At 68.3% G+C, this 45,638-nt stretch carries 46 protein-coding genes and 1 pseudogene; 26 read left to right on the top strand and 21 right to left on the bottom strand.

The features are described 5' to 3' along the window. The first annotated feature begins 207 nt into the window (after positions 1–207). On the top strand, positions 208–2,142 hold the full coding sequence (locus tag ABW137_RS27540) for an acetate--CoA ligase (RefSeq protein ID WP_526404684.1): 1,935 nt from the start codon (positions 208–210) through the stop codon (positions 2,140–2,142). A gap of 85 nt (positions 2,143–2,227) precedes the next feature. Here ABW137_RS27540 and ABW137_RS27535 read toward each other — a convergent pair whose 3' ends face one another. Continuing rightward, entirely contained in the window at positions 2,228–3,526 is a 1,299-nt protein-coding gene (locus ABW137_RS27535; protein ID WP_526404676.1) for an ABC transporter permease, read from the bottom strand. Positions 3,527–3,742: 216 nt separating this feature from the next. Between ABW137_RS27535 and ABW137_RS27530 the strand changes: the two genes are divergently transcribed. Next, on the top strand, positions 3,743–4,384 hold the full coding sequence (locus ABW137_RS27530; protein WP_526404682.1) for a cutinase family protein: 642 nt from the start codon (positions 3,743–3,745) through the stop codon (positions 4,382–4,384). A 10-nt stretch (positions 4,385–4,394) separates the two neighbouring features. On the opposite strand, the gene ABW137_RS27525 is transcribed toward ABW137_RS27530, so the two are convergent. The 4 genes from ABW137_RS27525 to ABW137_RS27510 are packed head-to-tail and all read right to left on the bottom strand — an operon-like array spanning position 4,395 to position 7,998. Continuing rightward, positions 4,395–5,342 (bottom strand): o-succinylbenzoate synthase, encoded by a 948-nt coding sequence (locus ABW137_RS27525; protein WP_526404674.1) that lies wholly within the window; start codon positions 5,340–5,342, stop codon positions 4,395–4,397. Then, positions 5,339–6,127, bottom strand: coding sequence for a GNAT family N-acetyltransferase (locus ABW137_RS27520; protein ID WP_526404673.1), 789 nt, complete (start codon positions 6,125–6,127; stop codon positions 5,339–5,341). Before ABW137_RS27520 ends, ABW137_RS27525 begins: the two co-directional genes overlap by 4 nt. A 6-nt stretch (positions 6,128–6,133) precedes the next feature. Then, the gene (locus tag ABW137_RS27515; protein WP_526404671.1) at positions 6,134–6,958 is read right to left on the bottom strand and encodes an alpha/beta fold hydrolase; all 825 of its coding nucleotides are present in this window, start codon (positions 6,956–6,958) and stop codon (positions 6,134–6,136) included. Between the two features lie 56 nt (positions 6,959–7,014). Further along, positions 7,015–7,998, bottom strand: coding sequence for a hypothetical protein (locus ABW137_RS27510; protein ID WP_526404669.1), 984 nt, complete (start codon positions 7,996–7,998; stop codon positions 7,015–7,017). 205 nt (positions 7,999–8,203) lie between these two features. Between ABW137_RS27510 and ABW137_RS27505 the strand changes: the two genes are divergently transcribed. Together ABW137_RS27505 and katG are read left to right on the top strand one after the other, a co-directional pair. Beyond that, positions 8,204–8,656 (top strand): Fur family transcriptional regulator, encoded by a 453-nt coding sequence (locus ABW137_RS27505; RefSeq protein ID WP_526404667.1) that lies wholly within the window; start codon positions 8,204–8,206, stop codon positions 8,654–8,656. Positions 8,657–8,705: 49 nt separating this feature from the next. Continuing rightward, the gene (katG, locus tag ABW137_RS27500) at positions 8,706–10,949 is read left to right on the top strand and encodes a catalase/peroxidase HPI (protein ID WP_526404665.1); all 2,244 of its coding nucleotides are present in this window, start codon (positions 8,706–8,708) and stop codon (positions 10,947–10,949) included. Positions 10,950–11,040: 91 nt separating this feature from the next. On the opposite strand, the gene ABW137_RS27495 is transcribed toward katG, so the two are convergent. Further along, entirely contained in the window at positions 11,041–11,607 is a 567-nt protein-coding gene (locus ABW137_RS27495; RefSeq protein ID WP_526404663.1) for a M15 family metallopeptidase, read from the bottom strand. Between the two features lie 10 nt (positions 11,608–11,617). Here ABW137_RS27495 and ABW137_RS27490 point away from each other — a divergent pair, with 10 nt between their 5' ends. The 6 genes from ABW137_RS27490 (at position 11,618) to upp (ending at position 16,236) form a co-directional block, all read left to right on the top strand. Further along, the gene (locus ABW137_RS27490) at positions 11,618–11,923 is read left to right on the top strand and encodes a hypothetical protein (RefSeq protein ID WP_526404661.1); all 306 of its coding nucleotides are present in this window, start codon (positions 11,618–11,620) and stop codon (positions 11,921–11,923) included. An 8-nt stretch (positions 11,924–11,931) separates the two neighbouring features. After that, positions 11,932–12,540 (top strand): methyltransferase domain-containing protein, encoded by a 609-nt coding sequence (locus tag ABW137_RS27485; RefSeq protein ID WP_526404659.1) that lies wholly within the window; start codon positions 11,932–11,934, stop codon positions 12,538–12,540. Further along, positions 12,537–12,941: a VOC family protein gene (locus tag ABW137_RS27480; protein WP_526404657.1), complete on the top strand. Its 405-nt coding sequence runs from the start codon at positions 12,537–12,539 to the stop codon at positions 12,939–12,941. The genes ABW137_RS27485 and ABW137_RS27480 overlap by 4 nt, the downstream gene beginning before the upstream one ends. A 90-nt stretch (positions 12,942–13,031) precedes the next feature. Then, a complete protein-coding gene (locus tag ABW137_RS27475; RefSeq protein WP_526404656.1) occupies positions 13,032–14,327 on the top strand; it encodes a GTP cyclohydrolase II in 1,296 nt (431 codons plus the stop codon). Beyond that, positions 14,324–15,583 (top strand): DUF1688 family protein, encoded by a 1,260-nt coding sequence (locus ABW137_RS27470; RefSeq protein WP_526404654.1) that lies wholly within the window; start codon positions 14,324–14,326, stop codon positions 15,581–15,583. Before ABW137_RS27475 ends, ABW137_RS27470 begins: the two co-directional genes overlap by 4 nt. A gap of 23 nt (positions 15,584–15,606) precedes the next feature. Next, positions 15,607–16,236 carry a uracil phosphoribosyltransferase gene (gene upp, locus ABW137_RS27465; RefSeq protein ID WP_526404652.1) on the top strand — a complete coding sequence of 210 codons (630 nt, stop codon included), beginning with the start codon at positions 15,607–15,609 and terminating at the stop codon, positions 16,234–16,236. 7 nt (positions 16,237–16,243) lie between these two features. On the opposite strand, the gene ABW137_RS27460 is transcribed toward upp, so the two are convergent. Together ABW137_RS27460 and ABW137_RS27455 are read right to left on the bottom strand one after the other, a co-directional pair. Next, the gene (locus ABW137_RS27460; RefSeq protein WP_526404650.1) at positions 16,244–16,939 is read right to left on the bottom strand and encodes an Rv0518 family GDSL lipase; all 696 of its coding nucleotides are present in this window, start codon (positions 16,937–16,939) and stop codon (positions 16,244–16,246) included. A 107-nt stretch (positions 16,940–17,046) separates the two neighbouring features. Next, on the bottom strand, positions 17,047–18,378 hold the full coding sequence (locus ABW137_RS27455; RefSeq protein ID WP_526404648.1) for an acyltransferase family protein: 1,332 nt from the start codon (positions 18,376–18,378) through the stop codon (positions 17,047–17,049). 256 nt (positions 18,379–18,634) lie between these two features. On the opposite strand from ABW137_RS27455, the gene ABW137_RS27450 reads away from it, so the two are divergent. The 3 genes from ABW137_RS27450 to ABW137_RS27440 all read left to right on the top strand — a co-directional run bounded on the left by ABW137_RS27450 (position 18,635) and on the right by ABW137_RS27440 (position 20,273). Then, on the top strand, positions 18,635–19,141 hold the full coding sequence (locus tag ABW137_RS27450; protein ID WP_526404646.1) for a hypothetical protein: 507 nt from the start codon (positions 18,635–18,637) through the stop codon (positions 19,139–19,141). Then, positions 19,128–19,688 (top strand): DUF6529 family protein, encoded by a 561-nt coding sequence (locus tag ABW137_RS27445; protein ID WP_526404644.1) that lies wholly within the window; start codon positions 19,128–19,130, stop codon positions 19,686–19,688. The genes ABW137_RS27450 and ABW137_RS27445 overlap by 14 nt, the downstream gene beginning before the upstream one ends. A gap of 129 nt (positions 19,689–19,817) precedes the next feature. Then, the gene (locus tag ABW137_RS27440) at positions 19,818–20,273 is read left to right on the top strand and encodes a QcrA and Rieske domain-containing protein (protein WP_526404642.1); all 456 of its coding nucleotides are present in this window, start codon (positions 19,818–19,820) and stop codon (positions 20,271–20,273) included. Positions 20,274–20,352: 79 nt separating this feature from the next. On the opposite strand, the gene ABW137_RS27435 is transcribed toward ABW137_RS27440, so the two are convergent. Next, a complete protein-coding gene (locus ABW137_RS27435; protein ID WP_526404640.1) occupies positions 20,353–21,018 on the bottom strand; it encodes a M15 family metallopeptidase in 666 nt (221 codons plus the stop codon). A 76-nt stretch (positions 21,019–21,094) separates the two neighbouring features. On the opposite strand from ABW137_RS27435, the gene ABW137_RS27430 reads away from it, so the two are divergent. Together ABW137_RS27430 and yaaA are read left to right on the top strand one after the other, a co-directional pair. Then, positions 21,095–22,243: an alkaline phosphatase family protein gene (locus ABW137_RS27430; protein ID WP_526404680.1), complete on the top strand. Its 1,149-nt coding sequence runs from the start codon at positions 21,095–21,097 to the stop codon at positions 22,241–22,243. A 10-nt stretch (positions 22,244–22,253) separates the two neighbouring features. Then, positions 22,254–23,000, top strand: coding sequence for a peroxide stress protein YaaA (gene yaaA, locus ABW137_RS27425; protein ID WP_526404638.1), 747 nt, complete (start codon positions 22,254–22,256; stop codon positions 22,998–23,000). Positions 23,001–23,007: 7 nt separating this feature from the next. Here yaaA and ABW137_RS27420 read toward each other — a convergent pair whose 3' ends face one another. Further along, positions 23,008–23,415 carry a VOC family protein gene (locus ABW137_RS27420; RefSeq protein ID WP_526404636.1) on the bottom strand — a complete coding sequence of 136 codons (408 nt, stop codon included), beginning with the start codon at positions 23,413–23,415 and terminating at the stop codon, positions 23,008–23,010. Positions 23,416–23,512: 97 nt separating this feature from the next. Here ABW137_RS27420 and ABW137_RS27415 point away from each other — a divergent pair, with 97 nt between their 5' ends. Both ABW137_RS27415 and ABW137_RS27410 read left to right on the top strand, forming a co-directional pair. Then, positions 23,513–23,734 carry a hypothetical protein gene (locus ABW137_RS27415; protein WP_526404634.1) on the top strand — a complete coding sequence of 74 codons (222 nt, stop codon included), beginning with the start codon at positions 23,513–23,515 and terminating at the stop codon, positions 23,732–23,734. 144 nt (positions 23,735–23,878) lie between these two features. Continuing rightward, positions 23,879–25,339, top strand: coding sequence for an amidase (locus ABW137_RS27410; protein ID WP_526404632.1), 1,461 nt, complete (start codon positions 23,879–23,881; stop codon positions 25,337–25,339). Here ABW137_RS27410 and ABW137_RS27405 read toward each other — a convergent pair whose 3' ends face one another. Continuing rightward, positions 25,340–26,833 carry a GAF domain-containing sensor histidine kinase gene (locus ABW137_RS27405; protein ID WP_526404678.1) on the bottom strand — a complete coding sequence of 498 codons (1,494 nt, stop codon included), beginning with the start codon at positions 26,831–26,833 and terminating at the stop codon, positions 25,340–25,342. Positions 26,834–27,013: 180 nt separating this feature from the next. Here ABW137_RS27405 and ABW137_RS27400 point away from each other — a divergent pair, with 180 nt between their 5' ends. After that, positions 27,014–27,373: a response regulator transcription factor gene (locus ABW137_RS27400; protein ID WP_526404630.1), complete on the top strand. Its 360-nt coding sequence runs from the start codon at positions 27,014–27,016 to the stop codon at positions 27,371–27,373. A 7-nt stretch (positions 27,374–27,380) separates the two neighbouring features. On the opposite strand, the gene ABW137_RS27395 is transcribed toward ABW137_RS27400, so the two are convergent. Further along, positions 27,381–28,034: a response regulator gene (locus ABW137_RS27395; RefSeq protein ID WP_526404628.1), complete on the bottom strand. Its 654-nt coding sequence runs from the start codon at positions 28,032–28,034 to the stop codon at positions 27,381–27,383. 208 nt (positions 28,035–28,242) lie between these two features. On the opposite strand from ABW137_RS27395, the gene ABW137_RS27390 reads away from it, so the two are divergent. Together ABW137_RS27390 and ABW137_RS27385 are read left to right on the top strand one after the other, a co-directional pair. Continuing rightward, the gene (locus ABW137_RS27390) at positions 28,243–29,307 is read left to right on the top strand and encodes a cupin domain-containing protein (protein WP_526404626.1); all 1,065 of its coding nucleotides are present in this window, start codon (positions 28,243–28,245) and stop codon (positions 29,305–29,307) included. 103 nt (positions 29,308–29,410) lie between these two features. Beyond that, positions 29,411–30,334: an alpha/beta fold hydrolase gene (locus ABW137_RS27385; RefSeq protein ID WP_526404624.1), complete on the top strand. Its 924-nt coding sequence runs from the start codon at positions 29,411–29,413 to the stop codon at positions 30,332–30,334. Between the two features lie 16 nt (positions 30,335–30,350). Here the strand turns inward: ABW137_RS27385 and ABW137_RS27380 are convergent, their stop codons facing one another. Both ABW137_RS27380 and ABW137_RS27375 read right to left on the bottom strand, forming a co-directional pair. After that, complete coding sequence (locus tag ABW137_RS27380; RefSeq protein WP_526404622.1) at positions 30,351–31,583, bottom strand: alpha/beta hydrolase family protein; 1,233 nt, start codon at positions 31,581–31,583, stop codon at positions 30,351–30,353. Between the two features lie 143 nt (positions 31,584–31,726). After that, a complete protein-coding gene (locus ABW137_RS27375; RefSeq protein ID WP_526404620.1) occupies positions 31,727–33,037 on the bottom strand; it encodes a competence/damage-inducible protein A in 1,311 nt (436 codons plus the stop codon). Between the two features lie 78 nt (positions 33,038–33,115). Here ABW137_RS27375 and ABW137_RS27370 point away from each other — a divergent pair, with 78 nt between their 5' ends. Beyond that, on the top strand, positions 33,116–33,778 hold the full coding sequence (locus tag ABW137_RS27370; RefSeq protein WP_526404618.1) for a VTT domain-containing protein: 663 nt from the start codon (positions 33,116–33,118) through the stop codon (positions 33,776–33,778). A 33-nt stretch (positions 33,779–33,811) separates the two neighbouring features. Here ABW137_RS27370 and ABW137_RS27365 read toward each other — a convergent pair whose 3' ends face one another. Continuing rightward, the gene (locus ABW137_RS27365; RefSeq protein WP_526404616.1) at positions 33,812–34,036 is read right to left on the bottom strand and encodes a hypothetical protein; all 225 of its coding nucleotides are present in this window, start codon (positions 34,034–34,036) and stop codon (positions 33,812–33,814) included. Positions 34,037–34,038: 2 nt separating this feature from the next. Between ABW137_RS27365 and ABW137_RS27360 the strand changes: the two are divergent. After that, positions 34,039–35,061, top strand: a pseudogene (locus ABW137_RS27360) (glycosyltransferase 87 family protein); the annotation flags it as partial. 305 nt (positions 35,062–35,366) lie between these two features. On the opposite strand, the gene ABW137_RS27355 reads toward ABW137_RS27360, so the two are convergent. Both ABW137_RS27355 and ABW137_RS27350 read right to left on the bottom strand, forming a co-directional pair. Next, the gene (locus ABW137_RS27355; RefSeq protein WP_526404614.1) at positions 35,367–38,123 is read right to left on the bottom strand and encodes a glycoside hydrolase family 2 protein; all 2,757 of its coding nucleotides are present in this window, start codon (positions 38,121–38,123) and stop codon (positions 35,367–35,369) included. Between the two features lie 75 nt (positions 38,124–38,198). Continuing rightward, on the bottom strand, positions 38,199–38,822 hold the full coding sequence (locus tag ABW137_RS27350; protein ID WP_526404612.1) for a TetR/AcrR family transcriptional regulator: 624 nt from the start codon (positions 38,820–38,822) through the stop codon (positions 38,199–38,201). 59 nt (positions 38,823–38,881) lie between these two features. Between ABW137_RS27350 and ABW137_RS27345 the strand changes: the two genes are divergently transcribed. After that, complete coding sequence (locus tag ABW137_RS27345; protein ID WP_526404610.1) at positions 38,882–39,721, top strand: alpha/beta fold hydrolase; 840 nt, start codon at positions 38,882–38,884, stop codon at positions 39,719–39,721. Here the strand turns inward: ABW137_RS27345 and ABW137_RS27340 are convergent. Continuing rightward, positions 39,718–40,461: a glucose 1-dehydrogenase gene (locus ABW137_RS27340; RefSeq protein ID WP_526404608.1), complete on the bottom strand. Its 744-nt coding sequence runs from the start codon at positions 40,459–40,461 to the stop codon at positions 39,718–39,720. The two genes, ABW137_RS27345 and ABW137_RS27340, sit on opposite strands and share 4 nt — an antisense overlap. Before the next feature lie 98 nt (positions 40,462–40,559). On the opposite strand from ABW137_RS27340, the gene ABW137_RS27335 reads away from it, so the two are divergent. Next, positions 40,560–41,636 carry an NAD(P)H-dependent amine dehydrogenase family protein gene (locus ABW137_RS27335; RefSeq protein WP_526404606.1) on the top strand — a complete coding sequence of 359 codons (1,077 nt, stop codon included), beginning with the start codon at positions 40,560–40,562 and terminating at the stop codon, positions 41,634–41,636. Between the two features lie 10 nt (positions 41,637–41,646). Here the strand turns inward: ABW137_RS27335 and ABW137_RS27330 are convergent, their stop codons facing one another. After that, positions 41,647–42,108, bottom strand: coding sequence for an ATP-binding protein (locus ABW137_RS27330; protein WP_526404604.1), 462 nt, complete (start codon positions 42,106–42,108; stop codon positions 41,647–41,649). 55 nt (positions 42,109–42,163) lie between these two features. Continuing rightward, entirely contained in the window at positions 42,164–42,553 is a 390-nt protein-coding gene (locus ABW137_RS27325) for an STAS domain-containing protein (protein WP_526404603.1), read from the bottom strand. A 273-nt stretch (positions 42,554–42,826) separates the two neighbouring features. Between ABW137_RS27325 and ABW137_RS27320 the strand changes: the two genes are divergently transcribed. Further along, positions 42,827–43,594, top strand: a complete 768-nt coding sequence (locus ABW137_RS27320; RefSeq protein ID WP_526404602.1) for an HAD family hydrolase — start codon at positions 42,827–42,829, stop codon at positions 43,592–43,594. Positions 43,595–43,617: 23 nt separating this feature from the next. Here ABW137_RS27320 and ABW137_RS27315 read toward each other — a convergent pair whose 3' ends face one another. Further along, a complete protein-coding gene (locus ABW137_RS27315; RefSeq protein WP_526404601.1) occupies positions 43,618–44,238 on the bottom strand; it encodes a fatty-acid--CoA ligase in 621 nt (206 codons plus the stop codon). Positions 44,239–44,429: 191 nt separating this feature from the next. Here ABW137_RS27315 and ABW137_RS27310 point away from each other — a divergent pair, with 191 nt between their 5' ends. Next, the gene (locus ABW137_RS27310; protein WP_526404600.1) at positions 44,430–45,563 is read left to right on the top strand and encodes a nitronate monooxygenase; all 1,134 of its coding nucleotides are present in this window, start codon (positions 44,430–44,432) and stop codon (positions 45,561–45,563) included. Positions 45,564–45,638: the final 75 nt, after the last annotated feature.

Here is a 45,638-nt window from a genome sequence, read left to right as displayed (position 1 = left end):
GGCGATCGAGGATTCCGTCCTCGGTCTCACCTCAGCCGGACGCGCCGGCCTCACGCGCATCGCGGTACCGCTGGACGCCGAGATCGACTCCGACCTCTACGAGGCCCGATGGGGAACCCTCCTCGGTAGGTCGATAGCAGACGTCCTCGACGTGTGGCGTAGGTGCTCGGCATGACAACCAGCGGACGCGAGGGCCGTAACCCGTCGATGGTGGAAGGAGAGACGACCGTGGGCGCCTACCAGACACACTTCACCCGTAGCGTCGAGGATCGCGAGGGTTTCTGGCTCGACGCGGCCAAGGCCGTCGACTGGGTTTCTCCACCGACTCGAGCCCTGGACGACTCCGCGGCACCGTTCTATCGCTGGTTTCCCGACGCGTCCTTGAATAGTTCGGTCAACGCGCTGGACCGGCACGTTGCGGCCGGCCACGGCGACCGGATCGCACTGATCTGGGACTCCGCGATGGTCGGCCGTCAGCGCCACATCTCCTACGCCGAACTGCTCGACGAGGTGGCGCGCTTCGCCGGTGTCCTTGCCGCACAGGGCGTGAGCGCGGGAGACCGAGTGGTCATATACCTCCCGATGATCCCGGAGGCCGCAGTCGCAATGCTGGCGTGCGCGCGGATCGGCGCGGTGCACTCCGTGGTGTTCGGCGGCTTCGCGGCTCGAGAGCTCGCCGCCCGGATCGACGACGCCGAACCGGTCGCCATCGTCACCGCATCGGGTGGTGTGGAGCCGGGTCGCACCGTCGAGTACGTACCGATCGTCGCCGCAGCGGTGGACCTGGCCGCATTGACACCAACGGTCATCGTGAAGAACCGGCCCGAGGTCGATGGATCGGCTGCCGACGTCGAGGGGTGGCTCGATTGGGACGTGTTGGTCGCGGACGCGACACCTGCCGAGCCGGTGACCGTCGCCGCCACCGACCCGCTATACATCCTCTATACCTCCGGCACCACCGGGAAGCCCAAGGGCGTGGTGCGCGACAACGGCGGCCACGCCGTCGCGCTGTCCTGGTCGATGCGCTATGTCTACGACATCGGCGCCGGCGATGTCTGGTGGACGGCGTCGGACGTGGGCTGGGTGGTTGGGCACTCGTACATCGTCTACGGACCGCTTTTCGTCGGCGCGACGTCCGTGATGTACGAAGGCAAGCCGGTCGGCACGCCGGACGCGGGCGCCTTCTGGCGGGTGATCGCCGACCACCGGGTACACGCGCTGTTCACCGCCCCGACCGCGATCCGCGCCATCCGCAAGGTCGATCCCGATGCGGCCGAGGTCGCGAAGTACGAAATATCCTCGCTGCGTGCGCTATTCGCAGCCGGCGAGCGGCTCGACCCGGACACCTTCGAATGGGCGAGTGCCGTGCTCGACGTCCCGGTCGTTGACCACTGGTGGCAGACCGAGACCGGGTGGGCGATAGCGGCAAACCTCCGCGGCCTGGAACCGATGCCGATCAAGGCCGGATCGCCGACGGTGCCCGTGCCCGGTTACCGGCTAAGGGTGCTCGATGCCGCCGGCAATCCGGTCGACCCGGGCCAGGAGGGGACGATCGTGATCGCTTTACCTCTACCACCGGGCACCCTGACGGGCCTCTGGCGGGACGACGAGCGCTTTCGCACGTCGTATCTGTCGGCATTTCCCGGGCACTACCTCACCGGCGACTCCGGCTACGTCGACGAGGACGGCTACGTCGTCGTGCTCGGTCGGTCCGACGACGTCATCAACGTCGCGGGCCATCGACTCTCGACCGGCAGCATCGAGGCGGTGGTCGCGGCGCACCCCGCCGTCGCCGAATGCGCGGTGATCGGGATCGCCGACGAGGTGAAGGGACAGCGTCCCAGCGGCTACGTCGTCCTCAAGTCAGGCGTCGAGATCGAGCCCAACACACTGCGTTCGGAGTTGGTGGCCAAGGTGCGCAACGAGATCGGCGCGGTCGCCACCTTCCGTGACGTGACCGTCGTGACCGCCCTGCCAAAGACGCGGTCCGGCAAGATCCTGCGCAAGACGATGCGGCAGATCGCCGACGACGAGCCATATACCGTGCCATCGACCATCGAGGACGCCGCAGTGCTCGACGCGCTGGCCGAACAACTGAAGACGATCAGGCAATCGCCGCAGACCGACGAAAGACGTGACTGAGAATGGTGACCGTGCCGCCATCTGGGCACGCACAGTTGGGTGAGCGAACTGTCCGCAGTGATCACCCAATGGACTCACCGGTCGGTCAGGCGTGACGCTTCTGGGTGGGCGTCTTGACGGGTTTCTGGTAGACGATCATCTCGCGGGACAGCACGCGGCGGATCCGAGGTTCCCGACTGCAGGCGACGGCGAGCACCGTGAGCAGGATCCAGCTCGTCAGAGCGCTCGCGAGAACGAGTACGAACGCCGCCCACTCACCCCCGGCGAGGTAGGTGGACGCCTTCTGGCGGGACCACAGCCGCCAGAAGATCATCAAGTTGACGGTCAGGCCAACCCCGTAGGACAGTGCGAAGGAGAATAGGAAGGGCTTCCAGGTTCCATCCCGCAGCCTGGCCGAAATCGGTTCGTGCCGAAGCGGATACAACACCGACAGCACGTTGCCCACACCAAGCCAGATGAACACCATCGTCACCAGCTGATCGATCATCGCGATCGGGTTGCCCTCATTGGCGACCGTCAAGAATCCGATGACGGGTAGCGCGGCGACCGTGATCAGCATCGCCATCGCCAGGTTCTTGGCCACCAGGATCCGCCAGATCCGTTCCCCGCCTGCGACGCCGTCGCGGACCCGCTGGGCCTCGAAGCAGAGGGCGTTGGTGCACACCACGCTGCCGACGACCGCCGAGAACAGGTAGAGCGAGAGTTGGCTGACGTCGTCGTACTTCGTCCAGCCGCTGAAGTGGTAGACGCTCACCAGCGACAAGCTGATTGCGAGTGTGATCACCAGCCGGACCAGGATCGCGCGTGGCGAGTCGAAGACGACGTGGCGCACCTCGTCGAGGATCCGCATGCCCACCCCCGACACGGGGGCGACCCGAAGGATCGAAAGGCGCCGAGTCGCCGCCGAACGCGTGCCGACGACGTCGGCGCTGCGCGCCAGCGCAACCGCGAGTACCGCCTCGGCCACCGCCGCCCTGGCGAGGGCGACCGCGACGACGGCGTTCGCGGCGGCCTGGTCGTCGAGTGCGGGCGCGCTCTGCACTAGCGCCATCCCGCGCGCCTGCTCGTCGGCGCGGGCCAGCCATTCTGGCGACGCGGCCGCCGCGGCGATGTCCAAGCCGATGTCCGAGACGCTGTCCGAGACGACCTCCGACGCGCTTTCCGAGGCGCTTTCCGAGCCGATGGCGTCGCGTAGCACGTCCCCGGAGACGACGTCACCGACGACAGCCAGCTCGGTTCGCGCGTCGGCGACGACTCCGGCCAGCGCGTCGGGCTCGTCCCAGTAGGCGGCGGCCACCGCGGCGTCGACGCGGCGCAGCGAATCGGCGAGAAACCTCAGCTCGTCCACCGCCGCGATGTCCGTCGCGGAATCACCGTCGTGCATGGCGCTAACTGAACCACCGCGCGCTGCCCGCGACCTCGAATCCGAGGGTGAAGTCCGCCTCAGCCGACCACGCCGGAGCCCACCTACCCTGGTAATAGAGTGACGGGAGTGATAATTGGGTACAGAGGTCTGAACCCTTTGATTCACCCACCAGGTCAAGGAGCGGCCGTGGAGGCCTTCGGTACCACTGCGGGTCAGCCGCGCGCCGGCCGGTCGATGCGCGCACTGGCATCGGCGTTGGCGGCATTCGCCCTGGCAGCGGGCATGACCGCAGTCGCCCCGCCACCACGCGCCGCGGCGGCGGACTGCCCTGACGTCGAGGTCGTGTTCGCCAGGGGCACCGACGAGCCACCCGGCATCGGGGTGGTCGGCCAGGCGTTCGTCGACTCGCTGCGCGGTCTGCTCAAGGGCAAGGAGATCCGGCCCTACGCCGTGAAGTACCCCGCCTCGTGGGACTTCCTGGCCGCGGCCGCCGGAGCCGACGACGCCAGCGCCCGCGTGCAGGCCACCGCGGCGAACTGCAAGAAGACCAAGATCGTGCTCGGCGGCTATTCGCAGGGCGCGGCGGTCATCGACATCATCGCGACCTCCCCCATCGCAGGCCTCGGATTCACCAAGCCGATGCCCGCTGCGGTCGCACCGCGGGTCAACGCCATCGCCGTCTTCGGCAACCCCTCGGCGCGGCTCGGACAACCGCTGACGACGCTCAGTCCCACCTTCGGCGCCAGGACCGCCGACATGTGCAACACGAACGACCCGATCTGCTCACTCGGCAAGGACTTCGACTCGCACATCGCCTACCAGAAATCGGGACTGGTCAAGAAGGCCGCCCAATGGATCGTCGACAACCACCTCTGACGTTGACCGGTCACCCCGCCGACCCGGCCGCCGCCCGTAACCGCTCCCGCCACCACGCGACCTTGGCGCTGTCGGCGAGCGAAAAGCGTTGCACCAGAACCTGATCGGGTGAGGCAGGCATCGGCGCAACCGGCAGGTAGCCTGCCACCGGAATCAGCGACCGCGATTCGGCGACGACGTCACCGCCGAGCAGCGGTCTGGTCCCCAGCCCGCAGGCGAAGGGCAATTCGGGAAGAACACCGGCCAGGGCCAATCCCGCCGCGAGGCCGATGCTCGTCTCCATGGCGGACGACACCACGCACGTCAGGCCGGACGACTCCGCGAGCCGAAGGGCCCGCCGGACGCCGCCCAGCGGCCCGCACACCAACACGGCGACGTCGGCGGCCTCCGCGCTGAGGGCCACCCCCACGTCGGCAGCGATGCGCACGTCGACCCGGCGACGCACGGCCACCAGTTCCTCGGCGGTGCGGCAGGGCGCCTCCACGTATTCGAGCTCCCCTGCCGCCTTCGCCAGCGCGGCGATGGCCGTCACCGCGCTGTCGACGTCCCACGCTCCTGCGGCGTGACACCGGATCGAGCCGTCAGGACCCAGTGCATCGCGAACCGCCTCGACCCTGGCCACGTCGTCGGCGAGGGACCCGGCGCTCCGAGCGACCGCAACCTCAGCGGTGCGGCAACCGGATTCGCCGACGAGAGCGCCTGCGACGACCGGATCCACCGGGCCTACCGCGACCGAGACCGGAACCCGTCCTCGCACCGGGTCGGGCCAACCGACGGTCCCCGGTTCGATCGCCGCCGTCAGCCACCGCCCGAGATCGCGGTCATCGCACGATGGCGGCGGGCTGAACTCGCCCCACCCCTGCGGACCCTCGATCAGCATTCCCTCGCGCACACCCTCCCCACCCCGGGTCGGGATGCCGAAGACCAACGCACCGTCGAGGTCGACGAGCGCCTTCACGAGACGTCCGAGGCAGGTGGTCGGTAGGCCTCCACGCTGGGGGCGACGAGCTCGAATCCGGCTCGGCGGTAGACGCGCCCCGCGGGATTCGTCGACTCGGTGACGATTACCCACTGCGTGCAACCACGCTGCGCGGCCCACCCGGCCGCGACGCCGAGCAGATGCGACGCGATGCCTCGGCCCCGGTGCTCGAACGCGGTACCGACGTGCTGATACCGCGCCGTCCCGCCGCAGTCGACGATGCCCAATTCGGCGACCAGTCGCTCGTCGAAGAACGCGCCAACGAATGCGGCGTCGCCGCGCTCGGCCAGCTCCCGCTGTGCCTGCGCTCTGGCCCGGGTGAACTGCTCGAAGGTCCGAGGGTCCTCCCCCGTCGTTCTATCGTTCTCGGTGATCGCCCGCGACACGAGTTGCTCCCAGTCCGTCCCGGCCAGCGGCCTAACCTCGTACCCCACGGGTGGCGGCGTCTGCCGCGGCATCGTCGACGTCGCGAGCACTTCGTCGAGCCCGATCTCGAACCCACGCCGCACCCAGGCGCTCTCGTCGGTGGGCGAACGCACCAGCCCGATCGCGATCCACCCCGCTCCGGGAACGGACCTCTCGAACACCTCGGTCCACCGCTGCGCATCGTCCACCGCATCGGCGTCGGTGACGAATATGCAGTTGCCCCAATGGAACTCGGGATTCGACGGGGTGCGGACCACGAGATGATCGCCACGGTCTTCGACGATCGAGCCCATGTGCTGGAGCACCGCGACGTCAGTGGCCCACCCCAGCGGCAGCATCGCGGTCTAGTCCTTGATGAAGGCCAACAGGTCGGCGTTGATCGTGTCGGCGTGGGTGGTGGGCATCCCGTGGGGGAAGTCCTTGTAGGTGATCAAGGTCCCATTCTGAAGTAGCTCTGCCGACTTCGGACCCGCCGCCACGTACGGCACGATCTGGTCGTCCTCGCTATGCAGAACCAGCACCGGCACCGTGATCTTCTTCAGATCCTCGGTGAAGTCGGTTTGCGAGAACGCCACGATTCCGTCGTAGTGCGCCTTGGCGCCGCCCATCATCCCCTGACGCCACCAGTTCTCGATGATGGCCTCGGACGACTCGACACCCGGTCGGTTGAATCCGTAGAACGGGCCAGACGGCAGCGCGCGGTAGAACTCCGAGCGGTTGGCCGCCAGTTGCGCCTGCAGGTCGTCGAACACCGATTTCGGCAGACCCTCGGGGTTGCCGTCGGTCTGCACCATCAGCGGTGGCACCGCACTGATCAGCGCGCCCTTGGCGACCCGGCTCTCGCCGTGACGGGCGATGTAGTGGGCCACCTCGCCACCGCCGGTCGAGTGCCCGACGTGAATGGCGTCGTGCAGGTCCAGATGTTCGACGACGGCCAGCAGGTCGTCGGCGTAGTGGTCCATGTCGTGACCGTCGCCGGTCTGCGTCGAACGTCCGTGGCCCCGCCGGTCGGGGGCGATCACCCGGTAGCCCTGAGCCAGGAAGAACAACATCTGGTTGTCCCAGTCGTCACCCGACAGCGGCCATCCGTGGCTGAACACGATGGGCTGCCCACTGCCCCAGTCCTTGTAGAAGATCTCGATACCGTCGGCAGTGGTGACAAACCCCATCGTTGGAACCCTTCATGTCGAGGGAGGTGCGGCGCCAACGGCGACGCATCAAGGCGTCACCAGCCCCAGCCGCCGCCCTTCGGCGAATCGCCGGGGGTCGCGGAGTTGCGGTCCGGCCGCGGGGGTGGCGGCGGCGTCGCACTCATCGGAGCCCGCGTGGTCGGGGTCCGCGTCACGCCGATCTCGGGCTTCTTCGGCACCTCCGGGGTGTACTGCCGCTGCGGCGGTGAGTACTGCCGGGTGACGGGTGGAGACACCTGCTCGGCCGATGGCGGCGGAGGAGGCGGAGGCAGCGGAGGGGGCGCCGGCGCTGGCGGGGGCGCCGGAGCGCGACTCGAGGCCGACGGAACAGGCTTGGGCGTGGGCTGGACCGGCTCGGCGGTCGGTCCGCTCGGCGCGACGCGTGGAGCGTCCTGGTCCGATGCGGAGTCCCCAGTCAGGAACACCACTAGCGCCACGACTGCGCCGATCACCGCGACGGCGATCAAAGTGATCAGGACGAGTTTGGAGCGGTTGCCCGGATGCGGGTCGGAGACCTTGAAGTCCCATGCGCCGCTCTGCGACAACCGGGATTCCCACGTGCTCGACGGCGTACCGGCACGCCCGTTGGCAGGCGCCCGGGTCGTCAACGCCGCGACGGCGGGGGTATGAGCGGCCATCGCGGTCTCGAGGTCGCGGACGTGCCACCTGTCGGTGTCGGCGGCCTCGTCGGGAGGCAGGTACTCGGCGTCGGGAGCCGCCGTTTCGTCGGGCAGCGCCGCCGGCTCGTAGACGGGCGGGGTCTCGTAGCTTGGCGCCGCGGTCTCATAGACCGGCATCGGGTCGTACGCCGGGACTGCGGACTGCGCCTGGGCGTCGTACTCGGCACTGCCGGATGCTTCGACGGTGGACGCTTCGACGAGGGAGGGGTCGACGAGGGAGGGGTCGACGAGGGAGGGGTCGACGAGGGAAGGGTGTAGGTCCACGGGCTGCGCCCAGCCGAACCACCCGTCGTCGGGGTCGTCGAATCCGTATTCGACGTTCACGTCCCGGAGCGTCACGCGACAATGTTAGCGCGCTCGACACACCGACCGGGTCGCCAATTCGGCGATTGAGCTAATTTGCTTGGCCGTCAAGAGCTTCGGACGCCGCGGTAGAGCTGGCCATCGGAACCTCGCGACGATCGGAGGTGGCTGAGGCGGTCCGACGCGCCGATGGCGCCACCAAGTCTTGACTGATTCCAGAAAAGGGCGGCATAGTGGACCGGTGACCTCGTCGTCGGACTACGCGGACCAGCTGAGGCTGGCGGACCTCCGCGTGACTCGGCCAAGGGTCGCCGTTCTGGAGGCCGTTTACGACCATCCGCATGCCGACACGGAGACCATCTTCGACTCGGTGCGCACCGGCCTACCAGAGGTTTCTCGGCAGACCGTGTACGACGTCCTGGCAGCGCTGACCGCCGTCGGGCTGGTGCGCCGGATCCAGCCATCCGGCTCAGTCGCCCGTTATGAGTCGCGTGTCGGCGACAACCACCACCACGTCGTATGCCGGACGTGCGGTGTGATCGCCGACGTCGACTGTGCGGTCGGTGAGGCGCCCTGCCTGACGCCGTTCGACGAGGACGGCGTTCTCGACGGATTCTCGATCGACGAGGCCGAGGTCATCTATTGGGGCTCCTGCCCTGATTGCTCCACTGCTCGAACCGCTCGAAGTTCCTGATCACACCCGAGATCGCAGCCCCATCACCCACATGATGAAAGGAATGTTCGTGTCCTCTGATACGTCCGACGCCCGCCCCCCCAAGCCCGATACCACACCGGAGAACGGCAGCGAGTCGGAGAATCCGGCAATCGACTCTCCGCACCCGAAGGGTCACGCGCCGCTGACCAACCAAGACTGGTGGCCGGAGCAGGTCGACGTCTCGGTGCTGCACAAGCAGCCTGCCAAGGGCAACCCGCTCGGCGGCGAGTTCGACTACGGCAAGGAATTCGCCAAGCTCGACGCCGAAGCGCTGAAGGCCGACGTCATCGCGCTGATGACCGACTCGCAGGACTGGTGGCCCGCCGACTACGGCAGCTACGCCGGACTCTTCATCCGGATGAGCTGGCACGCCGCCGGCACCTACCGGATCTACGACGGCCGTGGCGGCGGCGGCCAGGGCTCGCAGCGCTTCGCCCCGCTGAACAGCTGGCCCGACAACGCGAACCTCGACAAGGCACGCAGGCTGCTGTGGCCGGTCAAGAAGAAGTACGGCAACAAGATCTCCTGGGCCGACCTGCTGGTCTTCGCGGGTAACTGCGCGCTGGAATCGGCGGGGTTCGAGACCTTCGGCTTCGGTTTCGGTCGCCCGGACATCTGGGAACCGGAAGAGATCCTCTACGGCCAGGAGGACACCTGGCTGGGCACCGACAAGCGCTACAACGGCACCAATGACGGCGACCGCACCCTCGGGGAGCCCTTCGGCGCCACCACCATGGGCCTGATCTACGTGAATCCCGAAGGCCCAGAAGGCAAGCCGGATCCGCTGGCGGCGGCCCACGACATCCGCGAGACCTTCGGCCGGATGGCGATGAACGACGAGGAGACCGCTGCCCTGATCGTCGGCGGTCACACGCTTGGCAAGACGCACGGCGCCAGCGCGGACAACGTCGGCCCCGAGCCCGAGGGCGCGCCCATCGAGCAGCAGGGCCTCGGCTGGAAGTGCCCCTTCGGTTCCGGCAACGCGGGAGACACGATCACCAGCGGTCTCGAGGTCGTGTGGACCGGAACGCCGACGCAGTGGAGCAACGGCTACCTCGAAATCCTCTACGGCAACGAGTGGGAGCTGACCAAGAGCCCCGGTGGCGCATGGCAGTTCGAGGCCAAGGACGCCGAGGCCACCATCCCCGACCCGTTCGGCGGCCCGCCGCGCAAGCCCACGATGCTGGTCACCGACCTCTCGATGCGCGTGGATCCGATCTACGGCGAGATCACCCGTCGCTGGCTGGACCACCCCGAGGAGATGAACGCGGCGTTCGCCAAAGCCTGGTACAAACTGCTGCACCGCGATCTCGGCCCGATCACGCGGTACCTGGGTCCGTGGATCGCCGAGCCGCAGTTGTGGCAGGACCCGGTCCCTGCCGTCGATCACGCCCTGGTCGACGCCGAAGATCTCGCCACGCTCAAGGCCAAGGTGCTCGACTCGGGTCTATCGGTGCCGACGTTGGTCAAGACCGCGTGGGCGGCGGCGTCCAGCTTCCGCAGTACCGACAAGCGTGGCGGCGCGAACGGCGCCCGGCTGCGCCTGGAACCGCAGCGCAGCTGGGAGGTCAACGAGCCCTCCGAGCTTGCCAGGGTGCTGCCCGCGTTGGAGAAGATCCAGCAGGACTTCAATGCCTCGGCATCCGGTGGCAAGAAGATCTCGCTGGCCGACCTGGTCGTGCTGGCCGGCTCCGTCGCGATCGAAAAGGCCGCCAAGGACGGCGGTTTCGACATCGAGGTGCCGTTCGCGCCGGGCCGTACCGACGCCACGCAGGAGCAGACCGACGTGGAGTCCTTCGCCGTGCTGGAGCCGCGGGCCGACGGGTTCCGCAACTACGTCCGACCCGGTGAGAAGGAACCCCTTGAGAAGCAGTTGGTCGAGAAGGCCTACTTCCTGGACCTCACCGCACCGGAGCTGACGGCGCTGATCGGCGGATTGCGTGCGCTGGGCGCCAATCATGGCGGTACCAAGCACGGCGTGTTCACCACGCGTCCGGGCGTCCTGAGCAACGACTTCTTCGTGAACCTGCTCGACATGGACACGAAGTGGAAGTCGTCGGCCACTGGCGAGAACGTCTACGACGGCGTCGACCGCAAGACGGGCGAGCCCAAGTGGACGGCCACCGCCAACGACCTGGTGTTCGGCTCGAACTCGGTGCTCCGTGCCGTGGCCGAGGTGTACGCCCAGGACGACAATCAGGCCAAGTTCGTCGAGGACTTCGTGGCGGCATGGGTCAAGGTCGTCAACATCGACCGGTTCGACCTCACCTAGGAGCTGCCTAGAAGCTCTCTGCAGCCCACGGGAACACACCCCGCGGACCCTCTGGTCCGCGGGGTGTTTCCGTTTTGGACTGCTCGGCGTCTCAGCGCTTCTCGAAGTGCTGATAGTCCTTTGGCGTGCGCCAGTACCCGCCCCACCGCCAGCCGCGGTCGGTGAAGGCTCGAACGACGGGGTCGTCGGCGTGGATCAGCCCCTGGTCGGTGCGCGTGCGATCGAGGTACGGCCCCGCGGTGCCCGGCTGGATGCTGCCACGACGATCGACGAACGGGTTGAGCAAGGGGTTGAGATCGATCGCCCGGCCCAACGCGTGCAGCGACCACCGATCGCTGCCAGGAAGCGGCCTGCAGTTGAACGCCGAGGTGTTGTTGTCGCGCATCGAGGTTTCGTCGGAGGCACCGGGGTAGGCGTCGACGGTGCGCATCTTCTCGATGGGAAACCTCAGCCGGTGCAGCTGCTCGAAGATCGCGATGACCTCCGGCACCAAGGCCTCGTCGACGACGAGGTCACCGCGATGCGATCGACCGTCGAAGCCGAGGAAGGTCAGCCCGACGCGGCGCAGGCGTTCCGGCGACACCGGGCAGCCGGGCCGCCACGTCGCTCCGAGTTCTGCGGCGGTGACCGGGTTCACGGTGGCGGCGGGGCCTGGCACAGGTGAGGTGGTGCTGGTCGGCCCGGTGGTGGTCGGCCCGGTGCTGGTCGGGGCCAGCACGGACCTCGACGACGTGGTCGAGGTGGGCGGGGCGGACGGAGTCACCGTCGTCGGCGCCGCGCACTGCACGACGGAGGCGATGGCCGCAGTCGCCGCCGCGATCACCGTGGTCGTGCGTTTCGCAGGTGCCGGTCTGCGACCCGATCGCATCGCCGAATTCCGCTTCCCGCCGAATGTCGTTTGCCAGAGCCATGTTTCACGGGCCGCGCATCAGCCCGCGCAACTCAACGGTACACGTGACGGCGGTCTGCGATGATGGCGCGAATGGGCACCAGGTGGCAGAACACGGATGCGCCTCGCGGCGCCGACTACGACGCGCGCTGGGCCAGGCTCGCAGAGTTCGGCGCCGACGTCCACGGCGAAGCCGAACTCGTCGACGCGCTGCTGCGGGCGTCGGATCGCCACCGCGTGCTCGACGCCGGGTGCGGCACGGGACGCGTCGCCATCGAGTTGGCACGCCGCGGGTATGCGGTCGTGGGGGTCGACGCGGACGCCGCAATGCTCGACGCTGCGCGCGCCAAGGAGTCCGAGGTCGCCTGGATACGAGCCGACCTGAGCGCGCTGGGATCCCACCTCGACGACACGTACGACGCCGTGCTGCTGGCGGGAAACGTGATGATCATGCTCGAACCCGGCAGCGAATCGCTGGTGCTGCGACACCTTTCCGACCGGCTCGCCGACGAGGGCTTGCTGGTGGCCGGCTTCTCGATCCGCCCCCGCCGGCTGCAGCTCGACGAGTACGACCGGCTCGCCGCGGCGGCCGGGTTGGAGCTGGTGCACCGATGGGCCACCTGGGACCGCGAACCGTACGACGGGGGTCGCTATGCGGTATCGGTCCACCGGCGGACGCCCATGGCAGGGTCGTCGTCGTGACCACCAACGCAGACGACGGGTCAGAGGGCACCGTGGAGCTGCACATCGGGTCCGTCAGCATCGACTGCTCCGACCCTGGCGAACTCGCGGACTTCTACGCCGAACTCCTCGGCATGCAGCGGATCGTCGAGACGCCCGACGGCCGGATCGTGGCGGTGTCCGACGGCACCCACACGCTCGCGATGATGCGGGTGGACGGCTATGTGGCGCCGAGCTGGCCTCAGCCGGGGCAGCTGCAGCAGATGCACTTCGACATCTCCGTCACCGACCTCGACCGCGCCGCCGAGCGCGCGCTGTCCGTAGGTGCCCGCCTTGCCGAGCACCAGCCCGCCCCGGACCTGTGGCGGGTGTTCCTGGATCCGGCGGGCCACCCCTTCTGTCTGACCACGCTCGGGGCCTAGCGTCGGCGGGCGGCGTCGTCTCCGGCGAGTCGCTAAGCTTGCTGCCCTTGGGGAGTCACCGGCGCACGACCCACGAAAACAGGAGCGACCATGGTTGCCGAACCCACTACCGAACCCCACGCCGCGCCGGAGCAAGCAAAGTCGAAGTCCGGGGCTGGCCACATTCGGCTGACCTCGCATAGCGGTGGTGTGGGCGCGTTGAAGATCCGCTGGGACGCGCCGACGGCCACCGAACGCGGGCCCGTGATCGGCACCACCACCAGTCGGGGCAACCGCAACGTCATCGGCACGCACAGCGGCTCCTACAGCGTCTACCGGGCTCTCGCCGTCGCGTCGGGTGCGCTGTCGCGGGAGCACAGGGCCGACCTGACGAACACGGCCCCCACCGACGTCGTCGGGCCGTATCCGCAGTGGAGCGAGCCCGGCAAGATCGTCAGCCTCGATCCGTGGGGCGCCATGGTCGCCGAGGTGTTCGCCGAGGAGTTGGCTGCCGGCCACGACATGCGTCCGACCATCGCCGTCACCAAGGCGCACGTGATGCTGCCCGAGGTGGTCGAGGCGGTGCAGAAGGGTCGCCTTGTTCCCGACGGCCGCATCCTGTTGGCCAGCGGTGCCGCGCTGGTCACCAAGGCCGCCATCGAGCCCGTCTGGTACCTGCCCGGGGTGGCGCAACGCTTCAACTGCAGCGAAACCGATCTTCGCCGGGTGCTGTTCGAGGAGACCGGGGGCATGTACCCGGAGCTCGTCACGCGCTCGGACCTCGAGGTGTTCCTGCCGCCGATCGGCGGCCAAACCGTGTACGTCTTCGGCGACAGCCGCGACCTCGCCGATCCCTCGGTGGAGCTGACCGCTCGGGTGCACGACGAGTGCAACGGCTCCGATGTGTTCGGCTCCGACATTTGCACGTGCAGGCCCTATCTCACGCATGCGATCGAGGAGTGCATCCTGGGCGCGCAACGCGGCGGGGTCGGGCTGGTCGCCTACTCCCGCAAGGAGGGCCGCGCGCTGGGTGAGGTGACCAAGTTCCTGGTCTACAACGCACGCAAGCGCCAGGTCGGCGGCGACACCGCCGATCAGTACTTCGCGCGCACCGAATGCGTGGCAGGTGTGCAGGACATGCGCTTTCAAGAGCTGATGCCCGACGTACTGCACTGGCTCGGCGTCCGCAAGATCCACCGCCTCGTCTCGATGAGCAACATGAAGTACGACGCGATCACGGGTTCCGGCATCGAGGTCGGCGAGCGGGTCAACATCCCCGACGATCTGGTGCCCGCCGACGCCCGCGTCGAGATCGACGCCAAGATGGCCGCGGGGTACTTCACCCCGGGCCCGGTGCCCGGCGACGAGGAGCTCAGGAAGGCGAAGGGCCGCGGGTTGGGCGGATGAGCCTGGATACCTCCCCCGCTCCGGACACCGATCGGAGCGATGGTGCCGCGGCGGTCCTGCGCAGCACTGCCGCCATCCGGGAACGTGCGGCGTTCCTGCTGGCCCGGGCGCGCGCGGGTGACTCGCCGTGGTTCGAGGTGCACGAACCGTCGTTGCAGCTCGCGGTGACCGAGGTCGTCGAGGTGACGAGGTCGCGCTATCCCGATCTGAACATCCCGTTTCACAGTCGCTGGCGGCACTTCGAGGCGGGCGGAGTAGACCGAAAGGCCGAGTTCGACGTGCGGCTGGCGGCTCTCAACCCGGCGGCGCGGGCCCGCGCAATGATCGACCTGACGGTGGTCAGCGTGCTGCTCGACGCGGGTGCGGGCCCGGATTGGAGCTACGACGAGTCGGCCAGCGGTCAGCGTTTCGCCAGGTCCGAGGGGCTTGGCGTCGCTACGTGGAACGCGTTCATGGACGGGGTGTTCTCCAGCGATCCTGGCGCTCCGCTGAGAGTCGACGCCCAGGGGCTGCGCGACGTGTCGGTGGAGAGACTGACCGCGGCGTTCCAGGACGGACCGGACAATCCCCTGGTCGGCCTCGAGGGCCGGGCGGCGCTGCTGCACCGCCTCGGTGAGTCGATGACCGCCCAACCGGAGACGTTCGGACCGCTGGGCCGGCCCGGCGGGATCTTCGATCGGCTGCTCCCCCAGCCCCGCCCTTCCGCGATCTCGGCGCACGACATCCTGTCCGTGCTGCTGACCTCGTTGTCGGGGATCTGGCTGGCGGACAACGTGATCTCCACCAGCGAGCGGCTCGGCGACTGCTGGCGGCACGAGGCGGTGCCAGGGTCCGGTCTCACGCAGGGTTGGATGCCGTTCCACAAGCTGTCCCAGTGGCTCACCTATTCTCTGCTCGAGCCATTCGAATGGGGCGGCGTGCGCGTCGGCGGGCTCGACGCGTTGACCGCGCTGCCGGAGTACCGCAACGGCGGTCTCCTGCTGGACTCGGGTGCGCTGCGGCTGCGCGACCCCGGATGGGTCCGGAGCGCATGGGCGGTGGGCGACGAGCTGGTGGTCGAGTGGCGGGCGCTGACGGTGGCGCTGATCGACGAGATGGCCCCGATGGTGCGGACTCTTCTCGGTACCGACGCGGTGCGGATGCCGTTGGCATGCGTCCTCGAAGGGGGCACGTGGGCTGCCGGTCGCGCGCTGGCGCAGCGCCTGCGCGGCGGGTTGCCGCCATTGGTCATCGTCAGTGACGGCACGGTGTTCTAGGGATGGCTTCAGAGAGAGGGACCATGCACGAGGTACATCTCGTCGATCACCCGCTGGTACAGCACAAGTTGACGCTGTTGCGCCGCAAGGAGGCCTCCACCAACAGCTTTCGCCGGCTGGTCAACGAGATCTCGGCGCTGATGGCCTACGAGGTGCTTCGTGACATCCCGTTGCACGACATCGAGATCGATACCCCCATGGAGGCGATGACGGGTCAGGTCATCGACGGCAAGAAACTGGTCTTCGTCTCGATTCTGCGGGCGGGCACCGGCATCCTCGATGGAATGCTGAGCGTGGTGCCCGGCGCGCGCGTTGGCCACGTCGGGCTATACCGCGATCCCAAGACCCTCGTCGCAATCGAGTACTACTTCAAGATGCCCGGCGAGTTGCAAGAGCGCGACGTGGTGGTCGTCGACCCCATGCTCGCTACCGGCAACTCCGCGGTGGCCGCCGTGGACCGGCTCAAGGAGTGCGGCCCGAAGTCCATCAAGTTCGTCTGCCTGCTGACGTGTCCCGAAGGCGTGGCGGCCATGCGGGAGGCGCATCCCGACGTGCCGATCTACACGGCCGCCGTCGACCGGCAGCTCGACGAACACGGCTACATCCTTCCTGGCCTCGGCGACGCCGGCGACCGGATCTTCGGCACCAAGTAGCGGGCCGTCAGACCCGACGCGGCAGCTCCGCGCCGATCAGTGGGGCGATCCGGTCCGCCATGTAGGCGTGGCCGGCGTCCGTCGGATGCACGCCGTCGGGGCCGATCAGGTCCGGCCGGTCGACGAACCAGCCCGCGGCGATGGGATCGATGAAGGTGGCGCCGACGATGAACGACTGGAACCCGAGCACGTCCCGGACCCGCAGCACCGACGGAGGCACGTCGGCCGTGGGCCATGGCGTTCCGATCACCAGCAACCGCGCCCTCGGCGCCATGGTGTGCGCCAACGCCAGCGCATCGTGCACCATCGACCCCAGCACGCCAGGGTCGACGTCCTGATCGTTGCGCGAGCCGTAGAAGACCACCACGGCATCGTCTGGCCGGACCGCCCTGGCCGTCAGGTCGTAGAACAGACTTCCCTGATCGCCACGGACCCCGTAGCCCGCCTTGCCCTCGGCCGCCACGTCACCGGTGACCGACATTCCCTGACGCGCCAGCGTCTGCCAGGCCCGGACCGGCCAGGCGTTCCTGCCCTGCCCACCGATGGCCGTGCCGTTGGTGTACGAATCACCGATCACCGCGACGCGGAGCACGGGGGTGTCCACCGTCGCGGGGACGTACATCACGGCCCGCTCGGGGGTCGCGTTGACCGCCAAGGCGAGAACCAGAGCCGCCGACATGATCAACGTGACGACACGCCCCACGACTACCTCTCCCGTCCTTGATCATCAACTGGCCTCTCGCCCTTGCTCATTGGGGCGCGCTCAAGAGTAGTCGGACCCGCGAAGGCCGAGGTCACGCGCCGCTGCGCTCAGCCAGCGCGCGCCTTGCGCCCCGGGCCGTGTAGCGGCGCGAGGTTCCCGTTGGGCGGTGCGACGTCATCGGCGACCGGTGGATCGACGTCGATCCTTGGATGCGGCTCTTGCGTGCTGACGTCTTCGACGGCGCCACCGCCGGCCGCTTCCGTGCCAGCGACGGTACCGGCTGCGACATCCGCTCGGTTGCGCGGATCGTCGACCATTCTGCGCATCCACTTGCGGGCCGGTTCCTCCACGAGGTGGAACAGCACGATCGCCAGCACGAAGGACAGCGCGATCAGCCCGACGTAGATCGCCTTGGCCGCGATGCTCGGCTCCAGCACGATCCGGTACTGGGCCATCACCCAGATCCACGCCTGGTGCACGATCTCGTGCACCATGTACAACGCGAACGAGACGTGTCCGCCGTAGACGAGGAACCGGGTCGACAGCAGCGCAGGCAGCGTGCCAGAGCCGATCGCCAGCGCCACCACCAGCGGCATGAACAACACGTCGACCAGTCCGAAGCCGTCGCGGATGGTGGGCAGCGGATTGGCGTGGAAGTAGTACAGCGCGCCGACGATGACCGCGATCAACACCACCGAGGCGTAGCCGGCCCTGCGCCGGGCGCGGTCGGTGGGCCGCAGCTTGCGCACCGCAGCGCACGCCAACGCGCCCGCGGTGAACTGCAGCACGATGCGCGGCAACCAGCTCCACGGCGTGTAGAAGCTCCCCGAGGCGACCAGCAGAAGCACCGGCGGCAACGTCGCCGCGAAGGCGAGCACCAGCAGGCCCCTGGCCCGCGTTGCCCGCTCGATCCGGAAGATCACCAGAACCAGGAGCCCGAACACGAGGTACGCCAGCCACTCCGCGCTGATCGACCAGGCGGGTCCGTCCCAGCTGGTGCCGTCGAAGAACGGCTCGAACCACAGCTGCACCATGAGCAGCTGCCTCAGGTAGCTGATCGCGTTCAGGTTGACGACCTCCGGCGACGGGAAGTCGCCGACGTTGAGGGTGAAGATGATCCACAGCGCCGCGAGGTGCAAGGTCACGACGTAGATCGGCCACACCCTGGCCAACCTGAGCCACAGGAAGTGCATCGTCGCCCTGATCGAGAACTTGTCGCCCATCCGCTCCAGGTAGTTCCAGGTCAACACGAAGCCGCTGAGGATGAAGAACAGGTCGACGCCCTGCGCGCCACAATCGAGGATCGGCTGCAGGGATTCGTAGAGGGGTGGAGAAGCCGTCTCGAGCATCGGCCGGAAGTGGAACAGCACCACCCAGAGCGCGGCAACGATGCGCAACCCGGATAGGGCCTTGATCTCTCCGGTGCGCACAACACTCATTCCGTGACTCGACTTGCTCGTTTCGCGGGTGGTCCGCGCCGCCTGCGTTCCCGCCGCCGTGCGGTTGGTGACCTGCGACCGGCCTTTGGCAGGGTAGCAGCGTGTCCCGGCCGTCGGCACGCCCGTGGAACCGTGTCGCCCGTCGCGATTGGTTTCTGTGCGTCGCTAGTGATCGGGTCGGACCGGCCGACGATCTCCACGCAACCTCCACCCTTTCTTCATGCGGTGGGGGTGGCATCCGGCCCATGCTCTCTTCATGCAAGAGAACAAGATTCGTGGCCCACTGATTTCACTGGCAGCGGTCGCCGCATTGGGTGGCGGGCTCTGGTTGGCGAACGTCTCGCAGGAGAACGACGCGGCGCCACCTGCGCCCGTCGTCCAGTCGACGACGCTTGCGGCGCCTGCGCCGCCGAACACGCCCGCACCCACCACTACTCCGCCGCCCGTTGCCTTCCCCGCGAAGGCGAACTACGAGGGCGACATACCCACCCGATCCGGGACGATCACGCTTCAGATCGCCGTCGACGGTGCCGAGGCCGTCGCCTATGCCTGTGACGGATACGACTTGGAGTCGTGGCTGAGGGGCCCCGCCAGGGACGGCGCGCTGTCGTTGTCGAGCGCGGACGGCACCGGCCGTCTCGAGGGCAGGCTCGACGGTGCCTCGGTGGTCGGGACGCTGTGGATCGGCGAGAAGAAATGGGACTTCACCGCGGCTCCCGTCGCAACACCTCCGGCCTGGGCGGGCAACGATGGCATCGCTTGAGACGAGGCCGGTGGCCACCACCGGTGGCATCCGCATTGCGGTCGCCGTCGTGGTCGGCGCGCTGGTGGCCGTCGGCCTCGGCGTGTTCGGCAAGGTGCACGAGCCGCAGTTCTTCTCGGTCAACGTGGCCGGTTTCTCCAGTGGCACGGCGGCGAAGACGTGGGTGGCGACCGTGGCGGTCGCGTTGGCCGTGTTCCAGTTCGCCTCGGCGTTCGCCATGTACGGCCTGTTTCCCGGGCGGACGCCGTCCTGGATGGCGGTGGCGCACGTGTGGTCGGGGCGGCTCGCCGTCCTGGCGAGCGTGCCGGTCGCGGTGCACTGTCTGTACGCCCTCGGCTTCCAGGCGACGGACACCCGGGTGCTGTTCCACTCGCTGTTCGGCTGCTTCTTCTACGGGGCGTTCGTCGCCAAGATGTTGTTGCTGACCCGCAGGGGTTTGCCAGGTTGGGTGATCCCGATCGCCGGTGGATTGGTGTTCTTCGGGTTGGTCTTCATCTGGCTGACGTCGTCGTTCTGGTTCTTCCAAACCAGCGGCATCACGCTCTAGGTCGATCCACCCAACTCGCTTTCTCCCACATTCCGGTTCCCCCGCTCGGATGTGGGTCCACAATTCGGGGACGGCCGTGCACAGCCCCGCACGGCCGGCCCGCGTCCTCACAGCCCGAAGGATCTTGCCATGCGCATCACCGACATTCGTCAACCCCGAAGGACGGTCGTCGCCGGCGCCGGACTCGGCGTGCTCGCCGCCCTGGTGGCAGCGTGCAGTACGTACGGAAAGAAGCCGGAGGCCGAGTCCCCCGCCCCGAGTACCCCGGCCGCGGGCCCTGCCACCTCCGGCGCCTCCGCGGCGCCCAGCGGGGCGCTCGTCGCGACGGCGGACGTACCCGTCGGGTCGGGGGTGATCGTCGGGGACACCGTCATCACCCAGCCGACGGCGGGCACGTTCAGCGGTTTCTCCGCGGTGTGCACCCACAAGGGCTGCGACGTCTCCGAGGTGACGGACGGCAAGATCGTCTGTCCGTGCCACGGCAGCAAGTTCAACCTCGACGGAACCGTGGCCCAGGGCCCGGCGACCACGCCGTTGGAGGCCAAACCCGTCTCCGTGCAAGGAGATTCGATCGTCAGCGGCTGACTCCTCGGCCGCGCCACGGTGTGATCACAGGTTGCCGCGCAGCCAGATTGGCGGCATGTCACCCGTTCGCGACGTGAAGTCAGCCCGCGGCATTCGGCCGCAACGGCGGGCAGACGCCCTGGCCGTCCACGGCGAGCTCGAAGTGCCAGATCTCGTTGGCGTAGATCTGACAAAGACCGAACCGTGCGCCGTTGCGCATCAGCCACTCGTCGGCCGCCGTCGGGCCTACGTCGACGGCCCTCCCGAGCACGTGGTTCGACACCTCGGGCGACGCCACGAACTGCCGGGCAACGTCGACACTGCCGTACGTCGTCACCGCGTCGTCGAAAAGCCGCTGCTGGAAACCCTTCGACCGCCACCCCGAGGTGAGTCGCACGTCGACTCCATCGGCAGCGGCAGCCTGCGTCGCATCCTGAATTGCCTTGAGCAGCAAGGGATCGAGCAATCCAACGATCGGGTTGGCGACGTCGAACGCCGAGACGGTCTGACCGTCGGGAATCGAGCCGCCGACGGTGTCCACCGCACCGGGCCCGATCGTCAATTCGTCGTCGGTGTCGGCGGGGCTGGTGGCGAAGGTCGCCGCCGTCGCCGCAGGGCCGATTCCCAACGGCGCCACGGCGTCGCCCGGGATGACAGTCGGGGCACCGACGGACCCCGTGCCGACGGACCCCGTGGAGTGGCAGCCGGTCAGTGCCACGCACGTCAGGAGGGCGGCGACAACCGGACCGCTCACCCCCGAGTACATGACGAGAGCGTATTCGCCAGCTGGCGCCGACCGCGCCCCGGAGCCCACGAACGGCGGTATGGCAGGCTCTGCTGACGTGGACCTCCCGCGCCCGGACCCTGGCCTCCCGCACCTGGCCGACGTGGTGCCCTCGGTGCTGGCCGCGCTCGGCGCACCCGGATTCGAGGCCTCGACCGCAGCCCCGATCTCCCTGCGGGACGGCCTGGCAGGCGCCTGCGTACTGCTGATCGACGGCCTCGGCGCCGAGCTGCTCGACGCCCACGCCAACGACGCCCCCACTCTGGCCGCACTGCGCGGCCCGTCCCTCAGCGTCGGATTCCCCTCGACCACGGCGGCCGGGCTCGCAGCGATCGGGACCGGCTGCCGCAGCGGCGAACACGGCATGGTGGGCTACACCTTCCGGTTGCCGGAGGCGGGGGTGATCAACGCCCTTCAGTGGCGACCCCATCCGAAGGGCGAAGACCTGCGCGATGCGCTGCCACCGGAGAGCGTGCAACCGATGGCGACCACGTTCGAGCGGGCGGCCTCGGCTGGCGTCGCGGTGAGCGTCGTCTCCAAGGCCCAGTTCGCCGGCTCGGGGATGACGAGGGCGGTGCTCAGGGGCGCCCGCTACGTCGGCGTCCATGGCCTCGGCGACCTCGGCGCCGGAGTCGCCGGGGCGATCGCGAGCGGCGGGTTCTGCTACGGCTATCACGGCGACCTCGACCTGCTCGGTCACCTCCATGGCCCGGGTTCGCTGGCGTGGCGCCTGCAACTACGGCAGGTCGACACGTTGGTCGAGTCGGTGATCGAAGCCCTGCCTCCGGGCGGCCTGCTCGCGGTCGTCGCCGATCACGGCATGGTGACCGTCGCACCCGAGGACCGGGTGGACGTGGACGACGACGCCACCCTGCGCGACGGGGTCGCGGCCATCGGCGGAGAAGCGCGGGCGCGCCACGTGTACGTCGAGCCGGGTGCGGCGGCGTCCGTGCTCGCCGCGTGGCGGGCCAGGCTCGGCGACCGGGCGTGGGTGGTGTCGCGGGACGAGGCCATCGCGGCAGGCTGGTTCGGCGCGCGGATCGACGGCGACGTTCGCGACCGCATCGGCGACGTGGTCGCCGCAGCTCGCGGCACCGCCGCCATGGTGCGGCGGACGCTGGAACCGATGGAATCGGCACTCGTCGGACACCACGGTTCGCTCACCTCCGCCGAGCAGTACGTGCCGCTGCTGCTCGCCTACGGTTAACGTCTTCGCCGTGATCGTGCTGTTGCCGCCCTCGGAGACCAAGCGCGCCGGCGGGCAAGGACCGCCGCTGAACCTCGACGTTCTCGGCTCTCCCGAACTCAATGCGCTACGCGGCGCGTTGGTCGACGACGTGGTCGCGCTGGCAGCCGACCGTCCCGCCAGCCGCACCGCCCTTGGCATCTCGCCGGCCCAGGACGCCGAGATCGACCGCAACGCCGCACTTCTCACCGCACCCACGATGAGCGCCATCGACCGATACACCGGCGTGCTCTACGACGCGCTCGACATCGAATCCCTGCGCGGCGCGTCCGCTTCCCGAGCCCGGTCCCGGCTGGTCGTCGGCTCCGCGTTGTTCGGGCTGCTGCGGGCCGACGACCCGGTGCCCGCCTATCGGCTGTCGGCGACGTCGAAGCTCCCCGGCAGGCCCACCCTGGCCGCCAGATGGCGGCCAGTCCTGGAGCCGGTGCTGCACCGGCTGGCAGGCGATGACCTGATCGTCGACCTGCGGTCGGGTTCCTACGCCGGCCTCGGCAGGGTGCCCGGCGCCGTCGAGGTCGACGTCGTCGCCGAGCACGCCGACGGCCGTCGCACCGTCGTCAGCCACTTCAACAAGGCGCACAAGGGCCGACTGGCCCGAGTGTTGGCGGCCAGCAGAGCCGAACCGGACGACGCAGCCGCGGTCGCGACCCTCGCCCGCCGCGCAGGCATGCGCGTCGAGCGCCGGGGCAACGAACTCGTCGTCGTGGTGCCTGCCTGAGGAGGGGTCAGAGCGTGCCGAAGAGCTCGATCGAATTGCCGTCGGGGTCGGCGATGAACATCCATCCCATCCCGGGCACCGGCGCGAACTCCGTCGGCGGCTCGACGACCTCGTAGCCTGCGGCCAGCACCTGGGAGGCGACGTCGCGGAGGTTGCGCACTCCGATGGTGAAGTAGCGGAGTCCCGCCCGGGCCCGGCCGCCCCCTGGCGCGGCTGGCAGCGGCGGCGCGGACGTGTACGTGACGAGTTTGACGACGCTGCCTCCCAGCGCGTACCGGCGTTGCGAACCGTCGGCGAACTCGATCTCGCCCTGGGGCTCCAATCCGAGGAAGCCCTCGTAGAACTCGACCATCGCCTGCAGGTTGGTGGTCACCAGTCCGATCTCGACGCTGGGACTCAGCAGGTCCAGTTTCACGGGTGGTTACCGCCAATCGCCGTCGATCCCCTTCACCGCCGTGGTGCGGCGCCCCTCACAATATGCTGGACGCGACCGGCGGACGGAGGGCTTCCAGGTGGAGACGTTCTTGCGCTACCTCAAGGTTCAGTCGTTCGTGTTCGTGTGCGGCATCGTCGGACCGATCTTCCTCGCTGTCTTCTTTGCGGCACAACCAGATCCGACGATCAAGTGGATGTACTACACCGGGTTGACCATCACCACCGTCGACGTGTTGATCGCCTTGGCACTCACCAACGCCGCCAGCCGCGGCGAGCGGCGGCGCGGCAGATCCGACTGACGGTCCACCGGAGCCCCGGCCTCTGGCGCACCGTCCCGTGAGGGGAGTGAACGTTCGCTACGGACGGGGTGCGGGAGACCGTCGACGAGACCACGTGAAGCGGTCGAGTTGCCGAATCGGATGCCAGCGTTCAGGATCCGCCCAATGGACTCACAACACGCACGCGAGCTGGCTACCGTCGATGCGATCGGGCAGGCGGCACTCGCCGCGACGGGCGAGCTGACCGCCGTCGAGTTGCTCGACGCGGCCATCGAACGCCTCGAGTCCACGCGTGAACTCAACGCGGTCGTCACCGATCTGTTCGACCGCGGTCGCGAGCAGGCCAGGGCACTCGACGACTCCGGGGAGCTACGCACCGGTGACGCAGGTCCGCTGGCCGGGGTTCCGTTCCTGCTGAAGGATCTCGGCGCGTCGCTGGCGGGAACCCCTGAGGCGATGGGGTCAAGGGCCCTGCGCGGACACGTGGCGTCCCACACGGCGTGGATCGTCGAGCGCTACCTCGCTTCGGGGCTGGTGGTGTTCGGCAAGACCAACACCCCCGAATGGGGCAACCACTGCACCACCGAACCGCTCCTCTTCGGCAAGACGGTCAACCCGTGGGGGCCCGACGTCACGCCGGGCGGATCCAGCGGCGGCTCGGCGGCCGCGGTGGCGGCGGGTGTGGTGCCCGCCGCGTCCGGCGGCGACGGCACCGGCTCGATCCGAGTGCCCGCGTCGTGCTGTGGACTCGTCGGGTTGAAGCCTCGCCGGGGCCGCAGCTCCTTCGCGCCCGGCGCAGGCCAGGGCATGGAGGGTCTGGTCAACGGCCACGCGCTGACGCGCACCGTCCGCGACAGCGCCGCCCTCCTCGACGTCATCGCAGGCGGCGCGGTCGGTGACCCGTACTCGGTTCCGGCGCCCGCCGTGCCCTTCCTCGATGCAATCGTCGCACCTGCTGCGGCGCAACGAGTTCTGACGACGACCGACTCGCCGTTTCCCGGCAGCGCGACGCATCCCGAGGTCGTCGCCGCCGTCGAGTCGGTGGCACGTGCGCTGGCCGAGCTGGGGCATCACGTCGACGCCGGCGCCCCGAGCTTCGACCAGGATGCCGTCGCCGACGCCATCGCCGTCCTGCACACGGTCAGCAACGCCGAACTGCACGCCCTCGGCAAGCAGGTCCTTGGCCGCGAGCCCGTCGAGGACGACTTCGAGCCGAGCAGCTGGGTGATGATGCGGGAGGGATTCACCACCACCGGCTTGGCCTATGCGGAGGCGATCGGCGCCGTGCACGCCCAGACCCGCCGCTTCGCCGAGGGGATGGCCGGCCACGACGTCCTGCTGGTGCCGACGCTGCTGACTCCCCCGCCGCCGTACGGACTGCTGAATCAGCCGCGCGGCACCACCAGGGCCTTCTTCGACGTCGAGTTCGCAACGACCGGATGGACCACGATGGCGAACGTCACTGGTTGGGCGGCCATTTCGCTGCCGCTGGGAGTGACGTCGACGGGCCTGCCGATCGGGGTGCAGCTGATGGCGCCCGACGAGACCGTGCTGCTTCAGCTCGCTGCCCAGCTCGAAGTGGCCATGCCCTGGTCGGATCGGGTTCCCCCTGGCTGGGTCGGGTAGTCAGTCCGGCACCGCGGCGGACGCCTCTGCGGCGTGCGGGATGCTCGCGATCAGCGTCGTCCCCTCGCCCACCGGACTGGACACGTCGAGTCGTCCCGACAGGGCCTCGACCCGGTCCCTGAGCCCGACGATGCCAGATCCTCCGCCCACCGACGTCGCTCCGCCGACGCCGTCGTCGGCAACCTCGATCCGCAGTACGTCGGCGGCCAGTCCGACCCGGATGGAGACACCCGAGGCCTTCGCGTGCTTCGCGGCGTTCGTGAGGGCTTCGGCGACCACGTAGTACGCGGCGACCTCGACCGACTCGGGAAGTCGGCGCTCGACGTCCACGTCGACGCTGACCGGCACCACCGACCGTCGCGCCAGTGCGCGCAACGCGGGGCCGAGACCACCCTTCGACAGGATTGCCGGATGGATGCCCCGGGACAACTCCTGCAGGTTGGTGTACAGATCGGCGAGCCCGTTGATCACGTTGTCCAGCTGCTGGCGGACCGTCTGGTTCTCCTCGGGCACCGATGCCTCGACGGTGCGAAGCCCCAGCCCCAGGGCGACGATGCGCTGCTGGGCGCCGTCGTGCAGATCGCGCTCGAAACGCCGCCGGGCCTGGTCGCTAGCCGCCACGATGCGGGCCCTCGACGCCGTGAGCTCGGCCCGGGTCTCGGCGTTGGCAATCGCGGTGGCGACCAAGTCGGCGAAGTCGCAGACGCGTTCCTCGGTCCCCTGCGGCATCGGTTCTTGGCGGACCGAACCGACGATCAGCGCCCCGCGCGGCCGACCGTCGACGGTGAGTGGGGCACCGACACCGGTGCGCAGCCCCGAGCCGCGCAGCCGGGCGGCGATCTCGCCATCGATCGGCCCGTAGTCGTCGATCCGCGCCACCGACCCCGATCGATGTATGCGGGCGGTGACGCTGTCGCCTTTGAGCGAGAGTCTTTGCCCCACTTCAAATGTCGTCTTTCCAGGTCGGTCGTGCGCGGCCAGTACCGTGCACGTCGTGTCGTCCGGCTCGAAGCGCATCAACGTCACGTGCTCGACGCCTAGACCCCTCGACAGCTCCGCAACGGAGACGGGATACACCTCGTCTGGGTCGGCGCCGCGAGCGACCAGCGTCGCCACCCGTCGCAGGGCGGCCTGCTGCCTGGCCAATGCGTCGGCCTCGTGACGACGCTCCTCGGCCTCGGCAGCGCGCAGCCGGGCCTGCCCCGCCAGCACGTTGGCGAGAAGCGCGATCGGCAGGAACACCGACACAGCGGCCGCTACTCCGTCGAGGTGGAACGAGAGGTACACCAGGGCGCTGACGATCGACGTGGACACGGCCAGCACGGAGTTCCAGCCCGCCGAGACCACCAGCACGCCGAGCAGGAAGATCGCCCCGAACGCGTTCTCGGGGGCCACCCGGGTGAGGTAGAGCACGACCAGCGTCTCCAAGCCGATGAGGCCGACCGCCACCACGATCCCCCAGCCGAGCGGACGCGACGTGGGTCGCAGGAACATCGTCAGCAGACGGCCGCGAAACCGCGTGAACCAGCCTGGTCGTGCGTCCGCCGAGGACGATGCTCGCTCAGTCATCGCACCGGATGCTATGCGGTTCGGTCAGAAGATTCCCGCTAGCAGCAATGCTCGCACGACGGCGTTCTGTGAAACTCGGTTCATGAGGTTCTCCGAAGGCGTGACATGCGCTGTCTGATCGTCGACGACAGCGCCGCCTTCCGCGCTGCCGCGACCGACATGCTGGAGCGCGCCGGGATCGACGTCGTCGGCGTGGCGTGCAGCGCCGACGAGGCCCTGAGCCAGTACGCCGAACTGCATCCCGACGTCACCCTGGTCGACCTCGAACTCGACGGTGAAAGCGGCTTCGACGTCGTCGAGCGGTTGCACGAGGCGGACGTGTCGGGACCGTCGGTGATCCTCATCTCGACGCACTCCGAGCAGGACTACGCGGAGATGATCGCGGCCAGCCCGGCCCTCGGATTCCTGGCGAAGTTCGCGTTGTCACCCGCGGCCATTCGCCGTCTCGTCGACGCGAACGGGTAGCAGGCGCTCAGAGCGAGTCGAGATACATGATCACCGCGCGCACCCGCCGGTGCTCGTCGTGCGTCTCGGGCAGATTCAGCTTGGTCAGGATGCTGCGGACGTGCTTCTCGACGGTGCCCTCGGTGACCCAGATGCGGCCCGCGATGCCCGAGTTCGACAGGCCCTCCGCCATCAGGGTGAGAACTTCGCGCTCCCGGGTGCTCAGCGCGTCGAGCGGGTCTTCGCGGCGTCGCGCCGTCACCAACTCCTGAACCAGTGCCGGGTCGACCACCGATGCCCCGTTGGCGATCCGCCCCACGGTCTCGACGAAGTCGTTGACGTCGGTGATCCGGCTCTTGAGCAGATAGCCGATGGCCCGACCCCCGGCCAACAATTCCATCGCGTGTTCGACGTCGACGTGGGCGGACAGCACGAGGATGGCGACCTCCGGCCACTGCTCCCTGATCGCCTTCGCCGCGTCGAGGCCCTCCGTGTCATGCGAGGGGGGCATCCGAATGTCGGTCAGCACCAGAGCCGGTCGCAGCTCGCCAACGAGGTCGAGCAGCGCGCCGGCGTCGCCGGCCTGCCCGACCACGTCGAACCCCGATCGGTCGAGCAGGCTGGCCAAACCCTCACGGAGAAGGACGTCGTCATCGGCGACGACCACGCGTACGTCACTCATCGGGGAGATTGTTGCATTCGGTGGGGCGTCGTGCAGGTAGCCACGGGCTGTCGCCGGTCAATACCGGCTAGCGGGCATTGCCGCGTCGCGCTTGCGTGACCGCGAGATGCACGTCAGCACTGACGACATCGAAGCCCCCGACGACGAGAGTTCATGGCAGGCGAGCGCCGAGATGCTCCGGCGAAAGCACCGACCGAAGGGAAAGAAAATGACACTCTCACCGACCCGCAGCAGCCACACCCTCTCGCTCCTTCACGGCGAGGTGGTCGAGGAGTCCGATCTCGGATCGATCCACCGGGTGACGGCCGATCAGCTGCCCATCCTGAACGGCATGTCGATCAAGCGTCTGGTCATCAACCCCGGGGCGATGCGGACTCCGCACTGGCACGCCAACGCCAACGAGCTGACCTACTGCGTCTCGGGCACCAGCCTGGTGTCGGTGCTCGACAACGGAAGCAAGTTCTCGACGTTCACCATCAGCGCAGGCCAGATGTTCCACATCGACTCCGGGTCGCTGCACCACATCGAGAACGTCGGTACCGAGCCCGCCGAGTTCATCGTCGTGTTCCGCAACGAGCGGCCAGAGGACTTCGGTTTCGGCGCCACCTTCGGCGCCTTCACCAACGCGGTACTCGGCAACACCTACGACCTGCCCGCCGCCGACTTCGCCTCGATCCGTCGCGACGGCACCGACCACGCGCTTGCCGCCCGCGTCGGCGATGCGCAGGTTCCCGCCGCCGCCCGCTTCGGTGACCCGCACAAGTTCGACATCGAGGCCCAGGAGCCGCCGCTGAACTACGTCGTCGGCAACGCGCGGTTCGCCAGGGACCAGTTCTGGCCGGCCCTCAAGGACCTGTCGATGTACTCGCTGCGCGTCCGCGAGGACGGCATGCGGGAACCGCACTGGCATCCCGTGACCGCCGAAATGGGTTACGTGAAGAGCGGTTCCGCGCGGATGACGATCATGAATCCCGACGGCACGCTTGATACCTGGTACATGAAGCAGGGCGACGTGTACTTCATCCCCCGCGCCTACCCACACCACATCGAGGTCGTCGATGCGCCCGACTGGCACTTCCTGATCTTCTTCGACCAGCCGTTCCCCGCCGACATCGGCTACCGCGCATCGGCCAGCGCCTACTCCCGCGAGGTGCTCGCCGCGACGTTCGGCACGCACCTCGACGACCTGCCGAACTTCCCGTTCACTCCCGCCGACCCGCTGGTGGTCAGCCGCAACAACCCGCGCGACGCTCACGCCTTCGGCGAACACTGAGCGACGAGGCCCCTGCGGGGAGATCGCGACAAGGGCTTGTCTCGCGATCTCCCCGCAGTTTCGTCGTGGCAACCCCGCCAAAACCCCATGCGACACTCTTCGGATGGTCATGCCAATCGCACGTCCCAAGCTGGAGGGCAATGTCGCCGTCGGGGACGACCGTCAGATCGGGTTCGCCGAATTCGGTGACCCGCAGGGCCGCGCCGTCTTCTGGCTGCACGGCACCCCTGGCGCCCGCAGGCAGATCCCCGTGGAGGCCCGCGTCTACGCCGAGAGCAATCACGTCCGGCTGATCGGCGTCGACCGGCCGGGAATCGGCTCGTCGACCCTGTATCAGTACCCGAACGTGCTGGCCTTCGCCGACGACCTCCGCACCATCGCCGACGTTCTCGGGATCGACCAGATGGCCGTCATCGGACTCTCCGGCGGCGGCCCGTACGCGTTGGCCTGCGCCGCGGCGATGCCCGACCGCGTCGTGACCGCCGGAGTCCTCGGCGGTGTCGCACCCGCCAGCGGTCCAGAGGCGATCGGCGGAGGGGCGATGGCGATCGGGTCGGCCGTGGCACCGCTAATGCCGGTGATCGGGCTGCCGATGCGACTGGCCATGGCCAGCCTGATCCGGCTGGCCCGACCCTTCGCGTCGCCTGCCATCGACCTCTACGGCCGGGTGTCCCCGGAGAGTGACCGTCGTCTGCTCGCCAGGCCCGAGTTCAAGGCGATGTTCCTCGACGACTTGCTCAACGGGAGCCGCAAGCAGATGGCGGCGCCGTTCGCCGACGTCGTGGTGTTTGCCAGGGACTGGGGATTTCGCCTCGATGAGGTGAAGGTTCCGGTGCGGTGGTGGCACGGCGACAAGGACCACGTCGTGCCCTTCGCGCACGGGGTGCACGTCGTGTCACGGCTTCCCGACGCCGAGCTCTACCACCTGCCCGGCGAGAGCCATCTCGCCGGACTCGGCTACGCCGAGACGATTCTCGACACCCTGATGGGGATCTGGGACGGCCTCGATTCGACGGAGCGCCGGTAGGCCCGCCCGGCAGCGGTCATTGCGTGGGGGCCGGTGCCTGCGCCCTGCCGAGGATGCGGTCGAGCCAGTCGAACGCGTAACCCTCGAACAGGGTGCTGCCCAACCCCTCGCAGTGGCCGCCGCCACCCTCGGCCTCGGTGAAGGTGGTGAGGCGACGCTCGCAGGTCAGATGCTCGAACAGCACCTCTCCCTGGGCCGCGAAGTCCCCCTCGCCCTCGGTGAGCAGCGTGGGGCACTTGATGTCGGTGACCACGTCGGCCAACGAGAACTCCAGCTGCTTGCGGACGAAGTCCCCGACGGTCGCGGCGCCCATCGCCGCCATTCGGGAGCCGTACCACTCGACGTTGCGCGGGCCGTCCAGCGTTTCCTGGAGTCGAGCGTCGAGGTCGGCATCCGCCGCCCTCACCCTCGCCAGAAACTCCGCGGAATCGGGAACGCCAACGCTCTTGCCCATGGCCGCCGCGATGCGCGAGGCGAAGTCGTACTGCCCGGGATCGGCGACGAGCGCGGCGACGCGCGACTCGAAGGCCGCCGCCCGAGGCCCCAGGTAACCCCCGAAGGAACGACCCATCACCGTGATGGCGTGGGGATGCACCCCGTCCTGACCCAACAGCCACTCGAAGGCCGCGGAGAACGGCGCCTCGTAGTCGGAGCGGAAGGTGCGCCGATGCTCGTACAGCATCCCGCCCTGGCCGGGGCCCTCGAAGACGAAGAAGTTGTAGCCGCGCGGCATGGCCATGTAGCCGGTCGAGACGTACCCCGCCTCGGCCGTCGAGTCGAATCCGCAGGGCGCCAACACCGTTGGCCGCGGGGTGTCGGCGTCGGCGGGCCGGAAGAGGTAGCCGGTCATGGACACCCCGTCGAATGGGATCTCCGTCGCGACGGCGTGGCATTCGAGCAGGGGCAGCGCCGCCCGGAACGCCAGCCGATGCTGGCGCCACGCGTGCTGGAGACGCTCGTCGGCCAGGTCGTGTCTGATGAAGAAGAACGCCTGCCGCCAGTACTCCGAGGCGCGCAGGAACGCCTTGCGAGCGCTCACCACGTGGCCACCGCGCAGCGCCTCCTCCGCCAACGTCTGGGCCACCTCCGCCGTCGCGGACCATTCGGCGTACCAGGAGTCGTAGTCCCCCGCCTTGGTGCGACCCGCGGTCACCATGGCCTCACCGAGATCGGCGGCCTCTGCCGCGACGGCGATCAGCGTCCGTCCGAACTGGGCGTCCATGTCAGGGTCGTCGAGAAGAATCTTCACTAACCGCCTGCCTTGGTCGGAGGTTGTCGATCGCGAGCATCGGCGTCGCGCCCCTCGAGATGACGATAGCGGCGATCACTCCGATCGCGCCCTTTCGGGCCACGGGTGTCATCGTCGGTGTTGGGCGACACGAACATCGGAGGTCAGTCGGCCTCGTCGGACGGGCCCAGGATCTGCCGGAGAAGGTGCATGACCACGGTGGTCGAGCGTTCGCGGACGTCGGATCGATTGCCAGGTAGCAGCAGCGTGCGCGTCACGGTCCTGACGCCGCGGGTGTCGGTGTCGCGGGTGCGTGCCTTGACGCTGAAACAGACCGTGCCAACTGGCTTCTCGGGGCTGCCGCCACCCGGACCCGCGATGCCGGTGATCGCGACGGCGGTGTCGGCGCCGAACCGTTGCATGGCACCGTCGGCCATGGCCTCGGCAACGGGTTCGGACACCGCCCCGTGCTCGGCAATCAGCTGCGGATCGACGCCCAGCAACTCGACCTTGGCATCGTTCGAGTAGCTGACCACGCCGCCCGCGACGTAGTCCGACGACCCGGCGCGGTCGGTGAGCCGCGCCGCGACCATTCCGGCAGTACAGGATTCGGCCGTCGCGATCGTCCGACCCGCCAGTAGCTGCGCCACCTGATCGTCCACCAACGCACCGTCGGTGGAGAACAGCTCGCGCGGGTGTTTCTCACGCAGCAGTGCGACGAGCTGGTCGTACACCGGCGCGGCGTCGGGCTCGTAGCGCGTCACTATCTCCAGCTCGCCGCGGCGCAGGCAGGTGGTGATCTCGAGGCGCCCGAAGTCGGGGATGGAGTTCTCGCCGTCGCGCAGCGTCTCGGCAAGACCCGATTCGGGTAGCCCGAACATGCGGAGGGTGTTCTGCAGGTATTCGGTGCGGCCCGCGATGGCGTCCTGGACGCCAGAAGTACGAATTGCCTTGTCCCACATGGGTTGTAGCTCGCGCGGGGGCCCGGGCAATACGACGACGGTCGGCGTGCCCGGCACCACCACGCCCGGCGCCGTGCCGACGGGGCCCAGAATCTCGGCGCCCGCAGGCACCATCGCCTGCTTCCGGTTCGCGGCCATGACGGCTTCGAAGTCCACCTCGCCGGTGGCCAGGGATCGTCGTTGCATCAGTCGCTTGAGGATGCCCGCGATGGTGTCCTCCAGTGCGGCGTCCAGCACCAGCTCCCGCTCGGTGAACTTCGCGACCATGGCAACGGTCATGTCGTCGGCGGTGGGCCCGAGACCTCCGCTGGTGATGATCAGGTCGACGCCCTCGGCCGCGAGGAAGCGGAGTTGCGCCTCGATGTCGGACGGTCGGTCACCGCACAGCGTGACGTGGGCGAGCTCGACGCCCAGCTCGAGCAACCGGTCCGCGAGCCACGGACCGTTGCGATCCTGGACACGCCCGGTGAGGACCTCGGTTCCCGTGATGACGATGCCCGCGCGTGCACTCACGGGGTAAGACACTACTGACCCGCTGCATGTCGGTCTCCGTTCGCCTTCCCGCAACGTGGCGAGGCTACGGTCGCGGCCGTGACGACCGCCGTCCTCGCGTTGCCCGCCGTCATGGACCCCATGTACTGGCTCGGCGACGGCGGTCTCTTCGGATCCGCGGTGCTGCCGGGTGTGATGCTGATCGTGTTCATCGAGACCGGGCTGCTGTTCCCGTTCCTGCCCGGCGACACCCTGCTCTTCACCGCGGGACTGCTCGCGGCGCAGTCGGCTGCGCCGGTGGACGTCTGGGTGCTTGCGCCGTGTGCCGCAGCAGCCGCGATCGCAGGCGGTCAGCTGGGCTACGTCATCGGTCGACGCCTGGGGCCCGCACTGTTCAAGAAGGACGACGCGCGGTTCTTCAAGAAGCACTACCTCACGTCGTCCCACGAGTTCTTCGAGCGGCACGGACGCAAGACGATCGTGATCGGACACTTCATCGGCGTGGTGCGGACGTTCACCCCGGTCATCGCGGGTGCATCTGGCATGCGCTACCCGGTGTTCCTCGCCTACGACGTGCTGGGTGCCGCGGCGTGGGGGGTCGGCCTGACAGTCGTCGGGTTCCACCTTGGCAACGTGCCGCTCGTGAACCGGCATCTCGACGTGATGGTGCTCGCGATCGCGGTGCTGTCGACGGTCCCGGTGGTGGCGTCGGCGGTGCAGGCCTACCGCGCCCGCCGCCGGATGACGAACTCAGCGCAATGAACCCGAATGAACCCGGCTCTGCGCTGCGGGCCGCTACCTGGCCAGCCAGCCCTTCACCGTGTCCAGATCCCGCGAGTACGTCTCAAGGACGTCGTCCTGATAGCGCGATCCGCCACTGATCGCCTCGTCGCCACGCCAGATGACGCGGACCCGTGTCTGAGCGCGCAGGTAGACGTCCACGCGGTCGTCGACGCGCCGATCCCAGCCTGCCTCTGCCGTGATGCGGGCGAGTTCGGACCGTAGGTCGGTGGTGGTCATCGATGTCCCCTTTCGGATGGCCCCTTTCGGATGGCCACTTGGGACATCCTCCCCCGGCGCCGCCCCGCGTCGCCGCCCCGCCCCGCGTTTCCGTCGTCCCGGCTGTCAGCGACCGTTCAGCTTGGTTCCGTATCTTCGCGCTGATGTCTGTGAAGGCCCATGCGTGGTTGCGGTCCTACGGGCCCGCGGTACTGATCGCGGCCGTCCTCGGGTACGTCGCGATGTACCTGCGGTGGCCGAACGTCGCAGCTCAGGTTGATCTGCAGGTATACCGATTCGGGGCGGCGAGGGTGCTCGCCGGTCAGGATCTCTACTCGATCGGGTTGACGGGAAACCCGCACACCCTACTGTTCGACTACACGCCGTTCGCCGCGCTGTGCTCGCTGCCGTTGACGTTGGTCACGACGACGACGGCGCAGCTGATGGGGCTGGCCGTGAACGTCGCGCTGGTCGTGCTGGTCGTCTACCGACTGCTGACCAGACTCGGCACGACCACGGCAACCGCAGTGTGGGGCCTGGCCGCGCTGCTGACCGGTCTGATCCTCTGGCTGGAGCCCGTGCGGCTCTCGCTGCAGCTCGGGCAGGTCAATCTGATCATCCTGGCGGTCGTCGTCTTCGATCTCCTTGGCTCCGACGGCCGACGCTGGGCGGGCATCGGCATCGGCCTGGTCGCCGGGGTCAAGCTCACACCTGCACTGTTCATCGTCTTCCTGGTGCTGATCGGCAGGCGGCGGCCCGCAATCGTCGCAGCGGTGACGTTCGTCGCGACCGTCGCCGTCGGCTTCGTGCTGCTGCCCAAGGACTCCAACTACTTCTGGTTCGGCGGCGGCTTCAACGACGTCGCACGGATATCCAGTGACCCGGTGGCCAACACCAGCTTGCGAGGCCTCTTCGTTCGGTTGCAAGAGTCGGGCCCGGTGACCACGCTCGCGGTGGGGGCTCTCGCCGTCGTCGCACTGTCGCTCGCGGCGCTCGCCTGGCGGCGCGGTCACGTCGTGCTCGGACTGGCCATCGCGGGGATGGCGACCGCCGCGCTGTCCCCGTTCAGCTGGAGCCATCACTGGGTGTGGATCGTGCCGCTGCTCGCCCATCTCGGGCACCGCGCCTTCGTCCTCGGCGACCGGTGGTCGATGGCGGCGCTGTGGGCGTTCTGGGCCGCCTTCGCGAGCTGGATCGGCTCGACGGATGGCGATACGCCGGAGACGGGGCTGTTGTCGATCCGGCCGGGCGGCGCCTGGGACGTGGCGATCCCCGCGGTCTACCTGCTCGGCTTCGCGGCCGTGCTGCTCGGCACCGCGTGGTGGCTGCTGCGGTCGCGCCGTGGCGGGAGCTACGAGATGGGCACGACCACCGGCGAGGTGTTGTACCCGGAGACCCGCACCCAGTTGGCGGTGGGCGAACCCTCGGGCACCGTGGCGCGCAGCTCGACGGTCTCACCGGGGAAGACCGTCACGTAGTTGTCGTCGTAGGAGATGGGCAGGATCTCGTCCCCGTCGGGCGTCGAGGTGACCTCCGCGCGCTCGAAGAACGCGATCTGCCGGGACCGGTTGCGCAACCGGATCGTCGCGTCCCGACCGCCGGTCGCCCGCTCCGCGGTGACCTCCAGCGGCACCCGCGTCATGTAGTTCAGTGGGGTCATGTCGGCCCAGCTGGCCTGGGTGAGCTCGAACGCGAAGTCCGTGTTGGGGTCGCCGACGTCGTCGTTGCGCTGCGACTGCCAGTACACGTTCTCGTCGACGACTTTGCCCGACGCATCGAGCACCTCGCAGCGCACGAAGAACACCCGCGAGTCCCGCGCCACCCGCGCCAGGGTCATGGCCGGTGCGGTGCCGCCCGACGGCGCGTCGAGGCTCGGACTCGTCTCGTCGGCGCGCAACCTGCCCTGCAGGTCGTACACCCGGACCCGGATGCGGGCGTCCTCGACGTCGGAGGGCGTCTGGTTCACCAGGGTCACCTCGGCGGTGGTGTGGTCTCCCTTCGCGTAGGAGTCGAACACCGCCGATAGGGGTCGCAGACCCTTCTTGGCGCCGAAGTAGGCACCGCCCGGTCGCAGGTAGTAGTCGAAGACGTTGCCGAAGAAGGACGGCCAGTGGTTGTTGAGCATCCAGTAGAGCGTCATCTTGTGGCCTGCCCAGCCCAGCGCGGCGAAGGACTCGAACTGCGCCCGCGTCGACTCGTAGTGCGCGAGCTGCGCCTTGCGCGCGAATTCCTCTGCACCGCTTGACGGTCCGTAACGCCGGTTGATGACCTGTTGGATGCTGCGCAACGCGGAGTTGCCGGGGTTGGAACCCGCGTGGAAGTACCAGTCGTCGTTGATCGGCCACAGGCGTTCAGGCGGGATGAACTCCTTGAGGCTGGCGAACGGCGGGATGTGTTCGTTGTCGCCCTGCTCCGCCGAGGCGCCCCTGGCGGCGCGGTACTCACCACTGAACCAGTAGGTCGGCGGCCGCCACGTGTAGGGACCGGCCATCTGGATGCCGTCCCAAAGTCTTCGGCCCTCGGCGTCCGTCACGTAGGAGGACACCGTGTCGACGACGGCGTTCTGCCAGTGCAGGTCTCGCAGAATCTGGTGGTAGTCCTCGCGCACCTTGTCCGGCGGCCGACCATCGCTGGCGTTGGCCCACACGAACGCCGAGGCGTGCGACCTGAGCATGGTGATCTGGGACCGTAGGCTGTCGCGGGCGACGCGGTTGTCCTCATCGTCCCACTGGGGCCACTTCTCCCACTGGTTGCAACACATCCAGCCGACCATCAGCGGGATGCCGAGTTCGTCCGCGGCCTCGACGAATCGTTCGGTGGGGATCTTGGACTCCAGCCGGATCATGTTCATCCCCAGATCGCGGACGTAGGAGAGGATTGCGTCCTCGCGGGCGGGATCGTAGGTGTACAGCAGGTCCGGGGTGTAGGTCGCGCCACGGACCAGGAAGTCGCGACCGTTGACCCGCAGGTAGAAGCTTCCGCCGAGTCCGAGTTCCGGGAAGCGCTCATCGTCGTCGCGGCCCTGCGTGATGGTGCGCACGCCGAACCGCTTGGCGTACTGGTCGACTGGCTTGCCGAATTGGAGAAACTCCACCTTGAGGTCGTACAGGTTGGGGTCGCCCATCGTGTAGGGCCACCACAGGTCGGGGTGCGCGACGGTCAGGTCCGCGAAATCGTCTGGGGTGAAGCCCTCCTCGCGGCGCTCCCCCGGCCCAAGGGTGACGGCGCGGTCCACCAGAACGTCGGGTTTGCCTGCCCGGCTGATGGTGGCGCGCAGGATGCCCCGCTGGCGGTCGGCGGTGCGGTTGGCGATCGTGGCGTAGACGCTGAGCCGGGCGGAGTCGGTGTCCGGCAGTGGCAGTTCGGTGTTCACCGTTGCGCTGTCGACGGTCACCGCGCCGGACATGCGCAACGTGACGGGCTTCCAGATTCCGGCGTTGCGGTCGGCGACGTAGGAATTGCCGTAGCCGGGGTTCTTGTCCGGGCCCTGGTAACCGAGGTAGTTCCAGTTGATCCAGTCGAACCAGCTGTCCGCGAGTTCGACGCCGTTGATGTCCTGCAGCGAGCGTTCCGGGGTGACCTTGACCGCCAGCGTGTTCGTCCACCCGGCGCGGATCCACTTGGATACGTCGAGGTCGTGCTCGACGAACATGCCGACGATCTGGTTGGCGTCGGCGACGAGGTGCCCGTTGAGCCAGATCTCGGCGCGGTAGTTGATGCCGGGAAACTTCAGTTGGTACGTGCTGTGCCCGGCGGGCGCGTCGAACGTCGTCCGGTACCACCAGTCCTGTTGCCAGAGGTCCTGCGGAACTTCCTCCAGAAGATTCTTGCCGTAGTACAGGTTCGGGTAGGTGCCGTCGTCCTGGAGCGCCGACAGCACCGTGGTGGGCATGCGCCGCACCTGGTGCCAGTCAGTGGTCGCGAATCGGGGTGTCGAGATCACCGCGCCGCCTGCAGTCACGTCGCGGGCCGACGCGAGTTGCCAGCCGTCGGCGAGCTGGAGTTCTTGGGCCGGTGGCTCGGGCCTGGCGAACCTTGGTAGGTCCCCAGCGCTCACCAGTAGCAGCACGAGTAGAACGACGATGCCCAGGACGGCGTTTCTGCGCATCTCGGGCGCGATGGTGCTACTCCCTCCTGGTTCGTGGTTTCGAGCTCATTCTGCCTGCCGTTCAACCGGCGGGCGCTACCTGCCCGCGATGCCGCTGATCAGCCTGTCGCAGACGGCGTACATCTGGGCCAGCGCCTCGTCGGCGTCGGTGGCGCGGGACACGAAGAGGGCGGCCTCGTCGAGGGCACCGAGGAGGATGTGGGCCGTCGCCCGCGGTGGCTGGTCGGGGATGACGCCGTCGGCCACCGCTGCGGCCAGCATGGCCTCGATGACTCCGAGGCCGTACTTCATGCCGACTTCGCGCCACCGTTCCCAGCCGAGGACCGCGGGTGCGTCGATCAGAACGATCCGCTGCACGTCGGGTGCGGAGCACTCTTCGAGGAACAGTCGGGCCCCGATCCGCATCGCGTCCAGCTGATCCGTCGGCGCCGCCGCGACGATCTTGGCGGTGATGGCGCCGACGAGGTCACGTTCCACGTCTTCGTAGACTGCGGCGAAAAGCTTTGCCTTGTCGCCGAATTGGTGATAGAGAGCTCCGCGCGTGACGCCCGCGGCGGTGACGATGGACTGGGTCGACACGGCGGCGTATCCGGCCGTGGCGAACAGCCGCCTGCCCGCCTCGAGCAGGCGGGCTCGCGTCGCCGCCGTGCGTTCGGCCTGGGTTCGGCGGGTGGGTGGCGAATCACCGTTGACTTTCATACAGGCTGCACGTAACTTTCATACCGAGTGTTCGTAACTTGACCTGGAGGGTATCCGACATGCCGCAGGCAAAGCTGAAAAGCGCGACGATCCAGTACCGCGTGTTGGGCCCGGACGACTCGATCCATCCGCCGGTACTGTTCGTGCACGGCATCCTCGTCGATCACCGACTCTGGATGAAGGTGGCAGAAGAGCTCGCGCGCAACGGGTTTCGTTGCGTACTGCCCGACCTACCGCTCGGCTCGCACCGGATTCCCGTCGACGAGTCGGCGGCGCTGAGCCCGCACTCCGTCGCCGAGATGCTGCACGAGTTCATCACCGAGCTGGACCTGCGCGACGCCACGGTGGTGGGCAACGACACCGGTGGCGGGCTCTGTCAGCTGCTGATCGACGCGCATGCAGACGACGTCGGCCGACTGGTGCTCACCAACTGCGACGCGTTCGAGAAGTTCCCGCCGTTCCCGTTCAACGCCGTATTCGCGACCATGCGTGGACCCAGGTCGATCGGCCTGCTGTCGAGGTTGATGAAGGTCGCGGCACTGCGGCGCTCGCCACTTGGCTACGGGCTGCTGGTGCAGCGCGACGATGCCCTGACGGAGTCGTGGATCGCACCCATGAGCACCGACCGACGGATCGCCGCGAACCTCGCCACACTGTTGCGCGCCGTTGCCGCAATGGATCTCACCGACGTGGCGACCCGGCTTCCACGCTTCACCAAGCCCGTCACGATCGTGTGGGGCACGAAGGACCGCTGCTTCACCCCGGCTCTGGGCCGACGGCTCGCTGCGGTGTTCCCCAACGCCACGATGATCGAGGTGCCCGGCGCGAGTACGTTCGTCGCGCTCGATGCGCCCACCGCCGTCGTCGACGCGATCGCCGCGGTCGGAGCCCGAACCTAGAACATGTCCTTGTGGGGCACGTCGGCGACCAGGCCGCCGTCCACCACGAACTCACTGCCCGTCGCGAACGACGATTCGTCGCTAGCGAGGAACACCACGAAGGTGGCCACCTCGTCGGACTGGCCCGGCCTGCCGAGTGGCGCCGTCACCATGTCGTCGGGAAAGTGCTTCGTCATCGGAGTCTTGATGAAGCCAGGATGCAACGAGTTCACTCGAATCTTGAACTTGCCCAATTCGATCGCGGCCGACTTGGCCAGACCGCGCACCGCCCACTTGGTCGCCACGTAGGGATGCACCATCGGTGCGCCGCGCAGCCCCTCGATGGACGAGACGTTGATGATCGATCCGCCGCCCGCGGTCTTCATCGCCTCGACCGATGCCTGCATGCCGAGGAACGTGCCGGTGAGGTTGACGTCGATGACCTTCTGCCACTTCGCCATGTCGAAGCTGCCGATCTTGCCGAGCGCGACGATGCCCGCGTTGTTGACCAAGACGTTGAGCTTGCCGAATTCCGTCACCGCGGTGGCCACCGCGGCATCCCACTGGTCGGCTTCGGTGACGTCGAGGTGGACGTAGCGAGCGGGCTCACCCAGTTCGTCGGCCAGTGCCTTGCCCTCGTCGTCGAGGATGTCGCCGATGACCACTTTCGCCCCCTCGGCAACCAGCATCCGAGCGTGGGCAGCGCCCATGCCGCGTGCCGCGCCGCTGATCAGTGCAACTTTTTCGTCAACGCGTCCCATGACGGGACAGGCTACCGTACGCCGTTCGCGAACTAGAACCTGTTCCAATTCCGCGGCTCGGCACGCATACTGCTAGCCACCCGTCGTGAGGAGAGAAGATGGCGATCCGCGTTGCGCTCGTCGGCACCGGCAACTGCGGCAGCCTGGCGCTGCGGCAGTTGATCCAGGACAAGCGCTTCGACCTGATCGGCGTCTGGGTGTCCTCGGAGGCCAAGGTCGGCAGGGATGCCGGCGAGCTGGCCGGCCTCGACGTCACCACGGGCGTCACCGCCATCGACGACCTCGACGCCATCGTCGCGGCCCGACCCGAGTGCGTCGTGTACTGCGCGATGGGCGACGTCCGGCTGCCCGACGCAATGGCCGACATCCGCCGGATTCTCGGGGCAGGCATCGACGTGGTGGGTTCGGCCCCGGGAGTCCTGCAGTACCCGTGGCAGGTGATCCCCGACAAGTACATCGACCGCGTCGAAGCGGCTGCGCGAGAGGGCGATTCGAGCGTCTTCATCACGGGCGTCGATCCTGGCTTCGCCACCGACCTGCTGCCGTTTGCGCTGGCGGGCACGTGTCAGAGCATCCAGCAGGTGCGCACCATGGAGATCGCCGACTACGCCACCTACGACGGCGCAACGGTGATGTTCGACGTGATGGGATTCGGCAACCAGATCGGCGATCTCCCGATCCTGTTCCAGCCCGGCGTGCTGAGCATCGCGTGGGGTACGGCGATCCGCCAGCTCGCAGCGGGCCTTGGCATCGAGGTCGACGAAATCAGGGACTCGGTGGAGCAGGAGCCCGCCCCGGAGGACTTCGACGTCGCGGTCGGGCGGATCGCCAAGGGAACCGTTGCGGCCGTGCGCTTTCAGATCGAAGGGCTGGTCGACGGCAACGCGGTGATCGTGGTCGAGCACGTCACCCGACTGCGCGGCGATCTTCGGCCCGACTGGGCGCAGCCCGCACAGGAGGGCGGCTCGTATCGCGTCGAGATCACCGGCGAACCGTCGTACGTGATGGACGTGTCACCGACCAGCCGCAACGGTGACCACAACTACGCCGCGATCTTGGCGGCCGCGGGCCGGATCGTGAACTCCATTCCCGACGTGCTCGTCGCCCCGGCGGGGATTCGTACGACGCTCGACATGCCCCTGGTGACCGGCAGGGGCCTCCTCGCGATCGACTAGTGGCGATCGACTAGTGGCGCGACGTCCCTGCTGGGTGAACCCTCGCCCAGTAGAGCCGCACCAGGGTGCCGCCGGTGGACGTCTGGATCGACGAGCGGTCGGCGAGGGCCTTCATCAGTGCGATGCCACGTCCGCGGCTGCGGTCTCCCGGAGTCGGAGCCGCCGTGCGCCACAGCCCGCGATCCGCGACGGTGACGGTGAGCGAGGACTCGACGGGGTCGTGCGACGCCTTGACGTCGACGGTGCCGGGCCGACCCGCGGAGAGGTAGGCGAACTCCGCGGTGTTGGCGAGCGCCTCGTAGATCGCGAGTACGGCGTCACTGGCCCGGTTGGCACCGAACTCGAAGAACTCGCCAAGCCAAGAGGCGAACTCCTCACGCACTCGCGCAACGGAGTCCGGGTCGGCGATCACGCCGATGCGCTCGAAGCGGTCGGCGTACGCAGCGGTCCTGCCCAGGAATGGTGCAGACATTGAATCGATCATGGCAAGCAAGGAGATACCCGATCGGGCCACCGAATATGCGTGGCTAGCTGGAAAGGGCAGCGAGCGCCTCGTCGAGCGTGGCGTGCAGCGGCACGATGTCGGCGATGCCAACCAGCTTCAGCGGGCGGCTGGTGGCCGGCCCCTCCGCGACGAGGTGGATGTCGATGCCATCGGGTGCGTCGTCGTGGGTTGCGACGAGGACGCCCATCCCGGCCGAGGCCAAGAACTCGACGTCGGACAGGTCGACCACGAGGCCGGTGGGTGTCTTCGCGAGCGCGGACTTGATCGCTTCTTCGAGCTGAGGTGCCGTGATCATGTCGACCACGCCGGAGACGGCGATGACGACGACCCCGTCGCTCCATCGTTCGTTGACTTCGCAGGTCGAACCCGATGCAGGTGGTGTGCCGTCGGTCGATTCCCGTTGTTCGTTCAAGGCCCATCTTCCGTGTTTAACCGCGTCCGTGGACGCGAGTCGCCGTGATTCCTCCCGGGCGAGGCTCGGACTGAACCCCACGCGGAAATGAACCGCCGAGGTCGAACCTATCCGATCGACGAGTCATCGCGCCGATCAGCCATGGATCAGAGCACCGCGGTGTCACCCACCAGTAACAATGCTCACAGGTCGTTCGGTCCACTCAGATGCTGCAATGGAGACCGGACGAAGACCAGACCTTTTGCTTACCACAGCAGGCACACCAGGAGCGACATGAATCCCGACGCGCCGCCCGCGCGCCCCCTCGCGGAGATCGCAGCAGGTCCAGGGGGTGCGCACGTCGGGGCGTTCTTCGACTTGGACGGCACGCTGGTCTCGGGTTTCACGGCAACGGCGCACGCCGGACATCGGATCCGCGCCAGGCAGGCCAAGATCGGCGAGGTCCTCGGCGTGATGGAGGCGTCGGTGCGGTACCGGCTTGGGCGAATGGAGTTCGAGCGACTCATCGTCCGCGCGGCGGGTTATCTGCGGGGCGACTCGATCGCCGAACTCGACGAACTCGGGGAGCTGCTGTTCCGTCGGCACATCGAGGCGCGGGTCTTCGGGCCGATGCGGCACGTCGTCCGTGCCCATCAGGAGCGTGGGCACACCGTCGTGCTCAGTTCGTCGGCGCTGACGATTCACGCCGAGCCGGTCGCGCGGTTCCTCGGGATCGACGACGTGATCTGCAACCACTTCGACGTCGACGAGGCAGGGCGGCTGACCGGTGAAATCGTCCGGCCGATCGTGTGGGGCGCGCGCAAGGCCGACGCCGTCGCACGATTCGCCGCGACGAACGGCGTCGCGATCGAGTCCAGTTACTTCTACGCCGACGGGGACGAGGACGCCGCCCTCATGCGGGTCGTCGGTCACCCGAGGCCGGTGAATCCACGTTCGGGGCTGGCCGCCGAGGCCGCGCGCAACGGCTGGCCGGTGCTGAGGGTCGGCTCCACCCCCGAGGGCCGCGGCGGCGTGTGGCGCAGGCTGGGAGTCGCCCGCTGATTTCGAGATCGGTCGACGTGCACTCAGTCGACGCGCACGGTGCCGCGGAACCTGCCGACGAAGACCGGCGGGTACGCGCCGAATCCCGCCGTCTCGAGCCATTCGGCGGCTAGCTCGGAGTGGTTCAGCCAGCTATGCGCATGCTGCTCCTCGTCGATCTGCAAGAGCATCATGACCTCGTGGGGGTTGTCGAAGGCGTTGAACGTCAACACTGTTCGGACCCCTGCGGTACCGAGTCGATCCACCGTGTCGTGCACGTGGGCCAGGAGTACGGCGAGGTCGTCGATCGGCGTCACGATCGACACCATCACCTCGGGGGCCGCCGGTCTGAGGTGGTTGCCGGTCGCCACCCGTTCGGCCAACTCGCCCGCGAACACGGCCGGGATGTCCATCACGCCCATGGCGTCGAACCACTCGAAGATGCTGCGCGACCGAATCAGCTCGAGCAGCGGGTCACGGGCGTGGATCGCGATCATCACCAAGACCCGACCGGGCTCGGCGGTGGACTCGTAGATCAGCGCGTGGTGCGCACCGAGCCCCGCGAGGGCACCCTCCCGGCGTTCCAACGCAAGGCGCACGCGTCCGACGTCCTCGACGCGGAAGTCCGCCGCGAGGACGAGTGAGTGGTTTAGCCAATGGGTCACGGGCTGTTCCCTGATGGACTCGGCGACCCTCCGGCGGCGGGGCCGAGCGAGCGCGGGCTGGTGCCGATTGACGGTAGTTGCGGCCGCCGCGGGATGTGCGGGATCACGACGAATGCGCCCCTGCCACCCCGCGGCGGCAATAGGGGCTAAACTAGAACACGTTCTAGTTCGTTCCACTTCGAGGAGCAGGCATGCACACCCCACTCTGCGACCAGCTCGGCATCGAGTTTCCGATCTTCGCGTTCACGCACTGCCGCGACGTGGTGGTCGCGGTGAGCAAGGCCGGCGGCTTCGGCGTCCTCGGCGCGGTCGGCTTCACGCCCGAGCAACTGGAGGTCGAACTGAATTGGATCGACGAGCACATCGGCGACCACAGCTACGGCGTCGACATCGTCATCCCCAACAAGTACGAGGGCATGGACTCCAACCTGTCGGCCGACGACCTCGGCAAGATGCTGGCCGACATGGTGCCTCAGGAGCACCTGGACTTCGCCCGCAAGATCTTGACCGACCACGGCGTCCCGCTCACCGCGGAGGACAACGAGAGCACCCTCCGGCTGCTCGGATGGACGGAAGCCACGGCGACGCCGCAGGTCGAGGTCGCGCTCAAGCATCCGAAGATGACGCTGATCGCCAATGCGCTCGGCACCCCGCCCAGGGACATGATCGAACACATCCACGCCGAGGGCCGAAGGGTCGCCGCACTCTGCGGCTCGCCAAGTCAGGCGCGCAAGCACGCGGACGCGGGCGTGGACATCATCATCGCCCAGGGTGGCGAGGCGGGCGGGCACAGCGGTGAGGTCGGGTCGAGCGTGCTGTGGCCGCAGGTCGTCAAGGAGGTGGCACCCGTTCCGGTACTTGCCGCAGGCGGCATCGGCAGCGGTCAACAGATCGCCGCGGCGCTTGCGCTCGGAACCCAGGGCGCGTGGACCGGCTCTCAGTGGCTGATGGTCGACGAGGCGGAGAACACCCCGGTGCAACAGGCCGCCTACGCCAAGGCGGGTAGTCGGGACACCGTGCGCAGCCGCTCGTTCACCGGCAAGCCGGCCCGCATGCTGCGCAACGACTGGACCGAGGCGTGGGAGAACCCCGACAACCCCAAGCCGCTCGGCATGCCACTGCAGTTCATGGTGTCGGGGCTGGCCGTGGCCGCCACCCACAAATACCCCGATGAGACGGTGGACGTCGCCTTCAACCCCGTCGGTCAGGTGGTCGGGCAGTTCACCAAGGTCGAGAAGACCGCGGCCGTCATCGAGCGATGGGTGCAGGAGTATCTCGACGCCACCGGCACGCTGAACGCGCTGAACGAGGCCGCGGGCGTCTGACCCGAGCCACTTCCCTCCGACGAATCCCGCCGGCCCTCGGGTCGGCGGGATTCGCGCATTCGCGACGGCCACGGT

The organism is Mycobacterium sp., from assembly GCF_040509115.1.
In the GTDB taxonomy this organism is placed as follows: Bacteria; Actinomycetota; Actinomycetes; order Mycobacteriales; family Mycobacteriaceae; genus Mycobacterium.
Note: the sequence above shows the minus strand (reverse complement) of the source record. Positions and strands in the feature narration are given on the sequence as shown.

Bases quoted from the DNA above. Each gene is read 5' to 3' on its own strand.
- ABW137_RS27540 (WP_526404684.1), top strand. From the start codon at position 208: ATGGTGGAAGGAGAGACGACCGTGGGCGCCTACCAGACACACTTCACC.
- ABW137_RS27535 (WP_526404676.1), bottom strand. From the start codon at position 3,526: ATGCACGACGGTGATTCCGCGACGGACATCGCGGCGGTGGACGAGCTG.
- ABW137_RS27530 (WP_526404682.1), top strand. From the start codon at position 3,743: ATGCGCGCACTGGCATCGGCGTTGGCGGCATTCGCCCTGGCAGCGGGC.
- ABW137_RS27520 (WP_526404673.1), bottom strand. From the start codon at position 6,127: ATGCTGCCGCTGGGGTGGGCCACTGACGTCGCGGTGCTCCAGCACATG.
- ABW137_RS27515 (WP_526404671.1), bottom strand. From the start codon at position 6,958: ATGGGGTTTGTCACCACTGCCGACGGTATCGAGATCTTCTACAAGGAC.
- ABW137_RS27485 (WP_526404659.1), top strand. From the start codon at position 11,932: ATGGGCACCAGGTGGCAGAACACGGATGCGCCTCGCGGCGCCGACTAC.
- ABW137_RS27475 (WP_526404656.1), top strand. From the start codon at position 13,032: ATGGTTGCCGAACCCACTACCGAACCCCACGCCGCGCCGGAGCAAGCA.
- ABW137_RS27470 (WP_526404654.1), top strand. From the start codon at position 14,324: ATGAGCCTGGATACCTCCCCCGCTCCGGACACCGATCGGAGCGATGGT.
- upp (WP_526404652.1), top strand. From the start codon at position 15,607: ATGCACGAGGTACATCTCGTCGATCACCCGCTGGTACAGCACAAGTTG.
- ABW137_RS27455 (WP_526404648.1), bottom strand. From the start codon at position 18,378: ATGAGTGTTGTGCGCACCGGAGAGATCAAGGCCCTATCCGGGTTGCGC.
- ABW137_RS27450 (WP_526404646.1), top strand. From the start codon at position 18,635: ATGCAAGAGAACAAGATTCGTGGCCCACTGATTTCACTGGCAGCGGTC.
- ABW137_RS27445 (WP_526404644.1), top strand. From the start codon at position 19,128: ATGGCATCGCTTGAGACGAGGCCGGTGGCCACCACCGGTGGCATCCGC.
- ABW137_RS27440 (WP_526404642.1), top strand. From the start codon at position 19,818: ATGCGCATCACCGACATTCGTCAACCCCGAAGGACGGTCGTCGCCGGC.
- ABW137_RS27435 (WP_526404640.1), bottom strand. From the start codon at position 21,018: ATGTACTCGGGGGTGAGCGGTCCGGTTGTCGCCGCCCTCCTGACGTGC.
- ABW137_RS27410 (WP_526404632.1), top strand. From the start codon at position 23,879: ATGGACTCACAACACGCACGCGAGCTGGCTACCGTCGATGCGATCGGG.
- ABW137_RS27405 (WP_526404678.1), bottom strand. From the start codon at position 26,833: ATGTTCCTGCGACCCACGTCGCGTCCGCTCGGCTGGGGGATCGTGGTG.
- ABW137_RS27400 (WP_526404630.1), top strand. From the start codon at position 27,014: ATGCGCTGTCTGATCGTCGACGACAGCGCCGCCTTCCGCGCTGCCGCG.
- ABW137_RS27395 (WP_526404628.1), bottom strand. From the start codon at position 28,034: ATGAGTGACGTACGCGTGGTCGTCGCCGATGACGACGTCCTTCTCCGT.
- ABW137_RS27390 (WP_526404626.1), top strand. From the start codon at position 28,243: ATGACACTCTCACCGACCCGCAGCAGCCACACCCTCTCGCTCCTTCAC.
- ABW137_RS27385 (WP_526404624.1), top strand. From the start codon at position 29,411: ATGGTCATGCCAATCGCACGTCCCAAGCTGGAGGGCAATGTCGCCGTC.
- ABW137_RS27365 (WP_526404616.1), bottom strand. From the start codon at position 34,036: ATGACCACCACCGACCTACGGTCCGAACTCGCCCGCATCACGGCAGAG.
- ABW137_RS27355 (WP_526404614.1), bottom strand. From the start codon at position 38,123: ATGCGCAGAAACGCCGTCCTGGGCATCGTCGTTCTACTCGTGCTGCTA.
- ABW137_RS27350 (WP_526404612.1), bottom strand. From the start codon at position 38,822: ATGAAAGTCAACGGTGATTCGCCACCCACCCGCCGAACCCAGGCCGAA.
- ABW137_RS27345 (WP_526404610.1), top strand. From the start codon at position 38,882: ATGCCGCAGGCAAAGCTGAAAAGCGCGACGATCCAGTACCGCGTGTTG.
- ABW137_RS27340 (WP_526404608.1), bottom strand. From the start codon at position 40,461: ATGGGACGCGTTGACGAAAAAGTTGCACTGATCAGCGGCGCGGCACGC.
- ABW137_RS27335 (WP_526404606.1), top strand. From the start codon at position 40,560: ATGGCGATCCGCGTTGCGCTCGTCGGCACCGGCAACTGCGGCAGCCTG.
- ABW137_RS27330 (WP_526404604.1), bottom strand. From the start codon at position 42,108: ATGTCTGCACCATTCCTGGGCAGGACCGCTGCGTACGCCGACCGCTTC.
- ABW137_RS27320 (WP_526404602.1), top strand. From the start codon at position 42,827: ATGAATCCCGACGCGCCGCCCGCGCGCCCCCTCGCGGAGATCGCAGCA.
- ABW137_RS27310 (WP_526404600.1), top strand. From the start codon at position 44,430: ATGCACACCCCACTCTGCGACCAGCTCGGCATCGAGTTTCCGATCTTC.